Origin of the sequence: Nostoc sp. ChiSLP03a, assembly GCF_034531215.2 — a bacterium.
GTDB lineage: Bacteria > Cyanobacteriota > Cyanobacteriia > Cyanobacteriales > Nostocaceae > Nostoc.
This window is the reverse complement of sequence record NZ_JAVRBQ020000092.1, coordinates 1-57,671: the sequence shown is the minus strand read 5'-3', so window position 1 is coordinate 57,671 and position 57,671 is coordinate 1. Positions and strand designations below refer to the sequence as shown.

The window sequence follows — 57,671 nt, the reverse complement described above, 5'->3', positions numbered from 1 at the left end:
CTAATTATTTTTGTACCTTCTTTAATTACGAATTACGAATTACGAATTAGTAATTATTTGGTCAATAGGCACTTGAACGTCTAGACAAAACCCCCTTAAGTAAAGCGGTTAAGCTTGAACTATCTATAAAATTTACTTTGACTAGATGAATCACCCAAAGAGTAGTGTTACAAGCAACTTTTAATCAGTCTTGGTGATGAATTAAAAGTTCAAATCGTTTTCAAATCCAGACTTATTTTGTGCAGCCAATGTGATTTGGCTACTTTGTTCTTCACTTTGGCGTCGGTCAAACGCGTAGGTTAGTACTAAACGTAAAAAGATAAAGTTGCCTAAAAGATAGCGCTGCCAAAGTCGAGTCGGTTCCATTGCTAGTCGCCACAACCACTCCATACCAACAGAGCGAATTGGATAGGGGGCACGGGGCACACGTTCAGCCATAAAATCGAACAGACCACCCACACCCATACAAGTGATACGAGGCAATTGGCTAGCGTATTGGTTAATCCAAATTTCCTGTAGGGGTACGCCCATCGCCACTAACAGCAGGTGGGGGCGGGCTATCCGAATAGCCTCTAATACTTGCTGCGTTTGTGATTCAGGAAAATAGCCGTGTTGAGTTCCGGCAATTATCAACCCAGAATAGGCTTTCTTGAGGTTAGCTGCCGCTTCTTCAGCGACACCCGGCTTACCACCTAGAAAATAAACTGATAAACCTTTTGCTGCCCCTTCTTTGCACAAAGCTGGAACTAAATCAGTGCCATTGAGATTATGCACCAATGGTGTACCCAACAAAGCGCTACCCCAACGAACTCCGCTCCCATCTGCCAACAACAAATCACTCTGCTCTAAGGCTTTTGCCAATGCTGGGTTTTTGGCAGCAGTTACCATCGTGTGGGCGTTAGCATAATACACTCGACCACCCTGCCGCTTCAGCAACTGCGCCAGTAATAGTTCAATTGCCTCATATAAAGGCATACGATCGAAATCGGTATCAAGAAAACTAACTCGGTCTGCCATATAATTTAATGCTTGCCATCTGGAGTTGCAAAATAGTAGAATTCAGAGCATTGCCATATTTTCTGCTCACCGGAAATTTACTGGGAGATTATGCATTAATTGATACAAAGAATTATGGCTGCTGGTAAGCGAAGATTACCTGCAACAAAACTGAAATTTTTGATCTATCAGGACCTTTGAGATACTTAACTGTTTAATGTGTAAGTACCATAAAAGATTCGATCCGAATTGAGAGTTTACTCACAAGGTTGAGTCAAAACCTAGCGAACTCTACGTATACTTTCGTACGCAAATACCGATGCAAAATACTATCTGATGGCTACTTAAATTATTTTTTATACAGTATCCTAACGAGGAATAAAATTATCCAGCTAACTATCCGTTTGGCTGTGGCGTATAGATAGTCTAAATTTCATACTAAGATAAGTAGGCACGATAAAGCGAAGGTATGTTTAATTTTTTCAAAACTGTAGAATAACCCACTTATAAGCTATTCGGTGAATTTACATTTTTTTACATAGCTTTGTTTTTTAACGCCGATTAACTGAACTACAGGACTAAAAAACCAAAGCTTTGACAAGTACAGAAATAAAATAACAAACAATTATTGCCACGCAGAATTGATGTTGAGTGAAAATATTTTCAGTAGCGAGTGAGAAATTTTGTTTATCTTGTCATTGCCATAGTCAAGTAATAATGGCAGGCTGTAGAGTTGTCAGATTGCAATTTAATTGCTTATGCTTTTTATCTGTTAATGACTTGAGCCTGTCTGGGAAAAATAAATCTTTCTTCTTTGTATCTTTTTGCTCTTAAGTGATGATTTAGTTCAACTTCTTCGCCCAAAGCCTTATTGTTACGTCCATTCAACGCTGACGATCGGCTACGCTGGACGGTTACGCCATCGCACTTCCTTTGCGATCGCTAAAACCATTGTTATATAGTAGGCATTTCCCGTTTGCAGATAAGTGTAGATGTATGAAAAGACACCGAATTATGGTTATTGGTAAAAATGTCATGACCGTGCAGCGCGTCAGCAGTCATTGCCTAAAACAAAATGCAGAAGTTTTTCCATATTATTGTATTCCCACGCCGGAAGAGATCGCTTTGTTTGAACCTCATGTATTGGTGCTATGTCTACCCATACCTGAGCAATTCCAGCATCAACTACTTCAGCCTTACATTTTGTGGTCAGAACAACTCGTGAATAACATCTCACCACTGGCTACCACTTTGACAGAATTATCTGACTGTTTACATAAATTCCTCTAAGCTTAAATCAGCCCTTGGCGTACAGCTAAAGCTGCTGCTTGAACGCGATCGTCAACGCTAAGTTTGTTGAGAACCATACGTACATAAGACTTGACGGTTCCGAGTGAGAGGTAGAGTTGGTTTGCAATCTGCTGGTTTGAGCGCCCCTGTGCAATAAGTTTAAGAATCTCGCGTTCGCGATTACTGAGAATAGGTTGCGCTATTACCTGAGATACAGGAACATCGGGAGCGATAGCGGTTGACCTAAGCATCCGAGCAACTTTTTGAGCGATTAGAGGATCTAAATAAGCACCACCTTGAAGTATCAATTGAATAACGGCGATGAGCTGTTCCCATTCAATGGTTTTAAGACAGTAACCATCAGCACCAGCTGCAAGCATCCCCATAACCTGGATATCGTCGTCGAAGGCACTTAAGGCTAGAACACAAGTAGTCAAGCAGTTACTTTTTATGTGCTGGGTGGCTGTAATCCCATCCATAACTGGTAGATCGATATCCATTAAAACTACATCTGGTTGGAGTTGACTAGCTAATTCAACAGCCTCTCCACCGTCCAATGCTTCTCCAACTATACTAAAACCAGGTTCTAGGCTAAATTGCCCTTTCATCCCTCGGCGGATTAAAGCGTGATCGTCAACTAATAAAATCCGCACAGTTTTATTTTCGTTAATATTAGGTATCATTATTGCTACATTTGGTTGTATTCTGTTCGTCGTTACTATCAACTTGATTTATGGCACTTGGGAGAGTAAACCAGAAAGTACTTCCTTCTCCAAGAGAACTTTCAACACCAATGTTTCCTCCGTGAGCCTCAATAATTTGACGACATAAGTACAAACCAAGCCCACTTCTTCCACGATGCCTTCGTCCTTGAATAAAGCGGTGGAACAGCTTTTCCTGAGCTTGCGGTGCAATTCCCAAACCGTAATCGCGCACCGAAATCCGCACTTGCTCTTGTTCATAAGGCATTATCTCAATCAGAATTTCTCCATTAGGCTTACTTACCCGCACAGCGTTATCAAGTAAGTTTTGTAAAACTCTTTGAATTTCTAGTTCATCACCATATACAACTGGTAGCAATTGAGAAGTTTTACAAATGAAGGCTAACTCACGTGTAGATGTTGCTTTTATCTGACTAATTACTTTAATTAAAATCTTTTCCCAGTTTAGGCGATCGCACATTAAACAAGCACTGCCTGCTTCATAACGGGAGATATCTAAAAGGAGTTCTACAAGCTTAAGCAGATCCTCATTAGCTTCATGGTACTCTTCAAAAACTTCCTTCCAAGTGTCATTGACTGAACCAAAAGCTCCTCTGAGCATACAGTCTAAAGTGTTACGAGTCGCAAGTAAAGGAATACGTAGGTCATGGGAAAGTGCAGATATCATATCTTCAAGCTGTTGGTTACGCACCTCAATACTTTGTTGACGGTGACGAGTCTTATCAGCGATCGCGTTAAGCACTCCAGCTAGTTGCCCGATCTCATCTACAGAAGAATGGGATAGTTGCACTTCCATTTGTCCCGCTTGCCAAAGTTTACAAACTTGTGTCAATTTGTTTAATGGAAGTTTGACTCGCCAATGCAACAACTGGAGATTTAAAATTGCTATTAATAAAATGATTAATGTGCTGAAAATATTGATCGCAGTGTTAATACTATTCAAGAGCTGTATACGATTTTTGCGAACTCTCAAAAGCATCTCTTCGTGCTGAATGAGTTTCTCAATCTCGTTATGCAAAGAATCAAATAAAGTGCTTTTTGTCAAAGCAGAATTCCTTACAGAACCAGAAAGCGCTTTTTGCTTCAACTCCCTTTGCCACTGGTTATAGATATATTTAATTTTATCGAGTTGCTTTATTTGAGCAGGGTTGTCTTGTACGAGATTGTACAGATGGTTGAAGCTGTTGTGGAAGCTGGGCTTTTTCTGACGATAATTTATAGCATTAGTTCGTCCCTGATTAGAATTTTCTAGAAAACCTTTTTCTTGATTATCTATTACAGCATTGAGTAAACGTTCTCCTTCTCGCCCTATGAATAAAGCATGGGTTATCTGGTTATATGCCTCATGATTTAGGTGTGCAATCAAGAGGTTGAAGACTTGCTGTCCAAATAAAAAGAACACTAGTAGTAAAATACTAGTATGCAGAGGGTTTAAAAAATTACCTTTCCTAGATGAGTGAATTAAGAAAGGTATCAAGCTAATAGCTATCACTATTTAATATCTCTACCACCTTAATTAAGTTACCTAGAATACTACTTAACACCTCTATACACCAGTACTGCAAAAGCTTTGCTGGTGTTCAGCTATCATTCAAAAGCGTTAACTATACATCTATTACATATCAATATCCTTCATATTAACAACTCAACTGTATTAAATAATGTCGCAAAAACATACTACTACATTTTTTACAAAAATTAACATAATGTATAAAAATTAATAATTTTTTAGCTTCGTGAGTTTCATGCAACTGTCAGTTACATGAAATAAGTATAGAGTAGTATTATTTACGGAGTCCCATAGTAGATTCCTCTACCATTAGTGCCAATAAAGACTAGTCCAAATTTCTGCCAGCTAGCCTCCATGACATTAGGCTCATTGCCCATAGGTTGGTGTAAATAGGCGATATTTATCCATGTTTTTCCTTTGTCGAGAGAGCGAAATACTCCTTCGCCCATACCAGCAATTTCCCCATACAAATACAGTGCAGGAATTTTGCTTCCCTTCTGTGCCTTACCAAGGGCGAATAAATAAGCTTTTTTCACTTTAAGAATCTGGGCAAATTTCACACCGCCATTTGTTGAGCGATAAAGTCCGTGAGAATTAAGACTGAGCCAAACTTCGCCATTAACCCCCGGAACTGTTTTGAGCATAGACCAACTTTCAGAAGGCAATAATGAGTTTACAATCTTAAAGGATGCGCCTCCGTTCTTACTGCGGTATAACTTGCCACCACTGTAGTAGTAAAAAGTGTTGCCATCTAATTTGTCAGCTACTAATGGTTGACCCCAGTACCACGGGCCTTTGGGGCCTTTGGGTAATCCTGATACTTTGCTCCAAGAACATCCGCCATTGGTTGTACGAATAGGCTGTCCTTGATTAATAATTGCGACAAATAGATTTGAATTTGTTGCTGACATGGCTACACGCAACGGGATTGTGTTCTTCGGAAACGAGGAAAATTGTTTCCATGTCAGTCCCCCATCTTGCGAAGTTGCTCCCGTATAAGTATTGTTCCATCGATTACCACCAACACGTACCATTTGTGAAGGATTGCTTTCGCTATAAGCAAGACCATAGGTATCCTGGAACCGAGGACTATTTTTGCCACCAAACTGCGTAGATGGGTAGACATCTAGCCCATTGCTGTGGTCAAACCCATCCGTATCAGCAACACCGCTCAACAATTTAGAGCCACTTCGAGGTGAGACTAGGGCGAAGCTAACTAGCTGCTCGTGTCCTTTTTCATAGTTTGACCAAACAGATGACTCTGCGTTGATGTTATCTGTCCGCCATGTTCCATACCAGTCTGTTAACCATAATCGTCCAGCAGTTTTTGGGTCAAACTCAATCGCTGAGGTTGAGGAGGCAAAAAACCACTTAGGCCACCAGGGCACTTGAGGTTTCAAAGTATGCTTTTTCTCTTGCCATGTAGCTCCACCATCAGTAGATTCAAATATGACACGATTGTTTGTTGTGGAAACATACTGGTCATAAACAATTAAAAGATGATTGGGATTGTTTGGATCTACAGCAATGGCATTAAATGTAGTTTTCGCGTTACTTGGTGTGATATCGCTCCAAATACTGTTTGCATATTTGCTGACACCTGACTTATGCGTTACATACAGAACTTTGTCTTTTGCCAGAGCCATTCGATTCACTTTTGATGGACTTCCTGGTATTTTGCTCCAGGTAACACCCGCATCAGTGGATTCATATATGCCATCTCCATAGGCATTGGCATAGAGTAGTTCAGATACATTTTTGCTAAATACAATACCTGTAATTCCAATCTTTGTTTCCGGCTTTTCGGGAAAAGAGCTAACCTTGCCCCATGTTGTACCACTATCTGAAGACTTCCATAGCCCATTCAATCGCGAGCCAAATAAAATAACATTGGAATTAAAGGGATTAACGGCTAGCCTCTCTCCGAGCCAACGTTTATTTTCATTGCCGCCCATTGGCAAGTCTATTTTCAGCTTATTCCAGGTTTGACCGCGATCGCTCGATTTAAAAATTGTTCCTAATCTACCCCGGTTGGTAGTATATTTACCTGCTGCTATGTATACAATATCTGGGTTATTTGGGTCAAGTGCTAAGGCTTCTCCTCCGTAGTAATTGCTGTATTGCAAGCTAAATATATCTGTTAGCGGCATCCATTTGTAGTCTTTTGAATTCCAACGATAAAAGCCACCCATATCAGTTCTGATGTAGGCTAAATTTCGCTCTTGTGGATGCAAATAAATGCCTGTAACATAACCACCTCCTCCGATAGAGACGTTAGTCCAGTGATACCTTGATGTAGTACTCCAACTAGACTTGAGGGGTGTAATTGTGACGACAATAGCCAGCGCAACTATAGCAATACAAATTGTTTTCCCTAGCAGTCTCCAGAAACGGCGATCGCTCATTGCTATTTTCATGATATTTGCACGTGTTTATTTTAATTGACGTTACAGGAAGTAAATTAAAGTCAAGTAAATCAGGTACACCCATTCAAAATCAATGAAACGCTTACGCTGTATTAATTTTGAATTTTGAATTTTGCCTTGCGGTACTAAGTGGATATCCGGGTGGATAATTTTATTGAACCCCAGAGGATGCTGTCTGCATGGATGCAATATTGACCATCAGGCGGTTTTGTCATTGCTGTTTAGGAAGGAAACTTTACTAAGAATTATTAATCAATTTTTAAGTAACAATGTAGTACGATCCTGTAAGTTTACTTAGGCGAATCGCAAAACCCACCTAGACTTTGTAATTCCGCAGCCAGTTCCCGACTTTAGAGGATTTTTAATGGCCAATCATACAGAAATCTCTGCGGGTTACCCTAGCAGTTTGAGAAAATTAGTAGCGAGAAAAGGATGTTGGCAGCGTTACTTACTTATAGGTATAACAACCAACATTGCATTTTGGGCTGCAACTTTTCTTTATCTAAAACTTACACCACCGACCTACACTAGTTCTTCAGCTATTAATCTGCCAGGAGCATGGTCAAATGCCAATATTAATTTACCAGACATTGGCTATGCTAATTATGAAAATGTGTCTCCATACGCTGCTCTTTCTTCTCAAGATCCAAGAGAAATTTATAAATTTATTGCTGAAAGCGACCCGATATTAAAAGCGGCAGCAGATCAACTTAATATGTCTTTAGAAGAGTTTGGCAAACCTCGGCTCAAGCTAATAATTAATACTTCGATGATGAGCGTTGACTTTCAAGGCGCGAGTCCCCAGGAAGCTCGAAATAAATCTTTAGCTTTTTACAAAGCCTTGCAAACAAGACTCAACAAGCTACGAAATCAAGAAGCTGTTCAAAGAGATATAGGTTATCAAACATCCCTGATTTCTTCGCAAAAAAAATTAGCAGATGCTCATAAGCGGCTTTCCGATTACAAAGCACGTTCGGGTTTGAACTCTGAAGATCAAATTAAGGATTTGACAACCAACATTGAACAGCTCCGCAGACAACGAGCTGAAATAATCGGTCAACAGCAACAGGCTACTACTCGTTTGGCACAATTATCGAATAATTTAAAACTATCTGCTGGACAAGCTACAGATGCTTTTACCCTTCAAACAGACCAGATATTTCAACAAAACTTAAAAAATTATAGTGATGCTAGCGCTTCTGTGATAGTTTTAGAATCCAAATTTCTGCCTAGCCATCCGACATTAATTACAGAGAAAGCGAAAAGAGACGCTGCTCAAGAGGCCCTGCTAGTTCGAGGTCAGTCTCTTTTAGGACGAAAATTCACTTTGGCAGTTCTAAAGCAATTAAGCCTTAGTAGCAATAACTCTGGTAACAACGTTCCTCGAGACGCTCTTTCCCAAGAACTAGTTATAGTTCAGGCAGACCAAAAGGGATTCACTGCTCAAGCTCAAGCAATAGAACAACAGATTAACCAGCTTGAGAGTAGGCTCAAAAAGTTAACACAGTTGGAAAGCACCTTGGATTCGTTGAAGCGAAATACGCAAATTGCTGGAGCGGTCTTTTCTTCAAATTTGACCAGACTGGATATTGGTAAGTCGAATACTTTTGGATCTTATCCACTGATTCAACTTGTTATACAGCCTACATTACCTGAGAACCCAAGTTCCCCAAAAGATAAATTGGTTTTGCTAGGTTCAACTTTCGGCTCCCTTTTCGTATCCCTTGGACTGGTGTTACTTTGGTGGCGCGAACGTAAAAATTTAATATCTGATAAGACGATGAGTACAGAGAGGAAAAGAATGGAACAATGAAACCTCAAAACTTTGAAGAAAGTCTTGTTTGGTATTGGATAATTAGTACCTATGTGTTTTATTTTATTGGTATTTTATATCCTATAAATTTTTTATTAGCTTGGATACTGTTTTTTTACCTATGTAAGCGGTTGTGGAGCCAAACAGCGCACACTAGTATTGAAAAAAGAATCAAAGTTTATTGGATACATTGGGTTTGGATTGTCTCTATTTTGGTAATAGCGATCGCTACAATTGTCGGCTGTATAAATTATGATGTAGGTACAAATCAAACTCTTAGGTCATTAATTAATTGGTTTACAGATTGGGCTTTGCTAGCACTATTTCCATTAAGCGGCTGTCTCAATATTCGACCACAATTAATCTATAGAGCCGTCTGTATTTTATGCCTTCAAAGTTTGATTTTAATTCCCTTTTTTTATCTAGCTTGGATACTACATTTGCCCGCACACTTATATTCTTCTCCAATTGAAAGATTAATCCAGAATGGAGAGCTTTTTTACAATGTAAATCTTTATGGTAGTGATTACGGTACGAATAATGTCCGTCTATTTCTATTTGCACCTTGGGCACCTGCGCTCGGTCTTATTGGAAACATCTACTTCTTTCTTGCTCTTGAAGAACGTAACAACAAGTGGCGCTGGATTGGTATAGCTGGCTCTTTAGCGATGAGTATAGTATCTGTTTCGCGCTTATCTTTTATAGCTTTACCAATAGTTTTCATATTAGTTTTGTTGCTGACAAAAATTACTAAACCTACTACGCAAATTGCGCTCGGATTTGTTAGCTTTTTAGCAGGTATTTTTAGCACGGCACTTGTTACTACTATTAAAAATGTTAAAGAAGCATTTTATAATGCTAGACCGGACTCTTCACGAGTGCATGAAGCTTTAGGTGTAATTGCTTTGGAGAAATGGAAAGAAGCTCCTATCTGGGGTCATGGTTTTCGAGAAGCACCAGGGCCTAAAGCATTAGCAGAAATGCCTATCGGCTCTCACCATACTTGGTTTGGTCTTTTGTTTGTTAAAGGAATAGTTGGCTTTATTGCTTTTTTAGTACCAATTTTATTGAGTTTTATAGTTTTGCTGATTAAAGCAGAGAAAAGCACAATTGCCAGGGTGGCATTGTATTTTCTGATCACTTTATTACTTTTTACATTTAATGATAGTCAAGAGGCTTTATCTTACTTATACTATCCCGGTTTAATTATCATGGGAATTGCATTTAAAAAAGAAGTTAAACCTCCTAATTCTTTTATTAAGAAGATGCCTGAAGCCGCTTACATTTAAATTTTAACTTGATAAAAAATATATAATTATCTCTGAAGAATACCCTCATGTTAATCAAAAAGCTAAGGCAAAAAGTATCTAGTCAATATTTGCGTAATATTGGTTGGATGGGTGGAGCAGAGTTAGCAAATCGTGTTTTCCGATTGGGAACAACAATTACTTTATCTCACCTGTTAAATCCCTACGATTATGGATTGATTGCAATTGTTTTGACTACTAATGAATTTGCAACTGTTTTTACCTTAAGAGCTGGAATTGGATCTAAGATTATTCAGGCATCAGAAAAGGATCTAAAAATTATTTGTCAGACATCTTACTGGCTTAATTGGATACTATGCGGAGTAATGTTTATTATTCAGTGTACTGCCGCTTTTCCGATAGCTTGGTTTTATAGTAATAACCAAGTTATCTTACCTATCTGCATAATGGCATTAGTCTACTTAATGCTGCCAATTTTTGCAGTTCAGTCTGCTTTAATCCAGCGAGAGAACCGCCTAAAAATTATAGCATTATGCAATGCTACTCAGTCGTTCCTAATCAATATTCTCACTATAGGTTTAGCTCTATTAGGGATGGGAATGTGGGCTGTTGTTGTACCTATTGTTATAACGACTCCAGTATGGATTGTTATTAATCTGATGAATCATTCTTGGCGACCTACCATGTTCCTTAGTTTTAACAAGTGGCAAGAAGTTGTTAGTTATGCGAGAAATATTCTTGGCGTTGAGTTACTAAATAAGCTAAGAGCTAATCTTGATTACCTGATTATTGGACGTTTTTTAGGAGTCCAGGCGCTAGGAATTTACTATTTCGCTTTCAATGCTGGCTTAGGAATCAGCATGAATGTCATAAATACAATGACTTGGTCTTTATACCCCCATCTTTGTGCTGCTCGGAGAAACGTTAAGCAGCTTCGAGAACGTTATTTTAGTAGCCTCAAAACATTTGCCTTAATTGTATTTCCATTGGTTTTGCTACAGTCAAGCCTAGCTCCATTTTATGTACCAATTATTTTTGGGCAAAAATGGGTAACAGCAATTCCAATATTGATAGTTATCTGCTTGTCAGCCATACCACGCCCATTTGCTGATGGCGCTTCTATGTTACTTAACTCTGTAGATAAAAGTCATATTAATCTTTATTGGAACTTAATTTTTACTGTGATTTTTACAATCTCATTACTAGTAGCTGTGAAATGGGGAATTTTTTGGGTAGCTGTTGCGGTGTTCATGGCTCATATATTAGCATTACCTCTTTACAGCATTTGGGCTAGTAAATATGTTTTATCTAGAACTCAATCTTTATCAGTTGCAAAATAAAAATTAAAGCTAAATAAAAATTTGGCTTTTTAGAAAAATACCTTTTGCTAGCTACACTCATTCATTGCAACATAACGAATGATAACGAGGAACTAAAATTAATGACTACCACCCAACCGGAACAGCTAAAAGAACTTCTGCATAAATCACTAGAAAAATTAGAGACATTTCCAGAGTGTGCATTATTAGACTATCCTGATTATCCTAATATTGGCGATCATCTGATTGCCTTAGGTACTGTACTTTATTTAATCAATGTGCGAAAAACAAAAATTAAATATACTGCTAGCCCTAATAACTTTTCTAGCAAAGTAATGGAAGATAGAATTGGAAAATCTCCTATTTTCCTGCAAGGAGGAGGGAATTTAGGCGATCTTTGGACTGCTCATCAAAAATTTCGCGAACAGATTATTTCCAAATACCAAGATCGACCAATAGTTATCCTACCACAAAGTATTTATTTTGTTGATCAAAGCAATTTAATAGAAGCAGCAAATGTATTCAATTCACATCCTAATTTGACTTTGTTTGTGCGTGACGAATACAGCTATGAACTTGCTCTAAAATATTTCTACAACTGTCAGGTAATTAAAGCACCTGATATGGCTTTTGAAATGGTCAACCTACGTGGACTCTTATCTAGGTCTAACCGTAGTAACTCTATTTTATATCACTATAGAAATGACAAAGAGTTGAATCAAAGTAATTCTCAGACTTCTATCGATCTCCCTAATTTAGTTGTAGAAGATTGGACTTCTTTCAAATATGACACAACTGAACGTATGGAGCGAATTCGGGAAGGCTTGCAAAAAGGCACAGTGATTCCTGGTGAGTGGATATATCGACATCTTTGGAAATACTTCCATCATTATTCCTTTGGATTCAATAGCTTATATAACTCCTCAATGCATCTTAAATCTTTAAGTTATATGCATCATGGAATGTATCAATTCAAGCAGCATCGTCTAATTATTACAAACCGCCTGCACGGACATATTCTCTGCATTCTTATGGGTATTCCTCATGTCTTTCTACCTAATGCTTACCATAAAAATGAGGCATTTTATCAAGCTTGGACTTACTCAATTCCCTTTTGCAGATTTATAAAAGAATCTTCACAAATTCAGGTGGCTGCACAAGAACTCTTGGAACTATTCCCAAACTAACTCTTTCTACTTTCCATCTGGTTAAACTCTATGACCGAAAACGACTCATGATACAGAGCAACTAAATTTATTTATAGGGATCATTAATTTTGAATTTTGAATTTTGAATTTTGAATTTGGAGCGAAGCGACGTGACAACTATATCCGTTATTATTCCCACTTACAATGCTGAACGCACTATTTTAGAAACAATAAAATCCGTTCTTCAACAAACCTTTTCTGATTTTGAGCTAATTGTTATTAATGATGGCTCAACTGACCGGACTTTAGACCTATTGAAAACTATTGAAGATTCTCGTCTCAAGATTTTTTCATACAGCAATGCTGGTCTATCAGTAGCTCGTAATCGTGGTATTTTTCATGCCACTGGAGAGTTTATGGCATTTCTCGATGCTGATGACTTATGGACACCTGATAAATTAGAGCTACAACTAGCAGCATTGCAAAAACATCCAGAGGCAGGACTTGCTTATAGCTGGACTCTAAACATGAGTGAAACAGCAGAGATTTTTCATCCTGGTCATAATGTAGTCTATAAAGGTAATGTGTATGACAAATTATTACTCAGTAACTTTATTTCTAATGGTTCCAATCCTTTAATTCGTAAACAAGCAATTGAATCTGCTGGAGAATTCGACCCAACTCTTTCTTCGGTGGAAGATTGGGATTATTGGTTTCGTGTAGCACAGCACTGGGATTTTGCAGTAGTTCCCAAACCTCAAATTCTCTATCGTCACTCTTCAAAATCTATGTCAACTAAAGTTGAGAAAATGGAGAAATATTTGCTTATTGTCTTGGAGAGAGGCTTTCAAGCAGCACCGCCAGAGTTACAAAATCTTAAAAATCAAAGCCTAGCAAATATCTATCAATATTTAACGGGTATGGAACTGGCTCATGTAACTAATAGAGAACAGGTTAACCAAGCTGGTCGTAAATTGTGGAAGATGGTTTCTTTATATCCTCAGATTTTGCGAGAAAGAGTAACTCAGCGTTATTTAATGAAATGGCTAGTAATGCAAGTCTTTTCTCCTCAAATTGCTAAGTACTTGACTCGACCTTTTTCTTTGGCTAGGTCTGTTGCAGTTCCAAAGCTGCAATAGAGGCTGTTATTAGAAAGCAACTTGTTGATACTAATTAGTTAGTAGAATTTAGCAACTTATTGAAATCATATGCCAACTATATCTGTCATTATTCCCGCTTATAATTCTGAGCGCACAATTGTCGATACAATTGTCTCAGTACAACAACAAACTTTTTCTGATTTTGAAATAATTGTAATCAATGATGGTTCAACAGACGGAACTCTCAAGCTACTGGATGAGTTGAAAGATAGTCGGATACAAGTCTTTTCCTATGAGAATGGAGGTTTATCAGTAGCTCGTAATCGTGGTATTTCTCATGCTAAAGGAGATTTTATAGCCTTTCTTGATGCTGACGATTTATGGACAGCCGATAAGCTAGAACTTCAGTTAGAAGCTTTGCAGAAAAATCCAGAGGCAGGTGTTGCTTATAGCTGGACTTATTTTATGGATGAACAAACTGGAAATTGCCATTTGGATCGGCCAATTTTGTTCCAAGGTGATGTTTTGGCGAATTTATTAACCTGGAACTTTATTGCTAGTGGTTCAAATCCCTTAATCTGTAAGCAAGCAATTGAATCTGTAGGAGAGTTTGAACCTTCAGTATCAGGAGCAGCAGATTGGGATTATTGGCTGCGTTTAGCTGCAAAATGGTCGTTTGTTGTAGTTAGCAAACCGCAGATTTTTTATCGTCAATCTTCAAATTCAATGTCATCTAAAATTGAATTTATGGAAGATTGTCAGTTCCAAGTATTGGAGCGAGCTTTTCAATCAGGATCGCCAGAAATTCAAATCTTGAAAAATCATAGTTTAGCTTATGTTTACCGATATTCTTGTCGGCTCTGCTTAACAAGAATTACAGGTGATGAAGGAGTTGAAAAAGCAAGTAAAAAATTAGGGAAGGCAGTTCAGCTATATCCAAAAATTCTCCTGGAAAAGGAAACTCAAAAGCTAATTGTTAAATTGTTGTTGAAAAAAATACTTGTAGAAAATATTTCTGCATACTTGCTCCAGATTATTAGTAAAATTCGCGTTGCTTATGTTCAAAAATTAAATATTCATGAAAAAAGAATCGGTTGAGGTAAGTTGTAGTACTTGCCACTTGGTAACTCAATGGGATAGTTACTCAGTCTTATTCTGGATAATGGTGGAGCGATCGCTTATTAAGAATTTCAATCAGACTATCCACACGCAGCATAAAATGTATTATTAAATACATTAATTGCTTTAAGTAAGGAATACTAGAAGGAATATCTTACATTATCTGGTGAAAACTTAAGAAGTGGGATTTGTCCTCTAACTAGACGGATAGCCAGATGGATAAATATATCACTTTTTTAGATGCTATCACTAGAAGGTGCGATCGTATCCATCAGATAGTATTCCCATTGCCATATCAAAGATTACTGTACTACCAGTAAAACCTGAGAGCAAACTGAAACTAAAGTCAGTCTGAAAAATGAAAAAAGTTTCTGTAATTATTCCGGTTTATGGAGTCGAGAAATATATAGCTGCTACTGTACAATCTGTTCTTGAGCAAACCTATACAAATTTCGAGCTTCTAATTATCGATGATGCTTCTTTGGACAGGAGTATAAATATTTGTCAGCAATTTACTGACCCCAGAATTAAAATTATTCGCCAGTCAAATCGAGGAGTATCTGGAGCTAGGAATACTGGTATTCGCCATGCTCAAGGAGAATATTTAGCTTTTTTGGATGGAGACGATCTTTGGTTGCCAGAAAAGTTAGAAAAACAGATTGCTCACTTAGAAAATTCACCAGCAGTCGGTGTTAGCTTCAGTCGTTCTGCTTTTATTGATGAAGCTGGACAAGCTTTAGGTACGTATCAGATGCCCAAGCTTAAAGAAATCACGCCATCCTATTTACTCAGTTGCAATCCGATTGGTAATGGCTCGGCTGCGGTAATGCGCAGAGAAGTTCTGGAAGCAATTAAATTCCAAGATAATCTTTATGGAACTAATGAAGATTGTTATTTTGATGAACGCTTACTCCAATCAGAAGATAACGAATTTTGGATTCGTATTTCCATTAAAAGCAATTGGCAAATAGAGGGCATTCCAGAACCCTTGACTTTGTATCGGGTTAATTCAAAAGGGCTTTCAGCAAATATGCTCAAGCAGTTAGATTTTTGGGAAAAGCTAATTGAAAAGACACGCTCCTACGCTCCAGAAATTTTTACTCAAGGGGAAACACTTGCTAGAGCTTACCAGTTGCAGTATTTAGCTCGTAATGCTGTAAGACTACGAGAAGGGTCAATGGCTGTAAAATTAATTAATCGAGCGTTAATAGCTGATTGGCATATTCTTATTGAAAATCCGAAAAGTACAATTTTGACACTGGTAGCAGCTTATTTACTTTTACTCTTACCTCAAAATGTTTACAATAAATTTGAAGCTTTGGTTTCAAATAATATAGTAGGGGCTAACCAAAAACGTCGTATTCTTCAAGAAAATATCTAGAAATAATTAAGAATTTTCTATGCCTAAAGCATAATTATATTTCTTGCATAGCGCATAGTAAATTTAATTAAATATTAATTAAATTAAATAAATCAATGGGAATAGTCAACAATGAAAAAAGTTTCTATCATTATTCCGGTTTACAAAGCAGAAAAATATATAGCTGCTACACTGCGATCGGCTCTTGAACAAACTTACGAAAACTTCGAGATTTTAATTATTGATGATGGTACTCCTGACAAAAGTATAGAAATTTGTCAGCAATTTACAGACCCTAGAATTAAAATTATTCGTCAAAAGAATCGGGGTCTACCTGGGGCAAGAAACACTGGTATTCGCCATGCACAGGGAGAATATTTAACTCTTTTAGATGCTGATGACTTATGGTTGCCAGAAAAATTAGAAAAACACGTTAAGCATTTAGATAATTCGCCTAATGTCGGGGTAAGCTTTAGTCGCTCTGCTTTTATTGATGATAATGGCAACCCTTTAGGTATTTATCAAATGCCTCAGATGCAGGGAATAACTCCAGCGATTATCCTTTGCCGCAATCCAGTCAGCAATGGTTCGGTAGCAGTAATTAGAAGAGAAGTTTTTGAAGCTATTGAATTCCAAGACAATCTTTACGGTACAGTTGAAAATTTTTATTTCGATGAGCGATCGCGTCATACTAATGGTGACTCAACAGATGTTGAATGTTGGTTTCGGATGTCTGTTAAGAGCGATCTGCAAATAGAGGGTATTCCTGAAGCTTTGACTTTATATAGGGTAAATTCAGGGGGACTATCAGCTAACTTACTCAAGCAGTTAGATTCTTGGGAATTGGCAATCTCTAGGGCACGTTTATACGCCCCAGAAATAGTTAATCAATGGGAAACACTGGCTAGAGCTTACCAGTTGCGGTACTTAGCGCGTAGAGCAGTCAGTTTGCAAGATGGTGAAATGGCTGTGAAGTTGGTGAATCGAGCATTAGCAACCAACTGGCATATTCTCTCTAAAGAACCACGCCGTACACTTTTGACTCTGGGAGCGGCCTATTTCCTTCGGCTTTTGCCCCAGTTCCTTTACAGTCGAATTGAGACTGTTGCTTTAAAAACTACAGGGTATACGCAAAGACAGCGCATTTCACAAGGCTTAGGGGGGAGCAACGCGATTTCATGAGTTCGCCCAAAGGACGTGTATAAATAAGCTTTAACGCGGCTTTTGGCTCGAATCACTCACTTGAGTTCCTGTATAATTGGGAACCCAACCTTCTGCAATTGCAAAATAGCGTATCCCTTTGAAATTCAACAATGCAGTTGGGCTGCACCAATGCTCAACGCCAGCGGGGATATAGAGATAGTCTTGTGCCTGAACTAAAAGCTGTACTTGACTGCCATCAGGTCGCACGAAACCATAAATCATTTCTCCTGACAACACATAGAGGGGTTCAGGCGCAGGATGAGTATGGTAACGACCGTAGGTGGCAATCAGATGGTGAAGATTGAACGAACCTGGATGCACATTTAGTAAGTCACACCAGAGAGCGCCATTTTCTTGCTGAAGAAATTCAAAAACGCTGTTATGGAGTTCTACGTAATAACGTTTCTCGGTCTCAGTTAAAACGTCCTGGTCTAGCAGATTAGGGAAGAGTAGCGATGTTCCTGGGTCGTAGTGTTTGAGTTGAATGCCAAGAGGTGCAAGTTCGCGAGCTATTTCGTCTAAATCGCTCTCAATCGTACCGTCGTTAAGTAGTAGGTTAGCCATGACAAAAAGACTAATTAACTGTTAAGAAGAGTATACTCAATTTTGAGATGAAAAGCCACTATTTCCGACTGAGAAACCGGGGAATGAGGCATGGGGAATAGGGCAATAGAGAATGTATACAAGAACTAAGATAAGGCTTCCTTAGATCAGAATTTTAGAGGGACAACAAAAATAACCAATGCCCAATGCCCAATGCCCAATGCCCAATGCCCAATGCCCAATGCCCAATGCCCAATTCCTAATTCCTAATACCCATTAAAAGAATAAATTTATCGCCAGAATGATGCTTATTGGTACCACTAGCATCTAAGCTAGTACGGGTGAACTATATCCAGCATGGAATGTCTGACTTAATTCTGTTTTGGCATCGGCGCGATTTACGCATTTCTGACAATACGGGACTGGCTGCGGCAAAACGGCAAAGTCCGAAGGTGGTGGGCGTGTTTTGCCTCGATCCGAATCTTCTGGAACGGGATGATGTTGCTCCTGTGAGAGTAACTTATATGATTGGTTGTTTGCAGAAACTCCAAGAGCGATATGCTCAAGTTGGTAGCCAGTTGTTAATCCTCCACGCCGATCCTGTACAAGCGATACCAACTTTAGCCGAAGCAATAAATGCTAAAGCTGTTTTTTGGAATTGGGATGTAGAACCTTATTCACAAAAACGCGATCACACCATTAGAAATGCCCTCAAAGAAAAAGGTATTGAGTTTCTTAACCAAAACTGGGATCAAATCCTCAACTCTCCAGAGGAGTTACGCACGGGTAGTAACAATCCTTACACGGTTTACACACCCTTCTGGAAAAATTGGATTGCCAAACCGAAAGCTCAACCAGTAGAAACACTGCAAAATGTTGAGGGATTGACGGAAGCTGAACAAGAAAGTGCCAAAGTTGCAGGAGCGATCGCACTACCTTCAGCAAAAGATTTAGGATTCATCTGGGATGGTGACTTGATTATTTCACCAGGAGAAGCGGCGGCACAAGAACGATTAGAAGAATTTACTAATAAAGCCATTACTGAATATCAAGAACAGCGCAATTTCCCCGCAGTGGACGGAACATCACAACTGAGTGCAGCTTTGAAATTTGGCGTAATTGGCATTCGCACCGTTTGGCAAGCCACGGTAGAAGCACTGGAAAATAGCCGCAGTGAGGAAACAGCAGTTAATATCCGCACATGGCAACAGGAATTAGCTTGGCGGGAGTTTTATCAACACGCAATGTATAACTTCCCGGAATTAGCTGATGGTGCTTTCCGCGACACCTTTAAGAACTTTCCTTGGCAAACAAACGAAGAACATTTTCAAGCTTGGTGTGAAGGGAGAACAGGCTACCCCATTGTAGATGCAGCAATGCGTCAGTTAAACGAAAGCGGCTGGATGCATAACCGCTGTCGGATGATTGTTGCCAGTTTCCTCACTAAAGACTTGCTAATTAATCCCCAATTGGGAGAAAAATACTTTATGCAACACCTGATTGATGGTGATTTATCTGCCAATAATGGTGGTTGGCAATGGAGTGCTTCTAGCGGTATGGACCCCAAACCTGTGCGGATTTTTAACCCAGCCAGCCAAACACAAAAATTCGATCCAGAGGGAGAATATATCCGGCAATGGGTGTCAGAATTGCGGTCTGTAGATACAGAATATTTAGTTACTGGTAAAATTTCATCTTCAGAACGTCATGCTGTTGGCTATCCCGATCCAATTGTGGATCATAAAGTACAGCAACAGCAGTTCAAACTGCGTTATCAACAGCAAAAAACTCTTAATAGTGGTGAGTAAAATTGTGAATTTTTTAATATTACAGCACTTTGCAACTAAATGAGGTACAGAACCAAGGATTCGCAAATCAAATTATTCTTCTCCCTCCTGCCTCCAGCATAGCTGCCTCCTGCCTCAAAACCAGTGAATTTGTACCTCATGCAAAAGAAAACTGCTGTATCTCTCTTACGCATTGACAAATGAAATGATAAATGTAGTAGTAAAACAACTGGAATCAAACAGATAACGGAACACCAATTTATGACCTCAACCACAACTTACACTTACGATGTCGATGGCAAAGTGATATCTGAGAGGACAGATAACAACAGTGATGGGATAATAGACTCAGTTATTACCTACCGCTACGATCGGACATCCACGAGCGTTGACGACAACAGCGACGGCAAAGTTGATTATGTCCGAACCTTTACTTATGATGCCAAGGGCAACGAGACATCCATTAGCGATGATAACAACGGCGACGGCAAACTTGATTTTGTCCAAACCTCTACTTATGATGCCAACGGCAAGTTGACATCCATTAGCAATGATAACAACGGCGACGGCAAACTTGATTTTGTCCAAACCTCTACTTATGATGCCAAGGGCAAGTTGACATTCACGAGCACTGACGAAAACGGCGACGGCAAACTTGATTTTGTCCAAACCTCTACTTATGATGCCAAGGGCAAGTTGACATCCACCAGCCGTGACAACAACGGCGACGGCAAAGTTGATGATGTCCAAACCTATACTTATGATGCCAAGGGCAACCAGACATCCTTTAGCCATGACTACAACGGCGACGGCAAAGTTGATTCTGTCGAAACCTCTACTTATGATGCCAAGGGTAACAAGATATCCACGAGCATTGACTACAACGGGGACGGCAAAGCTGATGATGTCGAAACCTCTACTTATGATGCCAAGGGTAACAAGATATCCACGATCGCTGACTACAACGGCGACGGCAAAGTTGATTCTGTCCAAACCTATACTTATGATGCCAAGGGCAACCAGACATCCACCAGCCGTGACAACAACGGCGACGGCAAAGTTGATGATGTCCGAACCTATACTTATGATGCCAAGGGCAACGAGACATCCATTAGCTATGACTACAACGGCGACGGCAAAGTTGATTCTGTCCAAACCTATACTTATGATGCCAAGGGCAACCAGACATCCTTTAGCGATGACAACAACAGCGACGGCAAAGTTGATTATGTCCGAACCTATACTTATGATGCCAAGGGCAACCAGACATCCACGAGCATTGACGAAAACGGCGACGGCAAAGTTGATTCTGTCGAAACCTCTACTTATGATGCCAAGGGCAACAAGATATCCACGAGCATTGACAACAACGGCGACGGCAAAGTTGATTTTGTCGTAACCTCTACTTATGATGCCAAGGGCAAGTTGACATCCATTAGCCGTGACACCAACAACGACGGCAAAGTTGATGATGTCCAAACCTTTACTTATGGACGCGCATCCGCTAGCTATGACTTCAACAATGATGGTGTAATTGATGCAGTTGGCATCTACAGCTACGATTTTAACGACAACTTGAAATCACAAAAAATTGACAATAATGATGATGGCATCTTTGATCGAGTCACCGCTTATAGTTACGATGCTAACGGCAAACTCTCTGCACAGGTAGCTGACAAAAATAATAATGGCATCCCTGATGAAATTACCACTTTCAACTACGATCGCAATGGCAAACTAATTTCCGCAGATATTGACAACAACAGTGATGGCATTACTGATGCAGTTGCCACTTATCTGTATGATACCAATGGTCAATTAACTAGCAAAACCACCACAGACACAAATGTGCCAAAGATTACTTTAAACGGTGGTAACGGTGCAGATCAACTCAGTGGTGGGGCTGGTAACGATCGAATTTCCGGCAAAAACGGCAACGAGCAACTCTTTGGATTAGCCGGAAATGACAAAATAGTTGGTGGTAATGGTAATGATATCCTCAATGGTGGTGCTGGGCGTGATACCCTTATAGGCGGTTGTGGATCTGATAAATTTGTGTTCAGTAGTCTGAGTGATTCGCTGCTGTCTAGCTTTGATAAAATAACTGACTTGAACATTTCTCAAGATAAAATTGATGGGCTATATGCAGTTAGCGCTGATAATTTAGTTCAACTTGGCACTGTTGCGAGTCTAAATCTTTTCGATGTACAACAGATATTGACTGCAACTGCTTTTGTAGCTCAAAGTGCGGCAACTTTTACCCTTGGTACAGGCAATAAGGTGCAGACTTTTCTAGCACTCAACGATAACACTAATGGATTCTCTGCCCTCACGGATGCTGTGATTGAGATTAGTGGCTACAAAGGCAGCTTGAATAATTTAGCAGTTGTCTAACTTTATGCTGCTGACCAAAACTAGAGTTCGTTGGTGCAGAACACAAGTCCGTAGCGATATATTACTTACGTCTTGACTGGTAAACGAGAAATTGTCCATAAGATGAGTAGAAAGATTAAGTAAATTGTGCCAACTAATCCAAACTCAATCAGAGGAATGTAGGTTACTTCGTAAATTCTGCCCAAGCCGCGTTCAGTCAGTGCATAAACGGCCAGGACACTCACTAAAAAGGCTCCGTAGATAGTACGTTTAGTCCAGATACCCACAGGTAAACCGTGAAGCTGAGTAAGCACGAGAATACCAAAAAAACCAAAGAGAAATGTGGGCCACTTGCTTTGTCCTAATATTAATGACACGATTACACTATGTAAAAGCACTGAAGCCTCCAAAGTAAATGTCCACCAACGGTTTACATGGGTGCGGTTAAAAATCAAGGAAGATTGGAGCAGAAGCAAGAACATATAGAGAAAACCAATTAAGTGCCCCAAAGTCGCTTCCATTGGGTGATACCAGAAGGTGTAGATAGCGGCGAAGGAGAAAAAATAGCCGTGGTGCAGTTTGATAATTTGCAAAAACTGTTGATGGAATGGAACAGAATTGCCAAAAAATAAACCGCGTCGAGGTGTTTCTAAAATCAGTACGAAGACTAGTAAAAGTACAACTGCACCTTGAGAAGCCCAAATTGAAGTATCTTGAGCTAGAGCATCGTACCAAATATATGTTTGGAGAAAGTGTAAAGCAATGAATGCACTATTAATAGCAAGCATGAGGTAATTTATCGGGTGCAACGTTGATTTGTATTTCAACTGCGATGCCTGCGGCGGGCGTAGCCATCGCTGCGCCCACAAGATACACGCCCAGATGCTAAACTGATGCCCAATGTACATACCCCAAGCCGTTGCTCGACTCCAAAAGGTTGGTTGGGGAAGTTTCCAGTAGTACCAGTTTAATCCTTGGTCAGGAAGTTTGATAATGCTTGCAGGAATGCTCCCACCGATCCAAATTCCGTAGGTGAGGAGGATGCTTACAAAGATACCTAAAAATAATACTCGGCGACCAGTCATAGTAATTTTAGATTTTAGATTTTAGATTTTTGATTAAAAATTTTTAATACAACGTGAGTTCGACAAGCCCTTTTTTGACCTCTCCCCCAACCCCTCTCCGACACGGAGAGGGGAGCCAAAACCCTAATTTCTCGTTTCTCCTCCCTTTCCCCGTGGGAGAGGGAGGCTGGGAGGGAGAGGTTCATCGAACTCACGTTAATCCAAGGCTGTTTCAAAAAATTGTTAAACTTTGAAATCAAGATTGTCAGGCGATACGTTCTGTTTTTGATTCAGATGCACTTTTAGTTACTCGAAAACTAAGAGTTAAAGCTACTAGCGTTACTAAAAATCCACTCAAAAAAGGAGCAGAAGTTCCAAATTTCATAAAACTCGCCCCTGCCCATGTTGGCCCAGCGATGCGTGCCAATGCAGAGCAAGAACTGGCAATTCCTAATATTTGTCCTTGTTCTTCTGGGGATGTTATCTGGGAAATCAAGCTGTTCAATATTGGTTGGCTGACGCTAATTCCCCATGCCACAAGTGTGGCGGCGACTAATAATAAAATTAAGCTTTGCGAGAATCCAATTAACAATAATCCTAAACCTAATCCTAATATTCCCAAGATAAGTAACTTGATTTCACCTAATTTTTTCTTGAGAAATCCGATTAGTCCTCCTTGAATGATTGTGCTGACAATCCCCATGAAGGCAAAAAGATAACTAGCTTGTTGAGGGCCCCAATTTAATTGCTGCTTAGACCATAAAGCTAATGTAGAGTCCATAGCTGCAACAGCAAAGGTGACTAAAAAGTAGATGCCAACAAGTACACAAAACTGCGATCGCTGTGACAACTGTAACAAGTTTAGGGATTGCTGACGGTGGCGATGAAGTTGAATTTTGGCTTTAGTCTCAGAATTTAGAGATTCTGGAAGTAATATCAAAGCACAAAGAAATGCTAATAAAGATAATCCGGCTGCAAACAACGACGGTAGATGAAAGTTAGCGTTGTTCGGATCTGACCCGATTAGAAGACCTCCAATCGCTGGGCCGAGAATGAAGCCAAGACCAAAAGCTGCGCCGATTACACCCATACCACGAGCTCGATTAGTTAGCGTAGTAATATCTGCTATGTACGCCTGAGCAGTGGCAATATTCCCTGACATAATCCCAGCTAGACTACGAGCAATAAACAAAATCCATAAAGAGTTGGCAAAACCTAAGCCTGCGTATGCAATTACCGAACCGAATAAAGTCAGTAATAAAATCGGACGGCGACCGTAGCGATCGCTAAATCTGCCCCATAATGGTGCAAATAAGAACTGCATTAAAGAATAAATAGCTACAAGTAAAGTCGCTTCATTAGGTTTTGCACCAAATTGTTCGGCATACAAAGGCAGTATCGGCAGAATAATTCCGAAGCCGAGCAAGTCTATAAATACAGTCAAAAATAAGACGAATATAGCCCTGCGATTATTTTTACTCTCCATCTGGGCAATTCCATTTTATAAAAAAGATGTGTGAATTAAATTAGTTTTAAGGACATTTGGGAATGCTTGATTGTAAAAATCTATTAATTACAAACAGTCATCAGTACAAGCAAAGTGTTTGAATTTCAGTGTGGTTGAGCAAAATAGCATGGAACAAACCCATAATAAAAATCAAGCCAATAATACTACTAATGAAAGCAACTATAATCTCGTGCTTCCGTATAGCTTTTTGGATCTTAGCGTCTATGATGTTTTCTAATTCTTTGTATAACATTGAGTTGAACTTGGTTAAAGACAAGAATTATCTGAAACTTACGTTACTTACATAAGTTAGAGTATGTCCGAAATCTCTAACTTATGTCTAACTTATTAAATGAAAACTATTTCAATGCAGTGCGAGTGTCAAGAAGTTTTACGTCGTTTCAAAACACCACCTGAAATACCAAAAGCTAATATGGCTAAGGTATAAGTTGGTTCGGGAGTTGCAAGAATACTTACCTGATTAATAGCCAAGCCGTATTGTGGAGCAGAACTGCTAAAAACAAGTCGTGAGATGTTTGGAGTATTACTACGAATCCCCAAGAATACTGCCGAATTATCTAATGCTAAGGACGAAAGATTTGGAACTGAGAAAGTACCCAATAGGTTATTAGCTTTATCAAAAGCGGCGATCGAATTTTCAATTTTCAATTTACTAGTGTCTACAGCTATCTGAGTTCCAGCGCCAAAAACCGGCTGGGCAAAACTAATCGAAAAAGGGCCGCCGTTCCCCTGAGTACCAGGATCGGGAGTACCGGGAGGAAGAGGAATAAAACCTGTTGGATCTATACCTCCGAAGAGAATAAAATCACCTAGAGCGAAGTTACTCCGAATGCCAGGTGGAGGTAAAGTTTGAAAAACAAATGGTGGAGTAATTTGAGGCTTATTAGTTGGAGTTATATTTATATCCAAGCCTAAACCACGTTGCGATGTCGCTGAAAAAGAGTTAGGTAAAAAAGCAGAAAAATTAGGGGCAGAGGGATTAAATACTTTACCTAAACTTTCCCAATTAACTTCATCATTGCCTTCTAAACCAGCGCGCTCAGTTACTAAAAATGTAGCGGCTTTAACTGGTAATGGAAGAACCGTTATTATAGCTGCGATCGCTGAAAAATATTTTACAGATAACTTAAATAATTTATTTATCGTAACTTCCACAAAGGTTTCTCCTTAATTTTTTAAGATAATATCATCAAATGCAACAATTAAATATTCACGTTCAGACAATGCTTTGCTCAGATCGAGAGAGTGAAAGCAACTGCTGCGATCGCTCCAACTGAGCTTAAATGTTTCATTACCGCCATTACTAACCAACTTGTTATTGTCTTCTCCAGCATCAATCAGGTTATTTCCAGATTAGTAGAGATATTATTATTGCCTCCACGAGTAAAAATATACTTGTCACTACTACTCCCTAGCAAAAAGTTATCGTTAAGGGAGTACCAGCAACGATAGATATAAAATATACCTTTATAGTTTTGTAGATCAAATGTATTCGATCGTCGTAATAGTCCCATATTACAACGATCGCAATTATAAATTTCTGATGAAATATACTTAAAAATAGTTAATCCAATTTTATATCTCTGGTGAGAGAAAAAAATACGATTACCTATTTATTAAAATTCTATGTCAGTACCTTATGGCAATTTATAGCTACCAACACGTAGATTTAACTGACCTTGGCGCGGGTTATGGCTGAATATAAATGCGCCTTCTTCGCTTTCTCTACTAGATAAAAAGTCAATCTGTTGCTCTCCTGTTTCTGTAACTTTGCCGTCAATCATTAACTCAGCTATAATCTGAACTGACTCAGCTGTATCTCCTCCATTATTCACAACTTCAAAAGGAACATAAAACTGGCCATTAATTTCTCGAATTGTTTGTTTTTTAGTGACAGAAAGGATGGGAGGTTGATTTTTTTCGTTCAGCCAAGTGTAGCCTACTAGACTCACAATGATTGCTAAGATAAATGAGGCGATGCTGAATGTTATCCACTCAGCTATTGAGCGCTTTGGTTGTTGTTCTGTTTTACTCATATTGCTAACCTTCCGGCTGCACCACCAATGGTTGCGGGTAAACCCAGTATCAATGTGTGATCTAACCACATTGTCCAGGGATCGCTAAAAGTTAATTTTTGAAAGAACCACAGCATAAAAGCGCCTGCTAGCAATGATACTAAGTAGGACATAATAGTTTCGCTCGATGGTCGTTGAAAAATTCCCTTTTGCTCTTTACGTTTTTGCTGGTTAGAAAAACCTGCCTGAAATACAATGCCATAAGAAATCAGCAAAGATGCGGCGATCATTGCCAATTCCCAAGGTGGAGAGGTTGCGGCTGCAAGCATAGGAATTTCATCTGTGGGAGCGATGTTAAATGCAATTATGGTTGCACCAATCAGGGTTCCACCCACATCCACAAAAGTGGCGTGTAACTCATCACTTTTGTTTTTGGTTGTGTTATTTTCGCGATCGCTTCCTTGTCCTTTTCCATTGCTGTTTTCAGTTTCTCCCAACAATTGATTCGCTAATGCTACACCAAGAGCAAACGGCACACTTTCAAAGATGATTTTACCTAAAGATTCCTTTAGAGAGGTTTCTGGTGTCAATTCTCGCAATAGTAATAGCACAAAGGCAGAACAAGCTATGCCGATCGCGATCGCTTCGACGGTATCGATTGCGGTTTGAGCAGCTAGCCAGCTATATCTGCGTTTGCGAAAGCCTTCTATTTGATTGAGCAAGTAAACCACAATAAACATTAATGCGATCGCCGTCATGATAAATTGTGCTTTTGCCAGCGAGCCAATCCACCAAACCTCCATTGTGTACAGCAAGGGTATGCCAAACAAAAAACCTCCACAAGCACCTCGAATGATGTCATTAATCTCATTCTTCCAAACATTTTTTTGACTTTTCGTTGGCACTCCTTTATTTTCCTTTTATTTAAATTTTGTTTTAATTTATAATTCATTTATCTGCGAAAAAGTTATTTTTTTAATATATATAAATTTTATTTATCAGATTTTCATGTTTTGTACGATCTGCTACAGTACCGATCGGCATCTATCTTAAGATAATATTATTTACCAAAATATTCTCTCGGTTGATGGAAGTAAAAAACAATACATAGCTGTTAGATTATGTAATAGCTTTAGGGACTTACAAGTAATAAGATAAGCAATATTTTATTACTTGTAGGGTGAGCGTCTTGCCCGTCCCGTGAAATGGGCGGGCTTTTCGTCCCACTTTGCAAGTAGTAGTAATTTATCTAAGACTTCGCAAGTGTCACAAAAAAATCGGATTTGTAGTTTGTAGTAAGCAGCTCTAGCCTTTATTTTGAGGATTAAAGTCCTCTCTTCTCGAAAAGAGACGTACTCGCGTTCGAGACGCTACTTCGGCTTTGATCAGTACAAGTGCGCGAACACTACGAACTGAAAATAATATGCCAGTTGCGTAAGTCTTGTTATCTTTGGAGTTCTCTAAATCAACTACAAGCTGGAGATAAAAACCATGAGTGTCGAAAAGAGAATAGAAGCGACTGCAAAAAATATTGAAGGAAAAATTCAAGAGATTGTGGGTGAAGTCACAGGTAATCCACAAGATAAAACTGAAGGACAAGCAAAGCAAGCTGAAGCCCAAATCGATCACACCGTAGAAAATATTAAAGACGAACTGAAGAAAGCTTTAGAATAATTATCGCTTGTCTAGGGTAAATAGCGATTTTAACGATGAGTAACTCCTAAATTTGTAACTTGATTGCTCCACTTTCTATAAGTTAGTGGGGTTTTTTATCGCGTAAAATCTGAAGGTGAGCTTAACTGAACTGTATTGCACCCTAACCCTCCCCTTAATAAAGGCTACGGTGTACACACAAGTCTTCTAGAGTTGCTCCACAGCTTTTTGTAGGGGTTAAATGAAAGGCGATCGCCCTCGGCCAAGAGTCCGCGATCGCCTTTCTTATTTGAATGTATAGTATATTTTTATACTTATCAACAGTTTTATAAATACTTTTACATAGATTTAAGCGTGAGGAATTGGTGTAAATTTTTGTGCGATGTCTGTTGACTCGCCGCTTTACGTCTAAGCTTTGTGTTGGTTCAATTCTTGCGATCGCCCTACAGCTCTTTTCCTAAAGGAGACGCTGTTCGCGTTCGGGCATCCTACGGCAAGCGATGGCTTTGCCATCGCTTCTGTATTTAATAAAAGCAAGTTTGCTAAGTTCTTATAGCACTTCTGTGTTAAGTGTAATACAGATTTAACCCCCAGCCCCTTCCCTACTAGCGTTGGGGAGTAAGATTTAAAGCCTCTCTCCTTTTAGGAGAGGTTTGGAGAGAGGTCAAAGTGTATTGCTTCTATTCAAGAAGCGCCATATATTGAATTCGGGCAGTCGTTTATTGAATTCGGGTAGCCGTTTATCGAATTCGGGCAGTCGTTTATTGAATTCGGGTAGTCGTTTATTGAATTCGGGTAGTCATTTATTGAATTCGGGTAGTCGTTTATTGAATTCGGGTAGTCGTTTATTGAATTCGGGTAGTCGTTTATTGAATTCGGGTAGTCGTTTATTGAATTTGGGCAACCTACAAGAATTTACGTAAAAAAATTTAAAATGTTTGTAGTATAAAAGTCAAATTATACTGAATAATGCGGGTGTCAATTAACCCTAATTCTGTTTATCCTAGTGCTGTACAGTCCAGGCTAGAAGTCAGTTTTTATCCTGGTGCATTATTAATAACAGAAAGGTGATTTATGTCACGTCTAAAACGCGGGTCTAAAGTAATTGATAGAGCGCAGCGTAGGATTGCGGCTTTGAAATCGATCAGTCCCACCTTAGACTTAGGGAATGGGGTAACAATTGACGCCTTTGCAACCCTCATTAAAACAACGCAAGACAAGTTGGAAGCTTATAACTCAAGCCTCTCCACCGTAGATATGACTCAGGAAGCCTTAGAAGTTACCGAAAAGTCGCTGATGCAACTAACAGAACACATGTTACTGAGTGTAGCTGCAAAGTATGGCAAAAATAGCGATGAGTACAAAATGGCGGGGGGCGTTCGTCGAAGCGATCGCAAGCGTCCGGTGCGTCAGCCTAAACAAGGGGCTGTTGTTTGATAAACAGGGCTTATGCGGTGATACTGCGTAAGCCCTAGTATAAACAGCTTCTTATTTAGCCAATAAGTTATGATATCAATTAAATTATTGGACTTTGGGTAATAATGCCAAATCCTAGCGTAGCAAGTTTACTAGAGCAAGGACACAACCAACTGAATCGGGGAGAGTACCAAGCAGTTTTAGAGATTTTTCAGCAAGCTGCTGTACTAGAACCGGAAAACCCCAAAGTAAGTTATGGGTTGGGTCTAACTTGTTATCGTCTGGAACAACACCACGAGTCTATTGAATACCTGAACAAAGCTTTGAGAATTAAGCCAAACTACATTTTGGCGCTAGTATGGCGAGGATTGGCTTACCAAAAAATTGACCCGCAGCAAACACAAGCAGATTTTGATCGAGCGATCGCATTTACTCCTCAAGATTCAGAAGACTGGCAAGGTAGAGGAATTGCATTAAATAAATTACAACGCTATGAGGAAGCTGTTGCATCTTACGACCAAGCACTGAAAATTAATCCAAATAATGATAAAACTTGGTACATCCGGGGGATTGCTCTACGGAATTTGAAACGCTACGAAGAAGCAATAGAATCTTACCACCAAGCACTGAAAATTAATCCAAATAACGATGAGGCTTGGTACATTCGGGGAATTGCCTTGGGGATTTTGAAACGTTACGAAGAAGCAATAGAATCTTATAACCAAGCACTGAAAATTAATCCAAATAATGATAAAGCTTGGTACATCCGGGGGATTGCTCTACGGAATTTGAAACGCTACGAAGAAGCAATAGAATCTTACCACCAAGCACTAAAAATTAATCCAAATAATGATAAGACTTGGTACATCCGGGGGATTAACCTGGGGATTTTGGAACGCTACGAAGAAGCAATAGAATCTTACGACCAAGCACTGAAAATTAATCCAAATAATGATAAAACTTGGTGCATCCGGGGGATTGCCCTCTCGGATTTGGAACGCTACAAAGAAGCAATAGAATCTTACGACCAAGCACTGAAAATTAATCCAAATAATGATGAGGCTTGGAACATCCGGGGGATTACCCTTATGGATTTGAAACGTTACCAAGAAGCAATAGAATCTTACGACCAAGCACTGAAAATTAATCCAGACGACGATAAAACTTGGAACATCCGGGGAATTGCTCTACGGAATTTGGAACGCTACGAAGAAGCAATAGAATCTTACCACCAAGCACTGAAAATTAATCCAAATAACGATGAGGCTTGGTACATCCGGGGGATTGCCTTGGGGATTTTGAAACACTACGAAGAAGCAATAGAATCTTACCACCAAGCACTGAAAATTAATCCAGACGACGATAAAGCTTGGTACATCCGGGGGATTAACCTGGGGATTTTAGAACGCTACGAAGAAGCAATAGAATCTTACCACCAAGCACTGAAAATTAATCCAAATAATCATGAGGCTTGGTACATCCGGGGAATTGCCTTGGGGATTTTGAAACGCAACGAAGAAGCGGTTGCATCTTTCGACCAAGCACTGAAAATTAAACCAGACGACGATGAGGCTTGGTACTACCGGGGGAATGTGCTGAGGGATTGGAGACGCTACGAAGAAGCGGTTGCATCTTTCGACAAAGCCATCGAACTCAAACCAAATAAGCATGAAGCTTTGGTTAACAAAGGAAATGTACTCGTTAAGTTAAAGCGAGATACAGAAGCCATTGAATTTTATAATCGCGCTCTTAACTGTATAGATCCTCAGTGGTGGGAAGCTTGGAATAAGAATCAGGGTTTCGTAAACATATCTGCTCTAAATGAGGAAGCTGCTGTAAAAATTTCGGTACAGATACCAACACCTAACGATCAACAAACTACTATCGAATTGCGTCTTAAAAAATCGAAACAGTTGCAATATTACATGATGCAACAACCAAGTCTTTTCTCAGATTTATCTGAAGCAAAAAAAAGCTATGAAGAAGCCCTTGAGTTCCTGACATTTGATAATTTTCCAGAGCAATACTTGCAATTCTTACAAGAATTACTGAAAGTATATTCATGGGATAACCCTGAAGAATTCCAGAAAAATTTGGAGAAAGGAACTCAGCAGCTAGAAGAATTGAACAGAGAACCCAAATCAGAGCAAGCGAGAATCAAGATAGACAGAAAATTAGCGGCTTTTAATCAAATGCGGGTAGATATCCTTGCACAGTCAACAGATCCAGAGAAACACATAGAAGCTTTAGAAACAGCAGAGGTACGCAAGAATACTTGCCTTGCTTGGCTGAGGGAAGGTTCAATTTATCAACCGCCTACCGGGTTTGACTTTAAACAGACACAAAAACTACTTAATCCCAAAACTGCGGCAATTTACTGGCATTTCAGCCCTATTGCTATCACTACTTTCATTATCAAACATAATGAACCGCTAAAAATCCTGCAACCACAATTGCCAAGCGAATCACAACAGGGAGGCAATAGCCCTTATTTTTATCAGCTTCAGCGTTTTGAAAGCTGGATGCAGCAATGGAAAAAGTCTTATCAGGATTACTGTAAGGTTTCTAACACAGATAAAGAAACGACTCCTTGGCGGAAAAATATGAAATCTATGTTGGAAACTCTTGGCGAAATTCTAGAAATTAAACGCATTGTTCAAGACGATCTCCAAGATGTTGATAATTTGATTCTCATTCCCCACCGGGAATTACACCTATTACCCCTAGATTATCTGTTTAAAGATAAAGATTTTATCATTACTTACTTACCAAGTTTTCAGATTGGCTTGGAGTTGTTGGAATTGCCATCAAACAGCGAAAATACCGATAGCCAAAAACTTCTGAATATAGAAATGCACTTAAATAAGCTTTCTTATACAATAATTCAATCTGCTGCTCTTTACCACCTATATCCAAGTTATGGTAAATTGCCAGACCCGCCTGCAACAAAAACTAACTTAATCAAAGCTTTAGGAGAGTATGAAGGTTACTTTCACTTTACAGGACATGGCTATCACATTTTAGATCGGCCGAGAGAATCAGCTTTAGCGTTAGCAGACACAGAGAAATTGACTTTGGGTGACATTTTTGAGTGTCAAGAATTAGACTTACGAAAGTATCAACTCATTTGTCTTTCTGCTTGCGAAACTGGGATCACTAGCCAGGAATTTAGCAAAGAGAGGATAATTGATGAATATGTTGGTTTAGTAAGTGGGTTTATTGCTAAGGGAGCAAACAACGTTGTTAGTACTCTTTGGAGAGTCGATGAACTTCCCACTACTTTACTCATAATTAAATTTTACCAGTTACTTAAGCAAAGACAAACCCCTACCATAGCACTGAGAAAAGCAAAAGATTGGCTACGTCAGTTAACCTATAAAGATTTAGCTAAGTGGTATAGAGACTTAGCCAAGGAATTGAATGAACCTCATTCGAGAGCGTATCTGAAAACAGAAGCGGAAATTATTGAAGATGACACAAAGAAAAAGGAATCTACCGAACATCCCTATGCTCATCCTTATTATTCGGCTGGCTTTATTTTAACTGGTAAACCAAATACAACAGGGTAAAATGAGCCAGTTCGTTGGAAAGCCAACGCTTTTTACCTATTTTAGGTGTTATAGTTAGTCCGCATAATTAGTTATGATTCCCACAGTCATCGCACCCCTAACCCCCTGTGTATACACAAGTCGTATTACCCCCCTTAATCCCCCCGATGTATTGGGGGGAAACAGAAAAAATGTTGTTCCCTCACGCCACATGCTTCAAGTCGGCGAAGCCGCCCAACGCAGTGGCTCCCCTTTATAAGGGGAGGGTTAGGGTGGGGTAAAACGCAAGATTTCTCAACTACTTGTGATATTAGCTTTATTTCCTTTACCCCCTATTCCATCCTATGCTTAACCCACTACAAACAGTCACCCTCCGCGCCTTTTTAACAGCTTTGGTAGAATCAAATTCTTCTTTACCAATAGCTTTACAGCAGGAAATCAATAAAGTTGGTGAAATGCTTGCAAATACATCATCAAAAGATGATGCCCTTAACCGCTTGATAGAATTGGCAGAAAACGACTGTCTTAAAGCGTCTTACTATAATGCACGAAAAAATATTCAGACGGAATATACAACTCAAGAACTCAACAAATACGATAAACCCAGTCAGCAGAATCAACCTACAATACCCACAGATCATCTTAGCAATATTGCGATCGCAATTTTTAAAGATCCTGATTCCAGCGCTGAAGCTAAGAAGCACAAATCAGAAATTATCGCCAAAAATTCTTAATGTCTAAAATAGACTATCTCACCCTAGACCTATTCATTTATAATCTTGCAGATACTTCGAGCAATACGCAAGATTATTGGTCAAAGCTTGCAGAACAACTTAAAGAACAACTTAAACAAAAGGGATTCTCAGCTAAACCCAACGATGAAGATCGACAACGCCTTGATTTCTGGAAGAAAATTTCAACTGCTATTGATGGTTCTTACAGTCAAGCGAATTTTGATGATAGTAACTGCTTACGTTATAGCTGCTCTATCGATCAAGAAGTTGAATTATCTGATATTGAGCATACCTTAACTCAAATCAAAGATTTAAACCTTATACCAGAAATTGGCAATTTAGCACCTGGAATTTCAGAAAATGGCTACTTAGGGCAAACTTGGATGATATCAGGCTGGACAGACCCAGCTAATAACCCAATTCCTGAAGCAAACGCTCATCAAGCTTACAAAGCCATAATTCCACAAGGACACCAACATCAAAATTTAGGAGAATTTTTAGGCGCTACAGTCTATGAAATGTGGCGTAGTGAAGGGCGTTGGGACAAAATTGAAAAAGACAGTCATGTAATAGTTGTTTTCTATCCTGATGAACCTACATTTCAAAAAGCTAGTAAATTTTATAATTCATGGAAATACTTATTTTACTGTAGACATAAAATCCTTTGGGCTTATGAACAGGGTCGGGAACTAAAATTAAGGCTGTTAGAGAAATATAAGCATAGTTTAATAGACCAGAATAATTTAAAAACTTTATCAACCAAAGGATTGCAAGAGCTAAAAAGCGAATTGCAAAAAAATATTAATACTATATTTAATTACATCCAAGATATAAACCTGCTACAAACTCAACAGCACACAGTTGAAGTTAATGAGCGTAACTACGAAAAACACTGTAAAGACAATTTTACAACCGAGAAATTTTTAGAAGAATTTAGCAAGATAGTCAAAGAAAAATATCAGGTACAATTAGAAAAAGACTATCTCGGTCTAAATCCAGGATTAGCAATATTAGAAAACTTGACCGCTACAATTCGCGGCATGGTGGAGATAGAGCAAGCACAGCGCGATCGCAACCTCAACACTAATATTGCGATTGTTGGTATTGGACTAGCAACAAGCCAGATTGCATCCTCTGTCATTCTCGCTCAACAAACTCCACCTAAAGATATTCTTTTCTACCAAACAAAAGCTTTTTGGTACAGTATTGGCACAGGTGCGATCGCCAGCCTTGTTTTCTGGATTATTCTAACCAAAATCCTACCCCGGCTTCGTCGTTAAATTCAGCCGCGTCAAACTAGGGATTTTCGGAAAATAAGGGGAGGGTAGAGTGAATAATATTATCTATTCCTACTAATCTTACAAGCTGTTCGTTAGCTGGTCGGCAGATGATGGTTTCTAAGTTATCATCCTGGATAATACAAACGTCAGATAAAGCGATCGCTCGAATTTATTCGACAAATCGCTCAAAAATTGTATCCATGCGTTTGCTCACTTGGACAGCGATCGCACTCCGATAATTATCCGGTTATTTGTCACCTTGACAGGGCTAGGGGTAAGGTTTAAAAATGTACTTCATGCAAACGATAACCGTTATAGTATTCGACAGAAATTAGGTAAAAAAGTTTTACTGAAAACATCAAATTCCGTGACTTTTACCGATTACCCAATTCCGCCGGAAAAACCGGGCTAATGCTGATTCTTCTAAAGATAGATAAATTGGGCGTCCGTGAGGACAAGTGCGAGGGTTGCGAGTGCGTTGCCAATTATCTAAAAGTGTTTGCATTTCTTGTTGATTCATCGGTGTACCGTTACGAATGGCACTGCGACAGGCGACAGCTACTTGGGCTGTTTGTAAATCGCCTCCCCAACTAAGTTCTAAAATTGCTTCTGCACAGTCGTCTCGTTGCTGCAAAGGGGCGGGGATATTACGGACTGCCCAAAGTTGTTCGCCAAAGGGTTCTATTTCTAAACCGATGCGTTGCAGTTGCGATACTTGCGCCGGCGATAATTGATAAAGAATTATTGACGGTTCGACTGGGACAAGTTGCCAATTATCAGACAATTGCTCATATAAAACTCGCTCATGGGCAATGTGCTGTTCTACTAACCACATCCCACTTGAATGTTCCGCCACAATATAAGTGTTGCTTAATTGAGCGACAGCTTTTAAAGAGTAAGGAGTTGGGAGTGAGGAGTTAGGAGTTTTGGGATTTTCATTAGGATTTTGAGAATTGAAATTATAGCTACCTTTTGCTTCTGCGGCTTTGAGTAATTTACTAACTCGTGTTGTGTGAACAGCTTCTTTGAGATTGTTAGAAGAAATGCTGAGTGCTTGGTTAATTGCTTGGGTAATTTGCTCTTGCCAATAAATGATTTCGTTGAGATAAATTTCTGTTTTTGCTGGATTGCGATTCCAGTTAATTTGATCGGGGGAAATAGCAAGATGTAAGAAACAAATTGGATAGCGATCGCGTGGTAATGTTCTATGAAATGCTGATAATATCGTTTGCTCTAATTCCGGTGTCTTAATCATGCGTCTGTTGATAGCTACACGTACCCAATCTGGACGATGACGATGAGTGCGATCGGGTAATCCTACCACTAAATTTAGTGCTGAGTGCTGAGTGCTGAGTGCTGAGTCGGGAGTGGGGAGTGGGGAGTGGGGAGTTAGAAGTTCTGAGTTTAGTGGGTTGGGTATTTCGAGTTTTACTTCTTGCAAGTCACCTTGTCGCACTTGCGGTAAAATTTGCGGTAGCAATTGCCTAATTGTCGCTGCCGGACAGATGGTGAACCATTGACGGTCATTTTGCCAAATCTGCCAAGTAACGTGGGGATGACAGAGGGCAATTTGGTGAATTGTGGCTTGCACAGCTTTCATTTGCTGTGCTGTTGTGGGTAATCCCTGACGACGAGATGAGCAATTACCGAAAAGATGAGAAACTGTAACCACTGTACCAGGTGCGATCGCAGTTGCTTCAACTTGTACAACTTTCCCGCCATCGCCATAAATTATCCGCCATCCTAAATTTCCCCTCAAAGGACGACTCAAAATTTCTAAATCAGCCAAAGTCGTTAAACTGTGCAACGCCTCACCACGAAAACCCAAACTGTTAATTTTCCACAAATCGGCACTAGAGCGAATTTTACTAGTGCTGTGGGCTGTGGCTGCTTGTTGCAAATCATCTAGGTTCATTCCACAGCCATTATCTGCCACCCGAATTCGCCATTGCTGCGGCCACAGAGAAACCACAATTCGCGTTGCACCTGCGTCTAGGGAATTTTCTACCAATTCCCGCACCACAGAGGCTAAAGAGTCGATTACCTCTCCAGCTGTAATGAGATGTACAACTTCTGTCGGTAGAGCTTGAATAGTAAATGCCATAAATTATAGTTTATAGCTTCTGGCGCACACTATATACGACTTCTAGCAAGAATCCTTTCTCAGCAAAAAAAGAACCACAAATAAACACTGATAAATTATCTGTGTGCATCTGTGGTTTAATTTCTAAAACATTAATTATTGCAAGATATCTATTGTGTATTACAACTTTTTCTATGGCATCAGAAAAAATTAGTAATTGCAACATTAATTAACATTAAATCACCTTATACCAATTTAATGTGAAGTTACACATATCTAGATCCCCCTAAATCCCCCGATAAATTGGGGGAGTTTGATATGTTTTTCTGGTTCCCCCCTTTATAAGGGGGGCTAGGGGGGATCGAATTCTATGCAGCTTTATAAAAAATTGGTATTACTTTATGAATATCTTTAGGCGATTCGTTAATTACTATCTCTCATGGACAAAATTTTAGCTGGTTCAGGTTTGAGCAAACCGTTCAACAGTGATGCAGGACGTTGACTGTAAGGCCAAGCAAAAGCATGACGGAAAGCCGCATCTTGACAAGCTTGTAGTTGTTCAAAACTAATAATGTTGTAAGTCAAGAGATTCTCATACTCAAACGGTAGACGCACATTGTGCAATCCGGCATTATCAGTACAGATAGCAATATCAACCCCAGCATCAAGACAACGGTCAAAAACTAATTTGAGTTGACGTATATCTTGCAAAGTTCCAGTTTTTAGGTAAGTTGTCGGACAAACCTCCAAACATTGTCCGCGTCTAGCGACATCATTAAGTAGCTCTGGATATAGTAGCGGAATTTGAATGCCGTGACCAATCCGCATCAAATATGGTAACAGTTCTGGGTAACAACCAGCAGTGGTTTCATATAGATGTCCCGTGGTATTAACGCCCAGCGATCGCGCATAATCATATAAGCTAATCCATTCTTCTAAGCGATCGGCGTAATAACTATCACCTCCGGCTACATCTACTGCACAGACATACTGTTTATTTTGCGCCGCCAAATCAACAATCGCCTTGTTCACCTCATAAGGTAGGCGCGTATGCATACAGAGAATTTGGCTAGTAACAATGGGATATTCTGGCTGTTGGCTGGCAAGTCCTACTACTCGCACAATTTCTGCCATCTTGTCAATTCTTGCAGATTGACTCAGATGCTCAGGTGTCCGCAAATAAGGAGTGTAGCGCAGTTCCAGATAAGCCAAATTTTCAAATATGTAAGCACCCCGCACCAAGCGATAGATAAAGTAAGGCAAAGTCTCTACAGTTTGCACGCTTTCTACCAAAGTGTGTAATTCTAGATACTCGTCTAGGGTGTTACGTGGGCGGGTATAAAAATCTTCAAATTCTGAATAGTCAGCAAAGCGGGAAATTAACTCCGCAGAATGTCGCTCGAAATATCGCCATAAAACTCGTGGTACAACCGAGCCGCCTAGATGTCTATGTAATTCAGCGTATAAAGCCATAGTGGTATTTTTAGGTAAAAATTTCAATGATTGTAACAAAAACATCGAAATAAAAATTTGTCTTCAAAAAAATTTTGCTCTAACTTGTTTGGAGTAGAGGTTTCCCTACATCTGAATTTCAACAAATACTCCGACCTGTAAACTGCGCAAACGATTTGGTGGCTTGGAATTAGATAGGGTTGAGAGCAACAGATAAATTTCTGCTTCCTACCTCCTGCACTAATATTTGCAGCACGAACAAACTTGACATTACCAAGATTAAATTGATAGCATTGATATCCTTGATTTTTTTTGTGCTATAGTAAAGAAACATTGCTATTGTTAAGCGAGTGAAATATAGCAATATATTTTTCTTTAACAAAGCAAATTCGTGGCAAGGTTGGTATTAATTGAAAATTCAAGCGTTGGAAGTCAAGGCTGGCGATCGCATTATTGCTTACTGCAACAATAAAATGCAAACCTGCAAGGTAAAACGCATTTTAGATCCAGGTCAAGCTAACATCACACTATCAGTATTCACCTCTGAGAATTATCGCGGTTGCTCAGTTTCATCTATAGTCCGCTTCCAAAGCAACGCCTTAGTTGATTTGGTAAGTTAAAAATCAACTAAATATTCAAGCTCAAAAAGATTTCTAGCTATTGTCCAGCCTTCAACTGGACAAAATTTTTGTTAAAGGTGCGATGTCTACGCACATACGAATCAGTTAATTATGGCTGAATGATTTTCGCAACCTCCCACTACCTAGTGGTTTGTCCCATTAAATATATTGAGTTTGTAGTAAGCGCTTCTGTGCTTAAAAATCCAGGACTAAAGTCCTTACTACAAACTTATTCACCCCTCGTAACTAATAGGACAGACCACTAGTATAGAGAACAGTAATTGATAAAATTCTGAGAAAAAAATCTAATTTATGGCTTTTGTTAGTTCTTTTTCACATCACGAGCCATGTTGAGGTAGTAGTCATCAAGTTTGGCATTAGAACGACGGCGGTTAGGGGCAGGAATTTTAGTAGTGTTATCCTGATTCGTTTCAATTGGCTGTTTAGTTGAAGCTTGATTTACGCCTTGCACCCGATCGGATTCTAAGAAATAACCAGACTGAGAGAATCCGAAAAGCTTGCCAAAAAAACCAGATAAATTTCCGAAAAAATTAGAAATACTTTGGAATAAAACACCAAACAAGCCTTCAATACGAAGGAACAAGTTCCGAATAATTTGAGTTAGACGAAGCATAAAAGCACCTTCAATGATTGCCTATTATTATTGTGACTCAATTCGGATTCAGGAATTGAGGATATGGCAAAAATCTATCAGTAGGTAGGTATAATTCCCACAACCCCTACTTTTCCTGAACCAGCAAAACCGACTTCACAGGACGCTTGATAGAATTTCCCTCTAAATCAACCTTTCCGTAAAAGGTTTTCCCGTTGTAATAAAGCGAAGACGAACTTCCCCCATCCAGATTCATTGCTCGATCGGCACCAAGAGTTTTCATCAAATCAGCTAATGCTGGCAAAGATATTCCAGAGTTCGCCGGAGCCGAGGGTTTTTGAGCCACCATAACTAAAATAACGCTGCCATCGCGGGTAATACCTACGGCAGTTCTGGCGTTGGGTTGGTTGCTACCAAGGGCATCTCGTTTATTAGCGTTGTCCACAAAGCCCTCTTTTTCTAAGGTGAGTTCTGGTAATAAGCGCGGGCCAGCACCGATAGCATCAACTAACTGACAACCTGCTGGTGGTGACTGACTGTGTAGGGCAATGGAATAACGGCTAGTTTGCCCGCATAAGTAGCGACGGAATTCTGTGCGATTGAATATTTGACCCAAATAAGATTTTAAGTTGGGATTGTTCACCAGCCGCTCATTTTCCTTGGGATCGGCTATCAACTTTCCTTGCCGGACAACATAAGATGTAGTTTTTTGGTTGACTGGATCGAAAAATCCTGCATTCAAAATAGCCACGGCTTGATGCTTTTGGGCAAATTCCTCTACAGTGGCTACCTTCTGTGAGAGTGCAGGAGTCACCAAAAATTTGCTATTAGCTGGAATCAGCACGATGTGAGCGATGCTTTGGGGCAAAGTGCGATCGAAGTAGCGGATAGTTTTTGCTGGTGAAGCTGCAATAGTGGGTATTGAAGGTGTTGAAAAACGCAAATTAAACCACAACACCATTGCTAAACTCATTAATATCAAAGCCAGTAGTTTGATTTTTCTCACTTTTAAACTCACCTGCGGTTAGCTCAAAAAAGTTGATTTAATCGATTTAATTAAAATACTTTAAGCTGAAAAATAAGCAATTAACTTTAATTATTCCCGGTTCGCCCATTTTTTAGGGATTTAGAAAAAATAGATAGTCAAAAGTATACCGAAGGGCGTATTCCCAAAAAGGCTCCATTAGGTATATGTTCGCAATTATGGCTACTGAACCCATAATTACAAAAATTTAACTTTAAAATAACCAAATGATCTAGATTCAACAGAATATGAATAGAGTTATCTTCAAAAAACATCAAGGAATAAAATATGTGTGCTATGGAATTGGAAATTAGCAAACCAGTATCTTGCAATTGTCCACAGAGATATCTGCGGTTTTGATAGTTGCTTAAGTTCGGATCGATTGAAATTGTTAACTGCTTATGCGTCCTCGTCAAAAAATTATCGAGATGTTCTCAACCTTCGTTGAGTTGGAAGGAGACAGATTCAGCAAATGGTTGATTGATACCAGACTACATCGAAATATTCAAAATTGCTTGGAGTCTTCACAATTCGTCCCTAACTCAGAAAACTTTTGGGCATTACATTGGTACAAGTGCTGGAGAGAGCAATCTAATAGCCTTGCTAGAATGCATTTGTCTGCTTATTTACAGGAACCAAATTATTGGGCTGCTAAAAAAACAATTGCCAAATTTACAAATAGTCAACATAGCCTAGCAGATTATTTTCAAATGGCGAATGCTGAAATTGAAACAATTCTTAAACAATTTAACCCAGAAAAATGCTCTAGCTTAAAAGTCTATGCTACTATAGCAGTTCCCAGTCGGCTAAAAGATATTTTACGCCAACGCAAGGAAGCTGATATTTGCACAAATTGGGCATTGTTACGCAAGGTAAGCAAAAAGCAGTTTTTAGAAGCTCTTGCTCAAGCTGGATTATCACCGATTCTAATCGCCCAATATCGACTAGCCTGGACTTGTTTCAAAGAACTGTATGTTCAAAACCAACCAGGTGGCACAAAGTCTCTACCAGAACCAGAACCTCAACTTTGGAAAGCTATTGTCAACCTCTACAACCGCGATCGCCAAAATCAGTTAAATCAATCTACTCCAGAATCCACGAGAGAAAAAATTGAACAATGGTTAACCCAAGCAGCTGTGTACGTGCGTGGTTATCTGTATCCACCTGTTAGTTCTTTAAATGTAGTGATATCGGAAGATAACTCCACAACAACTTTTGATTTGCCAGATCCATCCTCTGACTCATTAATTGCAGAGATAATAGCCCAAGAGGATGCCCAAAATCAACAAAATCAACAATCTCAGATTGAAGGTGTTTTGTTAAAAAAAATACAAAATCTGGAGGTGAAAACTCAGGAAATACTTAAACTTTACTACCAACAGGGGTTAACTCAGCCACAGATTGTAGAACACCTACAAATTAGTCAGCCTACTGTTTCTCGCCGACTGCTCAAAGCCAGAGAATCAATGCTTTCAGCATTGATCCAATGGAGTCAAGATACGCTTAATATTTCTGTGACTTCCAACCTAGTTAATAATATGAGTACCGCTTTGGAAGAATGGTTGCAAGTTAAGTATGGGGAATCTCGCTGAGATTATGAAGGATGAGGTAGTAAAAATGACTTACGCTTTTACAGAACCGCAGGAACTATTGTTAGAAATATCACCATCATTACAGACAAGTTCTTGGCAAGAAAGCCAAATGTACGCCACACCTAGCAGTCGCTGGCGTGCTTACATGAATCAAATTTGCCTTCATGGGTTTTTGAATTGGGTAAAAGCTGAATATGTTCTAGAAGCAAGTATCTGGCACAGTTCCCCTGGTATTCCTGCTTTTTGGGAATTTGTCAATGGCACAGTAATTTTGTTAAACCAAAAGCGAGTCGTTTTAATTCCTAGCGAGGCAATCGATGATAGCGAGTTAGAAGTTCCTCAAGAATGGGTAGACATTCCTAGTTGGGCAGCAGATTATTATTTAGCAGTGCAAGTTACAGCAGATGGGGAGTGGGTAAGAATTTGGAGCTATATAACCCATCAAGAACTTAAATCACTAGCAGACTATGACCAAGTAGATAGGACTTATTGTATAGATGCACGGCACTTAATTAAAGACTTTAATGCTTTTTGGATCGCCTACCAATTTTGTGGAACAGAAGAGATGAAAGGTGCGATCGCTCCACTACCAGAATTATCGACTGTTGAAGCAGAAAATCTTGTGCAACAGTTAAGTAATTCCTCTGTAACATTTCCGAGACTTGCAGTGCTATTTACAACTTGGGGAGTGCTACTAGAAAATGAGCAGTGGCGGCAGCGTTTGTACCAAGAAAGGCTGCAATCTCTACGACGGGCTGCGCCTACGCAGTATTCACAAGTACAAGTGAATCTTAGTCGTTGGCTGGAGCAGATTTACGATGCTTCTTGGCAAGCTATAGAGACTTTTTTTGAGCCAAACTCCAGTAGCCTAGCTTTTAATTTCCGCACTTCTTCCAGGTTAAACGCTGCCGCGAGCAAACGCGCCAAGCTGATTGACTTGGGAATAGAAATAGAGGCTCAAAAAGTTATTTTATTAGTTGCCTTAATACCAGAAGCTAACCAACAAGTTAAGATTCGCGTCCAACTACATCCAGCTTGTAATCAACCTTACCTACCTGCTAATATCAAGCTAGTTTTATTTTCAGACCGAGGAGAAATACTTCAAGAAGTACAAGCAAGAATTCAAGATAGTTATGTACAGTTAAAACTCTTTGATGGGGAAGTGGGAGAATGTTTTAGCATCCAGGTTGGTCTTGATAATTATCAAATAACAGAAAATTTCATAATTTAGTTGTTATGAGCTAGTAGGGTCAAATTGGTTGATACAATCTCTTTGCAGCGGCTTGTAAACGTTGTTTTTGCTCGAAAGTCATAGGTTTAGACCAAATTTGTCTTGTGTAGTCCTTATACTGCACTTTTCTTTGGTATTTTTGCATAAGTACAATGCTCTCTGTTGATTAGTCATTAGTTAATCACGAATGGCTAAGTCCATTTAACTTATGAGTAAGCTAGTTGTCTTCAGCTTCTTGGGAGGAGATTTAAATCAAGGATTTCCTGTTGTCACGGCTCAACTTTGGTGTGATAAACAATTTATACCCGTGAAATTAACAGGGAGTCTACCACCAGCACCAGAACTAAGTGAACTCTACCGCAGATGGCAGTTACTCTACGCAGCAGTTCATCAACGCCTGGGTAAGAATCAACGGATAAAAGTACATTCGCAAGACATAACCAATATTTCTGTCAATGACTTTAATGAAGTGTGTCAACAGCTACAAGCCAATATCAATGCTTGGTTAAAATTTGAATCATTTCAGAATATTGAACGGCAGTTGCGAACTCTACTCAGTCGTAATGATGAAATTAGAGTCATTATTGAAACAAATATAGTTCTACTGCATCGCTTGCCTTGGCATCTATGGCATTTTTTTGAAGATTACCCGAAAGCGGAATTAGCTTTAAGCAATCATGAGTATGAATCTACTCACCTATTACAAAAATCTCCTACAGGTAAAGTCAGAATTTTGGCAATTCTAGGCAATAGAGTTGGTATTGATATTGATAAAGATGCCTCTGCTTTACACGGTTTAACAGATGGCAAAACCACTTTTCTTATAGAACCAACACGACAAAAACTTGACGAGCATCTATGGAATCATGATTGGGATATTCTATTTTTTGCCGGACATAGCACTAGTCTTGCTGAAGGAGAAATTGGGGAAATTTACATCAATCAAACAGAAAGTTTAACAATTTCGCAATTGAAACATGCACTTAATGCAGCAATTAGACGCGGTTTGAAACTGGCAATTTTCAATTCTTGTGACGGAATTGGCTTAGGACGAAATTTAGCTGATTTAAACATTCCCCAAATGATTGTAATGCGAGAAGGAGTTCCAGATTTAATAGCACAGGAATTTTTAAAAAACTTTCTTACCGCCTTTGCAGATAGCAAGCCATTTTACTTGGCTGTGCGAGAAGCACGAGAAAGACTTCAAGGACTGGAAAATGAATTTCCTTGTGCCAGTTGGTTGCCAGTTATCTATCAAAATCCTACAACTGTTCCTACTACGTGGCAAGAATTGTGCGGTAATTTTGCTAATACTAAATTTGTAGGTGAAGTTTTGACAAAAGGTAAAATTGCAACACCAAAATTCAAACTTTGGACTGTACTACTTAGTACTTTGATTGTGGCTATTTCAACATTAGGTTTGAGATATTTGGGAGTCTTTGAAAAAATCGAACTACAAACTTTCGATCAAATGCTACGGTTGCGACCTCAAGAAGAGCCAGATCCAAGGTTAATAATTGTAGAAATTACTGAAAAAAATATTCAATCACGACAAGAGATGACCAAAGGACTGAAATCTATTTCGGATAGTACGTTAGCTAAATTGCTTAACAAAATACAAAAGTATCAACCGCGAGTTATTGGACTGGATATTTATAGAGACTTAGCCGATCCTCCAAATAAATCAAATCCAATACAACTTCCGACTGAACTTAATAAAGATAATGTTGTTGTTGTCTGCAAAAGCCGTGATAGTAAATATGACCCACAAGGTGTTAAACCTCCGAAAAACATACCTGTAGAACGTCAGGGTTTTACTGATGCAATTCAAGACCCAGATGGTATCGTCCGTCGCCAAATTTTGATGATGGCACAAGAGCCTTCTTCAACTTGTACAACGCCTTATTCGCTGTCGTTGCAATTAGTTACTCGTTACTTATCTGACGAAAATATTAAACCTAAATTTAATGAAGATTATGTACAGTTTGGCTCTAAAGTATTTAAACGTTTAAAATTTGGTCGCAGTGGTGCTTATCAACAAGGAGTTGATTTAGGTGGAAATCAAATACTTGTCAATTATCGTAATACAGATTATCAGAGAGTTTCTCTTGATGAGGTATTGAGTGATAAATTCGATCGTAAATCAATGAAAGATAAGGTAGTAATCGTTGGAGTGACAGCTAATACAGTTAGCGATACTTGGTCAACTCTCTACAGTACTGCACAGCAAGATTACCAAGAAATACCAGGGATATTTATACAAGCACAAATGGTTAGCCAAGTTTTGAGTGCAGTTTTAGACCAACGTCCAATTCTTTGGGTTTTGCCTTACTGGGGTGATATTCTTTGGATATGCGGCTGGTCTGTAGTTGGGAGTCTGATTATTTGGTGGGTGCGATCGCTCTCACATCAGGGATGCACGATCTTTGCAACAGTTGTCACTTTATATGGAGTTTGTGCGATCGCTCTTTTAAAACAAGGGCTATGGTTGCCATTTATTCCTTCTGCCTTTGCTGTGGTTGCAAGTGGTGTTGTAATTATATTTATTCAAAGTCGCCGATAATTTTCCATTCCTCTACAATAGACCTCTTGCATAAGTCGAATAGACCCCCTTTAATCCCCCCTTATAAAGGGGGGAAACTTGAAATCTTACCCCCTCCCCAACACATCGGGGAGGGGTGATTCAAGGATTTTTGCAAGAGGTCTAATCATTAGTTGAGTAATGTAAAACTATCTTCAATTAATTAGAATAAAGGGTAAAAGTAGCAAGGTTGCAACTGAATTTTGAGGCTTTGGATATTCGCTGTTGCTCTGTCTGATTTACCAGGATACGTGGTAAGTATCCTGGCAGAACCTTTTTAGGGAGTGAACGGCTCCTCCTCAATTGCCCGACAGGAATCGGCTTGACAAGTACGCAGTTTACTCAGTCGGTTAGCAAGCTGTTTGAGTAGAGTTGGATCGGCTGTAGAAGCCAGGTTGTTCAACTGATATGGGTCTTTTTTGATGTTATACAGTTCCTTCGCTCCAGTTTTATACTCAACATAGGTATAATCTTGTGTCCGGATCGCTTGGTAAGTAGGGATCTTCGGTACTTGGCCTCCTTTTTGGAGCGATTGAAGCTCTGACTGATCCTCAAGCTCTAACTGATCCTGAAGAAGCTTTGTCTGATTCTCAAGTGCAGCACGTCGCTTCTGATTTTGTTTGTGTTCTATCAAAAATGCAGAGCGCCACTTAGGGAGATTTAACGTCGTACCCTTTAACAAGGGTAAGAACGAGCGTCCATCAACAAAAGCGGGTGGTTTAACTCCAGCCATATCGGTAAAGGTTGGGAAAAAGTCGATATTACCCACTTGCTCTTGCAGTTTCTTGCCAGATGGAATTCCCGGTCCCCGCACTACCAGATTCAAGCGAATATCTTCCTCGTAGGCACTTTCTTTGCCTGTACTTGCTCGGTGAATACCCTGTTTGTAACCGTTATCAGAGGTGAAAATGATGTAAGTATTGTTAAGTTGTCCAGTTGCCTTGAGCGTATCGACCAACTTGTCAATTGTATCGTCAACCGACTGTAGCGATCGCAAGCGCAAACGATAACTTTTATCAATTTCATCAATTTGTGTTTGATTGAGTTGAGGCAAATCTTGAATGAATTGAGGCTTAGTGCTGACATTGGCTTCGTTAAAATTGTCTACGCGGGGCGCTTGAGCATCTGGGAAGAGGTTTTTATAGCGTGGTGCTGGCGTATATGGTCCGTGAATGTTGAAGGGAGCTAGATAAACGAAAAACGGTTTGCCGTTCTTGACAGAACGTTGGATGAAATCAATGGCAAAGCCAGTATAAACATCTGTACCGTAGTCTTTGGGGTTGTCACCGTACTTAACCAGCTTGCCATTTTTGTTCAGCGTGTAATTGAACTGAGAGTAAGGATTGCCATATTTCTTTTGGTCGTTTTTCTTCTTGCCTTTTTCCATCGGGCTATACCACTCTGTCCAACCAGGCGGGATGTAGGTATCATCAGGGGCTGTGTCGGGGTAGCCGTTGAGGTACTTGCCAATCAACGCTGTCTGATAACCATTTGCCTGTAAAGAGGTGGCGATCGTCTCTTTTTCTAAGCCCTGACTATAGGCTTTCTGGAAACCGCCATCAGGTTTTGAATTGGTCAAGACCCCTGTATTGTGCGCATATTGACCGCGCAGAATATTCGTGCGCGATGGGCAGCATAGAGACACGTTTACAAAAAAGTTAGGAAATGTTACGCCCTGGTCGAGCAAAAGCGACTTAATGTTTGGTGCATACTTCTTTGGATTTCTGTTAATTGTGTCAGCGTCCATGTCATCCACTAGGACGAAAACAATATTGGGTTTACTTGTCTCGGTGAAAGCTTTTTGTGGTGCTAAGAAGAACACATTGACTACCAAAACACCGATCGTTATTAGAGCAAATAACTTTGTTTTCAAATTGAATGTTTTCATTAAATGACCTCTTGATTTACAATGTCATAGTTTCATTTTTTGGCTTTGGGTATGATAAAAAACCAAACTTTTCTCAAAACAGAATAGAGGCGTCAGAATTCAAAATTGAATTGGAGTCCGACTGGTAGATGTGATACTTAAGTGTGAGATTTGGTGCAAAAAGATAAAATTTATCTCAATACTTCTTGCTTTGTGCATTTTTAACTCGGAATCGAGTTTGGGGTAAAGGGTAAGGATTAAAGGTTTTTTCTTTCCCTTTTCCCTTTCCCCTTTTCCCCAAAACCCGAGAAGTATTGCCAAAACCAATGGCTTTCTCTCTGTTCCTTGTTCTCTCCCCTTTAGGGTATGGTCAAAAATCGGTGATTAATCTTGCTTTGCGGAGCACAAATTGCAATACAGTTTCTTCGCGGGTAATAATATCAACTCTGCCATCCATACCCAATTGAATTTGACATTTCTTTGTACTGCGACCTAAAGCAAGTTTCTCTGGTTCAATTGTGACTTCGTAAAAAGCACCTACAGCAGTTGCTTTTGGGGTAGAGTTCGTATCAGTATCAGCATCGTTTTTTTGCGACTTAACAGCATCTGGAGAAATCGCTTTGACAACACCATTGAGAGTACCGTAATCAGGATAAGGACAAGCACTAACTCGCATTTGCACCTTTTGACCGACTTTTATCTTACCTTTTTCCTCAGAACCGACAGCTGCTTTGATAACTAAAGGTGCATAACTAGGAACAATTTGCACAACTTCTTCCCCAGCCCGGAGAGTTTGACCGGGGTTTCTCAAATTCAACTTGGAAATAATTCCGTCTGCTGTAGCGGTAATAGTAGTTTGCTTCAGGTCAATTTCAGCTTGCTTGAATTCGCTAGTATCGCGCTCTAATTGTTTTTCGGTTTCAATTTTCTGTTTTATAAGTGCTTGAAGTTCTCTTTCTAACGATGCTTTATTCACTTCCCCAGAAGCTTTTTCTTGAGCAATGCGTTCACTCGCCATTGCTACCTCTGCATTGCTTGGGTTGAGAACTGCTTGAGCGCGCGAGCGTTTGGCAATAGCCCCATTAACAGCTTGTTTTAGCCGTTCATTTGTTTTTTCTTGGGCTTTATAAGTTGCTTTTTGCGCCTGTACAGCTTGTTGTTGCTGTTTTACAGCCAGCTGTACTTCTTCTAGTTGATCGCGGGATAATGCCCCTTGTCTAGCAACATTTTCATATCGGCTCTGCTTTGATGTCGCTGCTCCTAAAGCCGCTTCAGTTGCGTGGAGATTAGCTAATGCTGATTGTAACTGTGCTTGCCCTGCATATAATTCTTCTTGAGCCATTTTGACATTGGCTGCTGCTTCTTGAAGTTCAGTGATACTGGTAATTTTTTTGTCTTGATAATCGCGATCGCGTCCCTGCAATTCAGCTTTAGCAGAGGCGATAGTCCGATTGGTGCGATCGCTTTCAGCTCGAATTTGACTATCGATTGCATTTATTTGCGGAGCGGTTTGAATTAGTTGTAACCTAGCTTGTTGAATATTGGTTTGCAGCTGGTTTTTTTTGGTTTGCAATCGAGAATCATCAATAGTGGCAATTTTATCTCCTTTTTGCAGTGTTTGATTTTCTTTGACGTAAATCTGTATTACCTGTCCTTCTGTCGCCGCCTGTACAATTGGCAATTCACCCGCAGGACGGACAACCGCTTGCCCAATGACCGTAACTTTATATTTAGCAACCGCAGCCACAGGAACAGCTAACGCCAAGGCAAACACGATAAATAGTCCGCCAAATGTAGTCCAACGACTAATTGGTGGGAGAAACTCATTGTCTTGAACTAAGGGTAAAAAATTTGTTTGAGACTTACTAATCATAAGTTATAAATATCTCTCAAATGTCTAATAAACATTAACTAATTCCGAAAAAGTAAAGAAGATTTCAATCCATTACCATTATTAGAAGAATAAATCTCATCAAGAAAGCTCAAATGCTCTCCAGGGATATGACGTAATTCTTCTGGAGTTCCTTGAATTTTTAAGCGCCCATTTTCAAGCAATACAATCCAATCAGCCCGTTTGATAACTTGAGGACGATGGCTGATCGTAATTGTAGTTTTACCTTGACGGTGATTAATTAATCTATCCAAAACTTGAGTTTCACTTATTGGGTCAAGAGCGCCTGTAGATTCATCTAGAATTAATACAGGCGGGTCAGTAACAATTGCTCTAGCTATCGCTAATCTCTGCCTTTGTCCGCCAGAAATATTTGCACCAAATTCGCCTAAAACAGTTTGATATTTATCGGGTAATTTGCTAATAAATTCATCTGCACCAGCAATTTGACAGGCAAGGACTATCTCCTCAAAACTAATGTTTGGATAACTGAAGTGAAAATTTTCTACAATCGAACGACTCCAAAAATGAGGTTCTTGGGGAACTAATACGACTTGCTGCCGCAAACATTCTAAAGATAAATCTTGCTGGTTGTATATGCCATAACGAATGTTACCAGATTGAACGTGATATAAACCAGTAATTAATTTGCCAAGAGAGCTTTTACCACAGCCAGATTTACCGATTAAGGCTATTACTTTACCACCAGGGATAGTTAAAGAAAAGTTTTCTAACAGGTCAGTTCTACCAGGATGATGAAAGTTAATTTGAGAACAACTAATATCTGCATTGCCAGGAATTTCTGCCCAAGGTTTTTTAAAGTCATTTTCATCTTCTGGGGTAGAATCTATCACTTCTGTCAAGCGTTGAACGACAATTTGAGCAGTGATAAATTCATCAATTAGCCCGACTGCTGACTCTAAAAAGTCAAGAAAGCTACCACTCATACCGCTATACGCCAGCAGTTGACCGATGGATAATGTCTGATTAATCACTAAGCTAGAACCTAACCAAAGTATGCCAATACTCGTAAATTTAGAAAGAATACTAGTGGCTGTGCCGCTGTAAAGCTCCAACTTCATTGTCGTCCAGTCTAAGTTAGCAAGACGACCAAAATTTGTCTGATATTCTTGCCAAGCTTGCTCTGTAGCTTGGGTGGTTTTGAGGACTTGAACACCGCGAAAGGTTTCGACTAAAAAGCCTTGATTTTCTGTACCTTTAACGATGAGGCTGCGGGTTTTCTGGCGCAAGGCGGGAAGAAAAAGCAGGTTCACAAAAGTGACAACAACAAAAGCGGCAACGGAAGCGAGAGTCAGTTGCCAACTATAAAAGAGCATGAAACCCAAGGAAACCAGAGCCACAAAAAATTGACTGGGTAAACCAAGGACAATTTGAGAAACTAGATTATTGATGGTATGAACATCAGCAATCCGGCTAACGACTTCCCCACTGCGACGGGCTTCAAAATATGATAGGGGTAAGCGCAACAGTTTTCGGCCGTATTCTAGAATTAACCCGTATTGCAACCTTTGACCGAAATGACCAATCAGGTGAGATTGTACTAAACCAATGGCACTTTGAATTAAGTTCATGGCAATCACGCCAATTGCCACTGTTGTTAGCAGTTGGGTATCTCCCCGCACTAGCACATCATCAGTGAGGAGTTGCATCATTAAAGGGGAAGCCAGGGACAACAGCCCGATCGCAAAGTTGATAGCGATCGCCTGAACCAGAAGATTGCGATAGGGCATAACGCGGGCAATAAAGCGCCCAAAACCGCCAATTTTATCTTCTGGTTGCTCGTAGAAGCGGCTATCGTCTGGCATCAGCAGCAGCATCACACCATCACTCCAACCCGCGATTAACTCCTTGGAGGTGAGGTACAAGATACCAAAGGCAGGGTCAGAGATAACATATTTTTTCCCCTTTTTCCCGTATAATACTACCCAGTGATAACCTTTCCAGTGAATGATGGCTGGTAAGGGGAGTTCATTTAATTTCTCAAACAGTTCTGGGGTAGCTTGAACTTGACGGGCATGGAATCCCAGGGTTTCTGCTCCCCGCCTTAAACCTAATAGTGTGGTTCCCCGCGAACCTGTACCCACTGCTTCTCGCACGCGATTGAGGGCAAAGGTGCGTCGGTAGTGTTTGGCGATCGTGGCTAGGCTTGCTGCACCACAATCTTCTTCACTGTGTTGCAATATACTGTAGTATTTCATTGTTTAAAAAATCAGTAACAGCCGCAGTTAACAAGGGGTAGACGAGTCCGTTTATTTCCTACCTAATAACTGTTAACACCGTTTACGTTTATTTATGCTATTTTGATATGAATGAAAAAGTAGGAGCGAAAACGACCTCGCCCCTACGAACTGCAAGAGAAGAATGTTACTCAGCTAAAAGCTTATGTGAGGGCATTCTTTTCTCTTTGAGATTTTGAAGGATTCGAGTACACGGTATGAAATAGACCAGAGCTGATTATGCAGGTTTGACAGACGCGATGTTGTTGTTAAAAGGACCAGTGAAGTTACCTTTTGAACCTGCTTTGAGACGTCTCTTCTGACCTGTGAAATTCTCACCACTGTAGACAATCCAATCTTTTCTACCCGTCACCTCGTACCAAGATGCTTTATTGTTAAAGCTACCTAAACTGCGTCGTGCGTTTGCGATATTATTTAGCCGCCTTCCTTCACCATCCTTCTTGTCGGAAAAGTCTAAGGCACCACCACTAATAGTGGCGGCGGCTTCATGGTTAAGGTCTTGCACAGCTTCGATGCTGTAGAGGTCTTTGATTTGCTTGTTGTTCATATCTACTCCGTAGTTTTTGATGTTAGACATTGTTTTTCCCCTGAGTTTTAGATTGGGGTTTGAACTGAAGGTAAGCTTGTTTTCTTCCTTCTGATTATTAATTGGTAGCAGTATTTTCGTTGATTCACGACCCCGAATCAGAGGTTTTTTAGCTTTACCTTCTAATTCTTAATTGGTAGCAGTATCTTCGTTTATTCACCAAGGCAAACGCACGTAATTTGTGAAACCCTTATTGCATAAAGATATTGATGAAAAAATCGTCTCAATTATCAAACGCTCAAACCCCTGCTATGAAAGGATTCTTATACTTAGATCCGAGGTGCGTTTTCTCTAATTTATTCACTTGATTCAGTAGTGTTAATTTGCTAATATCTCTGTTGTACATAAGTTGATTCTCCTGACAGTTACACAACAATAACTTTGACGCAATATAGACGATTAAGTAATATAAATTTCGGATGATGTGTACTAAAAACTCCTACCTACTTGCAGCATCTCTGTTGCAAATTAGAGAGGGGATGAGAGAAGTTTTAACAGAGGCATGAAATAGAAAAATAGCCTCAGAAATGGATGAATACTCTGAGGCTATTTTACTATCTAACCAAAGTTACTAAAACGGATGCACAGAAGTCAAATCTATGATAAGCGTTTGAGAGAACTAATTGAATCGTTTACTCCTCCAGCAACTCTACGGTATCGTCCTGGCCCTAAAGTTATAGATGGACCTCTAAAGTTTGTATTTTTATAAAACCTCCATCTTTGATTCCCTGTAATAACAATAGATGAGGTGGCGTCGTTGAAATTGTTATTAGCTAGGTTGGCATCACTGCCAGTAAACGTTATACCACCTCCTCGAAAGTTAGCATCCCGGAATAACTGTGCATTACCTCCACTACAAGTAGCAGCAACCTCATCGTTAAGTTCCTTCACTGTGCTGAAGTTCAATTCTGTTAAAGTTTTCTCGTTCATATCTACTCCGTAGTTGTTGATGTTAGACATTAGACATCTCCGAAATTTCAAGTTTGAATTTGAACTGAAGGCGATCGCTGGTTTGGCTTTACCTTCTGATTGTTAATTGGTAGCAGTGAGATAATTTTATTCACGACCCCGAATCAGAGATTTTTTAGCTTTACCTTCTGATTGTTAATTGGTAGCAGTGAGATAATTTTATTCACGACCCCGAATCAGAGATTTTTTAGCTTTGCCTTCTGATTGTTAATTGGTAGCAGTGAGATAATTTTATTCACGACCCCGAATCAGAGATTTTTTAGCTTTACCTTCTGACCGCACTGGCTCCCCTACCACCATGCAACCCCTATTCCCCTACACCCTTTTGAACTATAAGTGTTGAGCTTTTAATGATGGTTAGCTTAATATTTTTTAACCGAATTACCACTGCACTATACTTGACAACAATGCCTGCTTTGGATGATGACGATTCGTTTTTTGCAAGTCATACCAGAAGCGAGAAATGTGTTGATATCCAAAGCTTGTGAATAAGTCGAGCACCCTGATACCTATACTTAATTGAAGATTTACTCGCTAAATTTCCTTTTCAATAGGAGAGTGCAATGTCTGGAGTATCTATACGTTTGTACTGGTGGCAAGGTCTAGGAATTGCGATCGCGAGTGCAATAGTCTTATATACAAATAGCTCAGTTGCTCAAATTACGCCAGATGGGACTCTGCCAAATAATTCCGAGGTGAGATTAGATGGCAATACTAGAGTCATTTCGGGTGGAACCACAAGAGGCGCTAATCTGTTCCACAGTTTTCGAGAGTTTTCTGTTCCCACCGATCGGACAGCTTTTTTCAATAATGCACTCGATATTCAAAACATTCTCACACGAGTCACTGGCTCAAGCGTTTCAAATATTGATGGGTCGATTAGTGCGTTGGGTAAAGCAAACCTGTTTATCATCAATCCCAATGGGATTATTTTTGGTAAAAATGCCAGTTTGAATATCGGCGGTTCCTTTGTCGCCACAACAGCCAATGCCATTGGGTTTGGCAATTTAGGATTTTTCAGCGCCTCAAATCCAAAAGCACCTTCACCCTTGTTAACAGTAAATCCAAATGCCTTATTATTTAATCAAATTGCAGTTGCACCGATTCAAAATAGTTCGACTGCACCAGCAGGCTCTACTCCTGGTGGCGAGGATGCATTTGGTCTACGTGTCCCAGATGGTCAGAGTTTGCTGTTGGTAGGCAGCAATGTGAACATGGATGGTGGAAGATTGAATGCTTTTGGTGGACTCGTCGAGTTAGGTGGGTTAGCTGGTGCGGGAACAGTTGGGTTGAATGGGGATGGTAATAATCTAAGTTTGAGTTTTCCCAATAGTGTAGAAAGAAGCGATGTTTTCCTTAGCGATCGCGCGCAAGTAAATGTATTTGCTGGCAATGGTGGAAGTATCGCAGTTAATGCCCGGAATTTAGAGATGACAGGAGAGAGTTTCCTGCGTGCAGGCATAGACAATAGACTAGGTTCTAATAATAGTCAGGCAGGAAATATTTCGGTTAATGCTACTGGAGCAATAAACCTTAACAATAGTGTCATTGATAATCCGGTGCAAGAAAAGGCAAGCGGACAGGGGGGCGATGTCAGTATCAGTGCTAGCAGCTTGCGGCTTGAGGGTGGGGCACAGGTAGGCACTGGCACTTTCGGTGCGGGTAAGGGGGGAAATTTGAGAGTTGATACCCAAAATGTGCAACTGATTGGTAGAGGGAGTGGCTTGTTTGCTCCCGCATACTCAACAGGGAATGCGGGTGATTTGACTATTAAAATTAATACCTTGCTAGTCCGAGATGGGGCAACGGTGAGTACTAGTACACGTGGTGCAGGCAAAGGAGGAAATTTGAGGGTTGATGCCCAAGATGTGCAAATCATTGGTGGAGGGAGTGGCTTGTTTGCTCCCGCATACTCAACAGGGAATGCGGGTGATTTGACTATTAAAACTAATACCTTACTAGTCCGAGATGGGGCGCAGGTGTATACTGCTGCTACATCTGGTTCGGGCAAAGGAGGAAATTTGAGGGTTGATGCCCAAGATGTGCAACTGATTGGTAGAGGGAGTAGCTTGTTTGCTCCCGCATACTCAACAGGGAATGCGGGTGATTTGACTATTAAAACTAATACCTTGCTAGTCCGAGATGGGGCGCAGGTGTATACTGGTACATCTGGTTCGGGCAAAGGAGGAAATTTGACCGTTGAAGCCCAAGATGTGCAAATCATTGGTAGAAGTGCCGATAGTAATAAGAATTCCAGTGTCTTGACTGCTCAGACCAGCGGTATAGGGGATGCGGGAAACCTGACGATAAACACTGGTAAGTTGCTTTTGCAAGATAGGGCATTCCTCAGTACTCTAACTTTGGGTAAGGGCAAGGGGGGAAATTTGAACATAAGTACTGGTACTTTGCTTGTACAGAGTGGAGGTGCGATACTTAGCGAGTCTTTTGGTGCGGGTAATGCAGGAGATTTAACTGTTAATGCTACTGACACAGTGCAAATGATTGGTACTTCTGCTGATAACGATCGGGTTTCCAGCAGATTGTCAGCTAATGGTTCAAATGGAGCAGCGGGAAACCTCACGATTAGTACTCGTGAGTTGCTTGTTCAGAATGGGGCGCGGGTTGTTGCGCAAACTTCTGGTAAGGGCAAGGGGGGAAATTTGACCGTTGATGCCCAAGATGTGCAAATCATTGGTAGAGGCAGTGGCTTAAGTGTTGAGGCACAGCCAAACTCAACAGGAGATGCAGGTGATCTTACACTCAGAACTAATACCTTGCTAGTCCGAGATGGGGCTACAGTAAACGTGCAGAGTAGCGGAACAGGAACCGCAGGCAACATGACATTAAATGCTCGCTCTATCCATTTAAATAACAATGCCTCACTCAGAGCCAATACACAAAGTGCTAAATTTGACCCGAATAGAGAACAGGCGACAATTAACATTGACTCACGAGATTTAATAATAGGTCGTAATAGCAATATCAGAACTGATGCCAGAGGAGTAAATGTCATCGGCGGCAACATTAATATCAATGCCGATGTCTTGGCTGCTTTTGAAAATAGCGATATTACTGCCGACTCTGATGACTTTCGTGGCGGAAATGTCAAAATCAAGACTAAAGGTATCTTTGGCATTCAGTTTCGAGATATCGCTTCCCCAAACACAAGCGACATCACCGCCACTGGAGCAACTCGCGAGTTGAGCGGTAATGTGCAAATTACTACACCTGATATTGACCCCACTCGCGGCTTAGTCGAACTCCCAATTAATCTAGTTGATGCTTCTAGGCAAATTTCCACCGCCTGCACACCTGGAACTCGGCAATTCCAAAATACATTTGTCGCAACAGGACGCGGCGGACTACCCATGAGTCCCGCTGAACCATTACAAGATTCAAGTACTGTATCTGCGTGGGTAAAATTAAGACCACAACCAGAAAACTTGGCAAACACAACGACTCAGCCAAAATCAACAGCAGTTTCAACTACTTCTATTGCTGCTACAATTCCAATTGTGGAAGCTTCTGGCTGGGTAATCGATCGCAAAGGAAACATAGAACTAGTTGCACTTCCTCAACTCAACCTCCACAGCCCTTGGCAAACACCTGCTTCCTGTCCTATATCTCAGGGAGGTGTGAAATATGGCAAAACTTCAGCTGCCAAAGCGAGTAGTTAGATTTGCGATAAC

Annotated in this window: 42 protein-coding genes; 23 read left to right on the top strand and 19 right to left on the bottom strand. The window is 39.9% G+C overall.

The features are described 5' to 3' along the window. Window positions 1-201 precede the first annotated feature (201 nt). Entirely contained in the window at window positions 202-1,017 is an 816-nt protein-coding gene (locus RMY32_RS15120; protein ID WP_322708936.1) for a WecB/TagA/CpsF family glycosyltransferase, read from the bottom strand. A gap of 803 nt (window positions 1,018-1,820) precedes the next feature. Here RMY32_RS15120 and RMY32_RS15115 point away from each other — a divergent pair. Beyond that, a complete protein-coding gene (locus RMY32_RS15115) occupies window positions 1,821-1,958 on the top strand; it encodes a hypothetical protein (protein ID WP_322708935.1) in 138 nt (45 codons plus the stop codon). A gap of 34 nt (window positions 1,959-1,992) precedes the next feature. After that, window positions 1,993-2,286 (top strand): hypothetical protein, encoded by a 294-nt coding sequence (locus RMY32_RS15110; RefSeq protein ID WP_322708934.1) that lies wholly within the window; start codon window positions 1,993-1,995, stop codon window positions 2,284-2,286. Between the two features lie 2 nt (window positions 2,287-2,288). Here RMY32_RS15110 and RMY32_RS15105 read toward each other — a convergent pair whose 3' ends face one another. The 3 genes from RMY32_RS15105 to RMY32_RS15095 all read right to left on the bottom strand — a co-directional run bounded on the left by RMY32_RS15105 (window position 2,289) and on the right by RMY32_RS15095 (window position 6,935). Beyond that, a complete protein-coding gene (locus RMY32_RS15105; RefSeq protein ID WP_322708933.1) occupies window positions 2,289-2,969 on the bottom strand; it encodes a response regulator transcription factor in 681 nt (226 codons plus the stop codon). Then, a complete protein-coding gene (locus RMY32_RS15100; protein ID WP_322708932.1) occupies window positions 2,959-4,410 on the bottom strand; it encodes an ATP-binding protein in 1,452 nt (483 codons plus the stop codon). The genes RMY32_RS15105 and RMY32_RS15100 overlap by 11 nt, the downstream gene beginning before the upstream one ends. 386 nt (window positions 4,411-4,796) lie before the next feature. Next, window positions 4,797-6,935, bottom strand: coding sequence for a hypothetical protein (locus RMY32_RS15095; protein ID WP_322708931.1), 2,139 nt, complete (start codon window positions 6,933-6,935; stop codon window positions 4,797-4,799). Between the two features lie 373 nt (window positions 6,936-7,308). Here RMY32_RS15095 and RMY32_RS15090 point away from each other — a divergent pair, with 373 nt between their 5' ends. The 8 genes from RMY32_RS15090 to RMY32_RS15055 all read left to right on the top strand — a co-directional run bounded on the left by RMY32_RS15090 (window position 7,309) and on the right by RMY32_RS15055 (window position 17,253). Continuing rightward, window positions 7,309-8,757 (top strand): hypothetical protein, encoded by a 1,449-nt coding sequence (locus RMY32_RS15090; RefSeq protein WP_322708930.1) that lies wholly within the window; start codon window positions 7,309-7,311, stop codon window positions 8,755-8,757. Next, window positions 8,754-10,046 carry an O-antigen ligase family protein gene (locus RMY32_RS15085; protein WP_322708929.1) on the top strand — a complete coding sequence of 431 codons (1,293 nt, stop codon included), beginning with the start codon at window positions 8,754-8,756 and terminating at the stop codon, window positions 10,044-10,046. Before RMY32_RS15090 ends, RMY32_RS15085 begins: the two co-directional genes overlap by 4 nt. A gap of 47 nt (window positions 10,047-10,093) precedes the next feature. Next, window positions 10,094-11,365, top strand: a complete 1,272-nt coding sequence (locus RMY32_RS15080; RefSeq protein WP_322708928.1) for a lipopolysaccharide biosynthesis protein — start codon at window positions 10,094-10,096, stop codon at window positions 11,363-11,365. A gap of 101 nt (window positions 11,366-11,466) precedes the next feature. Next, on the top strand, window positions 11,467-12,531 hold the full coding sequence (locus RMY32_RS15075) for a polysaccharide pyruvyl transferase family protein (protein ID WP_322708927.1): 1,065 nt from the start codon (window positions 11,467-11,469) through the stop codon (window positions 12,529-12,531). Between the two features lie 131 nt (window positions 12,532-12,662). Next, the gene (locus tag RMY32_RS15070) at window positions 12,663-13,631 is read left to right on the top strand and encodes a glycosyltransferase family 2 protein (RefSeq protein WP_322708926.1); all 969 of its coding nucleotides are present in this window, start codon (window positions 12,663-12,665) and stop codon (window positions 13,629-13,631) included. Between the two features lie 69 nt (window positions 13,632-13,700). Continuing rightward, window positions 13,701-14,690: a glycosyltransferase family 2 protein gene (locus RMY32_RS15065; protein ID WP_322708925.1), complete on the top strand. Its 990-nt coding sequence runs from the start codon at window positions 13,701-13,703 to the stop codon at window positions 14,688-14,690. A gap of 379 nt (window positions 14,691-15,069) precedes the next feature. After that, the gene (locus tag RMY32_RS15060) at window positions 15,070-16,092 is read left to right on the top strand and encodes a glycosyltransferase family 2 protein (protein ID WP_322708924.1); all 1,023 of its coding nucleotides are present in this window, start codon (window positions 15,070-15,072) and stop codon (window positions 16,090-16,092) included. 111 nt (window positions 16,093-16,203) lie between these two features. Beyond that, entirely contained in the window at window positions 16,204-17,253 is a 1,050-nt protein-coding gene (locus tag RMY32_RS15055) for a glycosyltransferase family 2 protein (RefSeq protein ID WP_322708923.1), read from the top strand. 30 nt (window positions 17,254-17,283) lie between these two features. Here the strand turns inward: RMY32_RS15055 and RMY32_RS15050 are convergent, their stop codons facing one another. Next, on the bottom strand, window positions 17,284-17,838 hold the full coding sequence (locus RMY32_RS15050) for a cupin domain-containing protein (RefSeq protein WP_322708922.1): 555 nt from the start codon (window positions 17,836-17,838) through the stop codon (window positions 17,284-17,286). Window positions 17,839-18,179: 341 nt separating this feature from the next. Between RMY32_RS15050 and RMY32_RS15045 the strand changes: the two genes are divergently transcribed. Both RMY32_RS15045 and RMY32_RS15040 read left to right on the top strand, forming a co-directional pair. Further along, the gene (locus RMY32_RS15045; RefSeq protein WP_322708921.1) at window positions 18,180-19,625 is read left to right on the top strand and encodes a deoxyribodipyrimidine photo-lyase, 8-HDF type; all 1,446 of its coding nucleotides are present in this window, start codon (window positions 18,180-18,182) and stop codon (window positions 19,623-19,625) included. Window positions 19,626-19,865: 240 nt separating this feature from the next. Next, on the top strand, window positions 19,866-21,998 hold the full coding sequence (locus RMY32_RS15040; protein WP_322708920.1) for a bluetail domain-containing putative surface protein: 2,133 nt from the start codon (window positions 19,866-19,868) through the stop codon (window positions 21,996-21,998). 65 nt (window positions 21,999-22,063) lie between these two features. Here the strand turns inward: RMY32_RS15040 and RMY32_RS15035 are convergent, their stop codons facing one another. The 5 genes from RMY32_RS15035 to RMY32_RS15015 all read right to left on the bottom strand — a co-directional run bounded on the left by RMY32_RS15035 (window position 22,064) and on the right by RMY32_RS15015 (window position 27,489). Beyond that, the gene (locus RMY32_RS15035; protein WP_322708919.1) at window positions 22,064-23,062 is read right to left on the bottom strand and encodes a hypothetical protein; all 999 of its coding nucleotides are present in this window, start codon (window positions 23,060-23,062) and stop codon (window positions 22,064-22,066) included. Window positions 23,063-23,306: 244 nt separating this feature from the next. Further along, window positions 23,307-24,527: an MFS transporter gene (locus RMY32_RS15030; protein ID WP_322708918.1), complete on the bottom strand. Its 1,221-nt coding sequence runs from the start codon at window positions 24,525-24,527 to the stop codon at window positions 23,307-23,309. 402 nt (window positions 24,528-24,929) lie between these two features. After that, entirely contained in the window at window positions 24,930-25,724 is a 795-nt protein-coding gene (locus RMY32_RS15025) for a hypothetical protein (RefSeq protein WP_322708917.1), read from the bottom strand. Between the two features lie 482 nt (window positions 25,725-26,206). Then, entirely contained in the window at window positions 26,207-26,605 is a 399-nt protein-coding gene (locus tag RMY32_RS15020; RefSeq protein ID WP_322708916.1) for a TIGR02588 family protein, read from the bottom strand. After that, on the bottom strand, window positions 26,602-27,489 hold the full coding sequence (locus tag RMY32_RS15015) for a TIGR02587 family membrane protein (RefSeq protein ID WP_322708915.1): 888 nt from the start codon (window positions 27,487-27,489) through the stop codon (window positions 26,602-26,604). The genes RMY32_RS15020 and RMY32_RS15015 overlap by 4 nt, the downstream gene beginning before the upstream one ends. Before the next feature lie 586 nt (window positions 27,490-28,075). Here RMY32_RS15015 and RMY32_RS15010 point away from each other — a divergent pair. The 6 genes from RMY32_RS15010 to RMY32_RS14985 all read left to right on the top strand — a co-directional run bounded on the left by RMY32_RS15010 (window position 28,076) and on the right by RMY32_RS14985 (window position 35,454). Next, entirely contained in the window at window positions 28,076-28,258 is a 183-nt protein-coding gene (locus RMY32_RS15010) for a CsbD family protein (protein WP_322693288.1), read from the top strand. A 1,053-nt stretch (window positions 28,259-29,311) separates the two neighbouring features. Next, window positions 29,312-29,674: a hypothetical protein gene (locus RMY32_RS15005; RefSeq protein WP_322708914.1), complete on the top strand. Its 363-nt coding sequence runs from the start codon at window positions 29,312-29,314 to the stop codon at window positions 29,672-29,674. Window positions 29,675-29,778: 104 nt separating this feature from the next. Beyond that, a complete protein-coding gene (locus tag RMY32_RS15000) occupies window positions 29,779-33,222 on the top strand; it encodes a CHAT domain-containing protein (protein WP_322708913.1) in 3,444 nt (1,147 codons plus the stop codon). Between the two features lie 323 nt (window positions 33,223-33,545). Next, the gene (locus tag RMY32_RS14995; RefSeq protein ID WP_322708912.1) at window positions 33,546-33,935 is read left to right on the top strand and encodes a hypothetical protein; all 390 of its coding nucleotides are present in this window, start codon (window positions 33,546-33,548) and stop codon (window positions 33,933-33,935) included. Further along, window positions 33,935-35,215, top strand: coding sequence for a hypothetical protein (locus RMY32_RS14990; RefSeq protein WP_322708911.1), 1,281 nt, complete (start codon window positions 33,935-33,937; stop codon window positions 35,213-35,215). Before RMY32_RS14995 ends, RMY32_RS14990 begins: the two co-directional genes overlap by 1 nt. Before the next feature lie 107 nt (window positions 35,216-35,322). Further along, window positions 35,323-35,454 (top strand): hypothetical protein, encoded by a 132-nt coding sequence (locus RMY32_RS14985; RefSeq protein WP_322708910.1) that lies wholly within the window; start codon window positions 35,323-35,325, stop codon window positions 35,452-35,454. A 119-nt stretch (window positions 35,455-35,573) separates the two neighbouring features. Here RMY32_RS14985 and mutL read toward each other — a convergent pair whose 3' ends face one another. Together mutL and RMY32_RS14975 are read right to left on the bottom strand one after the other, a co-directional pair. Continuing rightward, window positions 35,574-37,319, bottom strand: coding sequence for a DNA mismatch repair endonuclease MutL (gene mutL, locus RMY32_RS14980; protein ID WP_322708909.1), 1,746 nt, complete (start codon window positions 37,317-37,319; stop codon window positions 35,574-35,576). Between the two features lie 402 nt (window positions 37,320-37,721). Then, window positions 37,722-38,771 carry an adenosine deaminase gene (locus tag RMY32_RS14975; RefSeq protein ID WP_322693277.1) on the bottom strand — a complete coding sequence of 350 codons (1,050 nt, stop codon included), beginning with the start codon at window positions 38,769-38,771 and terminating at the stop codon, window positions 37,722-37,724. A gap of 389 nt (window positions 38,772-39,160) precedes the next feature. On the opposite strand from RMY32_RS14975, the gene RMY32_RS14970 reads away from it, so the two are divergent. Then, on the top strand, window positions 39,161-39,370 hold the full coding sequence (locus RMY32_RS14970; protein ID WP_094352741.1) for a hypothetical protein: 210 nt from the start codon (window positions 39,161-39,163) through the stop codon (window positions 39,368-39,370). Between the two features lie 322 nt (window positions 39,371-39,692). Here the strand turns inward: RMY32_RS14970 and RMY32_RS14965 are convergent, their stop codons facing one another. Beyond that, complete coding sequence (locus tag RMY32_RS14965; protein WP_322708908.1) at window positions 39,693-40,004, bottom strand: threonine dehydratase; 312 nt, start codon at window positions 40,002-40,004, stop codon at window positions 39,693-39,695. A 106-nt stretch (window positions 40,005-40,110) separates the two neighbouring features. Next, a complete protein-coding gene (locus RMY32_RS14960; protein ID WP_322708907.1) occupies window positions 40,111-40,989 on the bottom strand; it encodes a phosphodiester glycosidase family protein in 879 nt (292 codons plus the stop codon). Window positions 40,990-41,435: 446 nt separating this feature from the next. On the opposite strand from RMY32_RS14960, the gene RMY32_RS14955 reads away from it, so the two are divergent. The 3 genes from RMY32_RS14955 (at window position 41,436) to RMY32_RS14945 (ending at window position 46,393) form a co-directional block, all read left to right on the top strand. Beyond that, window positions 41,436-42,599, top strand: coding sequence for a sigma-70 family RNA polymerase sigma factor (locus tag RMY32_RS14955; protein WP_409883086.1), 1,164 nt, complete (start codon window positions 41,436-41,438; stop codon window positions 42,597-42,599). 25 nt (window positions 42,600-42,624) lie between these two features. Next, window positions 42,625-43,830 (top strand): DUF1822 family protein, encoded by a 1,206-nt coding sequence (locus RMY32_RS14950; RefSeq protein WP_322708905.1) that lies wholly within the window; start codon window positions 42,625-42,627, stop codon window positions 43,828-43,830. 208 nt (window positions 43,831-44,038) lie between these two features. After that, window positions 44,039-46,393, top strand: a complete 2,355-nt coding sequence (locus RMY32_RS14945; protein WP_322708904.1) for a CHASE2 domain-containing protein — start codon at window positions 44,039-44,041, stop codon at window positions 46,391-46,393. 295 nt (window positions 46,394-46,688) lie between these two features. On the opposite strand, the gene RMY32_RS14940 is transcribed toward RMY32_RS14945, so the two are convergent. The 5 genes from RMY32_RS14940 to RMY32_RS14920 form a co-directional block, all read right to left on the bottom strand. Continuing rightward, window positions 46,689-48,299, bottom strand: coding sequence for a sulfatase-like hydrolase/transferase (locus tag RMY32_RS14940; RefSeq protein ID WP_322708903.1), 1,611 nt, complete (start codon window positions 48,297-48,299; stop codon window positions 46,689-46,691). A gap of 349 nt (window positions 48,300-48,648) precedes the next feature. Continuing rightward, window positions 48,649-50,151, bottom strand: a complete 1,503-nt coding sequence (locus RMY32_RS14935; RefSeq protein ID WP_322708902.1) for an HlyD family efflux transporter periplasmic adaptor subunit — start codon at window positions 50,149-50,151, stop codon at window positions 48,649-48,651. A gap of 38 nt (window positions 50,152-50,189) precedes the next feature. Continuing rightward, the gene (locus tag RMY32_RS14930) at window positions 50,190-52,388 is read right to left on the bottom strand and encodes a peptidase domain-containing ABC transporter (RefSeq protein WP_322708901.1); all 2,199 of its coding nucleotides are present in this window, start codon (window positions 52,386-52,388) and stop codon (window positions 50,190-50,192) included. Between the two features lie 256 nt (window positions 52,389-52,644). Further along, on the bottom strand, window positions 52,645-53,004 hold the full coding sequence (locus RMY32_RS14925; protein ID WP_322708900.1) for a hypothetical protein: 360 nt from the start codon (window positions 53,002-53,004) through the stop codon (window positions 52,645-52,647). Between the two features lie 606 nt (window positions 53,005-53,610). Next, on the bottom strand, window positions 53,611-53,973 hold the full coding sequence (locus RMY32_RS14920) for a beta/gamma crystallin-related protein (protein ID WP_322708899.1): 363 nt from the start codon (window positions 53,971-53,973) through the stop codon (window positions 53,611-53,613). A 572-nt stretch (window positions 53,974-54,545) separates the two neighbouring features. Between RMY32_RS14920 and RMY32_RS14915 the strand changes: the two genes are divergently transcribed. After that, window positions 54,546-57,659 carry an S-layer family protein gene (locus RMY32_RS14915; RefSeq protein WP_322708898.1) on the top strand — a complete coding sequence of 1,038 codons (3,114 nt, stop codon included), beginning with the start codon at window positions 54,546-54,548 and terminating at the stop codon, window positions 57,657-57,659. Window positions 57,660-57,671 lie beyond the last annotated feature (12 nt).

What these genes read in the sequence shown, in the direction of transcription:
- RMY32_RS14995 (WP_322708912.1), top strand. Translation starts at nt 33,546, where the DNA reads ATGCTTAACCCACTACAAACAGTCACCCTCCGCGCCTTTTTAACAGCT.
- RMY32_RS15060 (WP_322708924.1), top strand. Translation starts at nt 15,070, where the DNA reads ATGAAAAAAGTTTCTGTAATTATTCCGGTTTATGGAGTCGAGAAATAT.
- RMY32_RS15030 (WP_322708918.1), bottom strand. Translation starts at nt 24,527, where the DNA reads ATGGAGAGTAAAAATAATCGCAGGGCTATATTCGTCTTATTTTTGACT.
- RMY32_RS15050 (WP_322708922.1), bottom strand. Translation starts at nt 17,838, where the DNA reads ATGGCTAACCTACTACTTAACGACGGTACGATTGAGAGCGATTTAGAC.
- RMY32_RS15010 (WP_322693288.1), top strand. Translation starts at nt 28,076, where the DNA reads ATGAGTGTCGAAAAGAGAATAGAAGCGACTGCAAAAAATATTGAAGGA.
- RMY32_RS15035 (WP_322708919.1), bottom strand. Translation starts at nt 23,062, where the DNA reads ATGACTGGTCGCCGAGTATTATTTTTAGGTATCTTTGTAAGCATCCTC.
- RMY32_RS14925 (WP_322708900.1), bottom strand. Translation starts at nt 53,004, where the DNA reads ATGTCTAACATCAAAAACTACGGAGTAGATATGAACAACAAGCAAATC.
- RMY32_RS15020 (WP_322708916.1), bottom strand. Translation starts at nt 26,605, where the DNA reads ATGAGTAAAACAGAACAACAACCAAAGCGCTCAATAGCTGAGTGGATA.
- RMY32_RS14940 (WP_322708903.1), bottom strand. Translation starts at nt 48,299, where the DNA reads ATGAAAACATTCAATTTGAAAACAAAGTTATTTGCTCTAATAACGATC.
- RMY32_RS15045 (WP_322708921.1), top strand. Translation starts at nt 18,180, where the DNA reads ATGTCTGACTTAATTCTGTTTTGGCATCGGCGCGATTTACGCATTTCT.
- RMY32_RS14985 (WP_322708910.1), top strand. Translation starts at nt 35,323, where the DNA reads ATGATGGTTTCTAAGTTATCATCCTGGATAATACAAACGTCAGATAAA.
- RMY32_RS14950 (WP_322708905.1), top strand. Translation starts at nt 42,625, where the DNA reads ATGACTTACGCTTTTACAGAACCGCAGGAACTATTGTTAGAAATATCA.
- RMY32_RS14945 (WP_322708904.1), top strand. Translation starts at nt 44,039, where the DNA reads ATGAGTAAGCTAGTTGTCTTCAGCTTCTTGGGAGGAGATTTAAATCAA.
- mutL (WP_322708909.1), bottom strand. Translation starts at nt 37,319, where the DNA reads ATGGCATTTACTATTCAAGCTCTACCGACAGAAGTTGTACATCTCATT.
- RMY32_RS14990 (WP_322708911.1), top strand. Translation starts at nt 33,935, where the DNA reads ATGTCTAAAATAGACTATCTCACCCTAGACCTATTCATTTATAATCTT.
- RMY32_RS14955 (WP_409883086.1), top strand. Translation starts at nt 41,436, where the DNA reads ATGTTCTCAACCTTCGTTGAGTTGGAAGGAGACAGATTCAGCAAATGG.
- RMY32_RS14920 (WP_322708899.1), bottom strand. Translation starts at nt 53,973, where the DNA reads ATGTCTAACATCAACAACTACGGAGTAGATATGAACGAGAAAACTTTA.
- RMY32_RS15075 (WP_322708927.1), top strand. Translation starts at nt 11,467, where the DNA reads ATGACTACCACCCAACCGGAACAGCTAAAAGAACTTCTGCATAAATCA.
- RMY32_RS15040 (WP_322708920.1), top strand. Translation starts at nt 19,866, where the DNA reads ATGACCTCAACCACAACTTACACTTACGATGTCGATGGCAAAGTGATA.
- RMY32_RS15080 (WP_322708928.1), top strand. Translation starts at nt 10,094, where the DNA reads ATGTTAATCAAAAAGCTAAGGCAAAAAGTATCTAGTCAATATTTGCGT.
- RMY32_RS15085 (WP_322708929.1), top strand. Translation starts at nt 8,754, where the DNA reads ATGAAACCTCAAAACTTTGAAGAAAGTCTTGTTTGGTATTGGATAATT.
- RMY32_RS15105 (WP_322708933.1), bottom strand. Translation starts at nt 2,969, where the DNA reads ATGATACCTAATATTAACGAAAATAAAACTGTGCGGATTTTATTAGTT.
- RMY32_RS15090 (WP_322708930.1), top strand. Translation starts at nt 7,309, where the DNA reads ATGGCCAATCATACAGAAATCTCTGCGGGTTACCCTAGCAGTTTGAGA.
- RMY32_RS15110 (WP_322708934.1), top strand. Translation starts at nt 1,993, where the DNA reads ATGAAAAGACACCGAATTATGGTTATTGGTAAAAATGTCATGACCGTG.
- RMY32_RS15000 (WP_322708913.1), top strand. Translation starts at nt 29,779, where the DNA reads ATGCCAAATCCTAGCGTAGCAAGTTTACTAGAGCAAGGACACAACCAA.
- RMY32_RS15065 (WP_322708925.1), top strand. Translation starts at nt 13,701, where the DNA reads ATGCCAACTATATCTGTCATTATTCCCGCTTATAATTCTGAGCGCACA.
- RMY32_RS14930 (WP_322708901.1), bottom strand. Translation starts at nt 52,388, where the DNA reads ATGAAATACTACAGTATATTGCAACACAGTGAAGAAGATTGTGGTGCA.
- RMY32_RS15005 (WP_322708914.1), top strand. Translation starts at nt 29,312, where the DNA reads ATGTCACGTCTAAAACGCGGGTCTAAAGTAATTGATAGAGCGCAGCGT.
- RMY32_RS15095 (WP_322708931.1), bottom strand. Translation starts at nt 6,935, where the DNA reads ATGAAAATAGCAATGAGCGATCGCCGTTTCTGGAGACTGCTAGGGAAA.
- RMY32_RS14975 (WP_322693277.1), bottom strand. Translation starts at nt 38,771, where the DNA reads ATGGCTTTATACGCTGAATTACATAGACATCTAGGCGGCTCGGTTGTA.
- RMY32_RS15055 (WP_322708923.1), top strand. Translation starts at nt 16,204, where the DNA reads ATGAAAAAAGTTTCTATCATTATTCCGGTTTACAAAGCAGAAAAATAT.
- RMY32_RS14935 (WP_322708902.1), bottom strand. Translation starts at nt 50,151, where the DNA reads ATGATTAGTAAGTCTCAAACAAATTTTTTACCCTTAGTTCAAGACAAT.
- RMY32_RS15120 (WP_322708936.1), bottom strand. Translation starts at nt 1,017, where the DNA reads ATGGCAGACCGAGTTAGTTTTCTTGATACCGATTTCGATCGTATGCCT.
- RMY32_RS14965 (WP_322708908.1), bottom strand. Translation starts at nt 40,004, where the DNA reads ATGCTTCGTCTAACTCAAATTATTCGGAACTTGTTCCTTCGTATTGAA.
- RMY32_RS14915 (WP_322708898.1), top strand. Translation starts at nt 54,546, where the DNA reads ATGTCTGGAGTATCTATACGTTTGTACTGGTGGCAAGGTCTAGGAATT.